At 39.6% G+C, this 57,671-nt stretch carries 54 protein-coding genes (1 of these 54 running past the window's edge); 30 read left to right on the forward strand and 24 right to left on the reverse strand.

What is annotated here, in order from left to right:
- The 4 genes from ABVT42_RS17545 to ABVT42_RS17560 all read left to right on the forward strand — a co-directional run.
- Nucleotides 1–760 (forward strand): hypothetical protein (locus ABVT42_RS17545; protein WP_367024169.1); only part of this gene is annotated, 760 nt, incomplete at its 5' end.
- A 2-nt stretch (nt 761–762) separates the two neighbouring features.
- The gene (locus tag ABVT42_RS17550) at nt 763–1,047 is read left to right on the forward strand and encodes a hypothetical protein (RefSeq protein ID WP_353897232.1); all 285 of its coding nucleotides are present in this window, start codon (nt 763–765) and stop codon (nt 1,045–1,047) included.
- 93 nt (nt 1,048–1,140) lie between these two features.
- The gene (locus ABVT42_RS17555; RefSeq protein ID WP_353897233.1) at nt 1,141–1,482 is read left to right on the forward strand and encodes a hypothetical protein; all 342 of its coding nucleotides are present in this window, start codon (nt 1,141–1,143) and stop codon (nt 1,480–1,482) included.
- Complete coding sequence (locus ABVT42_RS17560; protein WP_353897234.1) at nt 1,464–1,835, forward strand: hypothetical protein; 372 nt, start codon at nt 1,464–1,466, stop codon at nt 1,833–1,835. The genes ABVT42_RS17555 and ABVT42_RS17560 overlap by 19 nt, the downstream gene beginning before the upstream one ends.
- 153 nt (nt 1,836–1,988) lie before the next feature.
- Here ABVT42_RS17560 and ABVT42_RS17565 read toward each other — a convergent pair whose 3' ends face one another.
- Entirely contained in the window at nt 1,989–2,192 is a 204-nt protein-coding gene (locus tag ABVT42_RS17565) for a hypothetical protein (RefSeq protein WP_353897235.1), read from the reverse strand.
- Nucleotides 2,193–2,350: 158 nt separating this feature from the next.
- Nucleotides 2,351–2,620 (reverse strand): hypothetical protein, encoded by a 270-nt coding sequence (locus tag ABVT42_RS17570; RefSeq protein ID WP_353897236.1) that lies wholly within the window; start codon nt 2,618–2,620, stop codon nt 2,351–2,353.
- A 604-nt stretch (nt 2,621–3,224) separates the two neighbouring features.
- Here ABVT42_RS17570 and ABVT42_RS17575 point away from each other — a divergent pair.
- Nucleotides 3,225–4,430 carry an NnrS family protein gene (locus ABVT42_RS17575; RefSeq protein WP_353897237.1) on the forward strand — a complete coding sequence of 402 codons (1,206 nt, stop codon included), beginning with the start codon at nt 3,225–3,227 and terminating at the stop codon, nt 4,428–4,430.
- A gap of 65 nt (nt 4,431–4,495) precedes the next feature.
- Nucleotides 4,496–4,618, forward strand: coding sequence for a hypothetical protein (locus tag ABVT42_RS17580; RefSeq protein WP_353897238.1), 123 nt, complete (start codon nt 4,496–4,498; stop codon nt 4,616–4,618).
- Between the two features lie 233 nt (nt 4,619–4,851).
- Here ABVT42_RS17580 and ABVT42_RS17585 read toward each other — a convergent pair whose 3' ends face one another.
- The 3 genes from ABVT42_RS17585 to ABVT42_RS17595 are packed head-to-tail and all read right to left on the reverse strand — an operon-like array spanning nt 4,852 to nt 9,250.
- A complete protein-coding gene (locus ABVT42_RS17585) occupies nt 4,852–6,318 on the reverse strand; it encodes a PepSY-associated TM helix domain-containing protein (protein ID WP_353897239.1) in 1,467 nt (488 codons plus the stop codon).
- Nucleotides 6,319–6,376: 58 nt separating this feature from the next.
- The gene (locus ABVT42_RS17590; RefSeq protein ID WP_353897240.1) at nt 6,377–6,961 is read right to left on the reverse strand and encodes a hypothetical protein; all 585 of its coding nucleotides are present in this window, start codon (nt 6,959–6,961) and stop codon (nt 6,377–6,379) included.
- 51 nt (nt 6,962–7,012) lie between these two features.
- Complete coding sequence (locus tag ABVT42_RS17595) at nt 7,013–9,250, reverse strand: TonB-dependent siderophore receptor (RefSeq protein WP_353897241.1); 2,238 nt, start codon at nt 9,248–9,250, stop codon at nt 7,013–7,015.
- Nucleotides 9,251–9,495: 245 nt separating this feature from the next.
- Between ABVT42_RS17595 and ABVT42_RS17600 the strand changes: the two genes are divergently transcribed.
- The 4 genes from ABVT42_RS17600 to ABVT42_RS17615 all read left to right on the forward strand — a co-directional run bounded on the left by ABVT42_RS17600 (nt 9,496) and on the right by ABVT42_RS17615 (nt 14,143).
- Nucleotides 9,496–10,776 carry an efflux RND transporter periplasmic adaptor subunit gene (locus tag ABVT42_RS17600; RefSeq protein WP_353897242.1) on the forward strand — a complete coding sequence of 427 codons (1,281 nt, stop codon included), beginning with the start codon at nt 9,496–9,498 and terminating at the stop codon, nt 10,774–10,776.
- Nucleotides 10,777–10,838: 62 nt separating this feature from the next.
- A complete protein-coding gene (locus ABVT42_RS17605) occupies nt 10,839–11,594 on the forward strand; it encodes an ABC transporter ATP-binding protein (protein WP_353897243.1) in 756 nt (251 codons plus the stop codon).
- A gap of 13 nt (nt 11,595–11,607) precedes the next feature.
- Nucleotides 11,608–12,921 carry an ABC transporter permease gene (locus tag ABVT42_RS17610; RefSeq protein WP_353897244.1) on the forward strand — a complete coding sequence of 438 codons (1,314 nt, stop codon included), beginning with the start codon at nt 11,608–11,610 and terminating at the stop codon, nt 12,919–12,921.
- A 10-nt stretch (nt 12,922–12,931) separates the two neighbouring features.
- Nucleotides 12,932–14,143 (forward strand): ABC transporter permease, encoded by a 1,212-nt coding sequence (locus ABVT42_RS17615; RefSeq protein WP_353897245.1) that lies wholly within the window; start codon nt 12,932–12,934, stop codon nt 14,141–14,143.
- An 11-nt stretch (nt 14,144–14,154) separates the two neighbouring features.
- Here the strand turns inward: ABVT42_RS17615 and priA are convergent, their stop codons facing one another.
- Entirely contained in the window at nt 14,155–16,539 is a 2,385-nt protein-coding gene (priA, locus tag ABVT42_RS17620) for a primosomal protein N' (RefSeq protein WP_353897246.1), read from the reverse strand.
- A gap of 696 nt (nt 16,540–17,235) precedes the next feature.
- Here priA and ABVT42_RS17625 point away from each other — a divergent pair.
- Together ABVT42_RS17625 and ABVT42_RS17630 are read left to right on the forward strand one after the other, a co-directional pair.
- Nucleotides 17,236–18,924 (forward strand): NAD-dependent malic enzyme, encoded by a 1,689-nt coding sequence (locus ABVT42_RS17625; RefSeq protein WP_353897247.1) that lies wholly within the window; start codon nt 17,236–17,238, stop codon nt 18,922–18,924.
- A 684-nt stretch (nt 18,925–19,608) separates the two neighbouring features.
- The gene (locus ABVT42_RS17630) at nt 19,609–21,084 is read left to right on the forward strand and encodes a M12 family metallo-peptidase (protein WP_353897248.1); all 1,476 of its coding nucleotides are present in this window, start codon (nt 19,609–19,611) and stop codon (nt 21,082–21,084) included.
- A 187-nt stretch (nt 21,085–21,271) separates the two neighbouring features.
- Here ABVT42_RS17630 and ABVT42_RS17635 read toward each other — a convergent pair whose 3' ends face one another.
- From ABVT42_RS17635 to rpmE, 3 genes are all read right to left on the reverse strand, one after another.
- Entirely contained in the window at nt 21,272–23,014 is a 1,743-nt protein-coding gene (locus ABVT42_RS17635) for a flavin-containing monooxygenase (RefSeq protein ID WP_353897249.1), read from the reverse strand.
- Nucleotides 23,015–23,255: 241 nt separating this feature from the next.
- Nucleotides 23,256–24,146, reverse strand: a complete 891-nt coding sequence (locus ABVT42_RS17640) for a thermonuclease family protein (protein WP_353897250.1) — start codon at nt 24,144–24,146, stop codon at nt 23,256–23,258.
- 27 nt (nt 24,147–24,173) lie between these two features.
- Complete coding sequence (rpmE, locus tag ABVT42_RS17645) at nt 24,174–24,389, reverse strand: 50S ribosomal protein L31 (protein WP_353897251.1); 216 nt, start codon at nt 24,387–24,389, stop codon at nt 24,174–24,176.
- A gap of 678 nt (nt 24,390–25,067) precedes the next feature.
- Here rpmE and ABVT42_RS17650 point away from each other — a divergent pair.
- From ABVT42_RS17650 to ABVT42_RS17660, 3 genes are all read left to right on the forward strand, one after another.
- Nucleotides 25,068–25,481, forward strand: a complete 414-nt coding sequence (locus ABVT42_RS17650; protein ID WP_353897252.1) for an Hsp20/alpha crystallin family protein — start codon at nt 25,068–25,070, stop codon at nt 25,479–25,481.
- 551 nt (nt 25,482–26,032) lie between these two features.
- Complete coding sequence (locus tag ABVT42_RS17655) at nt 26,033–26,395, forward strand: two-component regulator propeller domain-containing protein (RefSeq protein ID WP_353897253.1); 363 nt, start codon at nt 26,033–26,035, stop codon at nt 26,393–26,395.
- Between the two features lie 23 nt (nt 26,396–26,418).
- Nucleotides 26,419–26,715 carry a hypothetical protein gene (locus ABVT42_RS17660; RefSeq protein WP_353897254.1) on the forward strand — a complete coding sequence of 99 codons (297 nt, stop codon included), beginning with the start codon at nt 26,419–26,421 and terminating at the stop codon, nt 26,713–26,715.
- Between the two features lie 521 nt (nt 26,716–27,236).
- Here ABVT42_RS17660 and ABVT42_RS17665 read toward each other — a convergent pair.
- A complete protein-coding gene (locus ABVT42_RS17665) occupies nt 27,237–28,724 on the reverse strand; it encodes an AAA family ATPase (protein ID WP_353897255.1) in 1,488 nt (495 codons plus the stop codon).
- 279 nt (nt 28,725–29,003) lie between these two features.
- Between ABVT42_RS17665 and coq7 the strand changes: the two genes are divergently transcribed.
- On the forward strand, nt 29,004–29,663 hold the full coding sequence (gene coq7, locus ABVT42_RS17670; RefSeq protein ID WP_353897256.1) for a 2-polyprenyl-3-methyl-6-methoxy-1,4-benzoquinone monooxygenase: 660 nt from the start codon (nt 29,004–29,006) through the stop codon (nt 29,661–29,663).
- A 103-nt stretch (nt 29,664–29,766) separates the two neighbouring features.
- On the opposite strand, the gene ABVT42_RS17675 is transcribed toward coq7, so the two are convergent.
- Together ABVT42_RS17675 and ABVT42_RS17680 are read right to left on the reverse strand one after the other, a co-directional pair.
- A complete protein-coding gene (locus ABVT42_RS17675) occupies nt 29,767–31,083 on the reverse strand; it encodes a sensor histidine kinase (protein WP_353897257.1) in 1,317 nt (438 codons plus the stop codon).
- Nucleotides 31,084–31,194: 111 nt separating this feature from the next.
- On the reverse strand, nt 31,195–31,890 hold the full coding sequence (locus ABVT42_RS17680; RefSeq protein WP_353897258.1) for a response regulator: 696 nt from the start codon (nt 31,888–31,890) through the stop codon (nt 31,195–31,197).
- 250 nt (nt 31,891–32,140) lie between these two features.
- On the opposite strand from ABVT42_RS17680, the gene ABVT42_RS17685 reads away from it, so the two are divergent.
- From ABVT42_RS17685 to ABVT42_RS17695, 3 genes are all read left to right on the forward strand, one after another.
- Nucleotides 32,141–32,581, forward strand: a complete 441-nt coding sequence (locus ABVT42_RS17685; RefSeq protein ID WP_353897259.1) for a Spy/CpxP family protein refolding chaperone — start codon at nt 32,141–32,143, stop codon at nt 32,579–32,581.
- Between the two features lie 404 nt (nt 32,582–32,985).
- Nucleotides 32,986–33,399, forward strand: a complete 414-nt coding sequence (locus ABVT42_RS17690; RefSeq protein ID WP_353897260.1) for a hypothetical protein — start codon at nt 32,986–32,988, stop codon at nt 33,397–33,399.
- A 168-nt stretch (nt 33,400–33,567) separates the two neighbouring features.
- Nucleotides 33,568–34,806: a DUF418 domain-containing protein gene (locus tag ABVT42_RS17695; RefSeq protein ID WP_353897261.1), complete on the forward strand. Its 1,239-nt coding sequence runs from the start codon at nt 33,568–33,570 to the stop codon at nt 34,804–34,806.
- A gap of 21 nt (nt 34,807–34,827) precedes the next feature.
- Here the strand turns inward: ABVT42_RS17695 and ABVT42_RS17700 are convergent, their stop codons facing one another.
- Nucleotides 34,828–35,700 (reverse strand): symmetrical bis(5'-nucleosyl)-tetraphosphatase, encoded by an 873-nt coding sequence (locus ABVT42_RS17700; protein ID WP_353897262.1) that lies wholly within the window; start codon nt 35,698–35,700, stop codon nt 34,828–34,830.
- 52 nt (nt 35,701–35,752) lie between these two features.
- Between ABVT42_RS17700 and ABVT42_RS17705 the strand changes: the two genes are divergently transcribed.
- A complete protein-coding gene (locus ABVT42_RS17705; protein ID WP_353897263.1) occupies nt 35,753–36,523 on the forward strand; it encodes an SDR family oxidoreductase in 771 nt (256 codons plus the stop codon).
- Nucleotides 36,524–36,678: 155 nt separating this feature from the next.
- On the opposite strand, the gene rph is transcribed toward ABVT42_RS17705, so the two are convergent.
- A complete protein-coding gene (gene rph, locus ABVT42_RS17710; RefSeq protein WP_353897264.1) occupies nt 36,679–37,392 on the reverse strand; it encodes a ribonuclease PH in 714 nt (237 codons plus the stop codon).
- Between the two features lie 148 nt (nt 37,393–37,540).
- Between rph and ABVT42_RS17715 the strand changes: the two genes are divergently transcribed.
- Nucleotides 37,541–38,407: a YicC/YloC family endoribonuclease gene (locus ABVT42_RS17715; protein WP_353897265.1), complete on the forward strand. Its 867-nt coding sequence runs from the start codon at nt 37,541–37,543 to the stop codon at nt 38,405–38,407.
- 367 nt (nt 38,408–38,774) lie between these two features.
- Here the strand turns inward: ABVT42_RS17715 and ABVT42_RS17720 are convergent, their stop codons facing one another.
- From ABVT42_RS17720 to ABVT42_RS17760, 9 genes are all read right to left on the reverse strand, one after another.
- Nucleotides 38,775–41,396 carry a DUF2357 domain-containing protein gene (locus ABVT42_RS17720; protein WP_353897266.1) on the reverse strand — a complete coding sequence of 874 codons (2,622 nt, stop codon included), beginning with the start codon at nt 41,394–41,396 and terminating at the stop codon, nt 38,775–38,777.
- 85 nt (nt 41,397–41,481) lie between these two features.
- On the reverse strand, nt 41,482–43,200 hold the full coding sequence (locus tag ABVT42_RS17725) for an McrB family protein (protein WP_353897267.1): 1,719 nt from the start codon (nt 43,198–43,200) through the stop codon (nt 41,482–41,484).
- A gap of 3 nt (nt 43,201–43,203) precedes the next feature.
- Entirely contained in the window at nt 43,204–44,286 is a 1,083-nt protein-coding gene (locus tag ABVT42_RS17730; protein ID WP_353897268.1) for a DNA cytosine methyltransferase, read from the reverse strand.
- Entirely contained in the window at nt 44,279–44,611 is a 333-nt protein-coding gene (locus ABVT42_RS17735; protein ID WP_353897269.1) for an HVO_A0114 family putative DNA-binding protein, read from the reverse strand. The genes ABVT42_RS17730 and ABVT42_RS17735 overlap by 8 nt, the downstream gene beginning before the upstream one ends.
- 321 nt (nt 44,612–44,932) lie before the next feature.
- A complete protein-coding gene (locus ABVT42_RS17740) occupies nt 44,933–45,400 on the reverse strand; it encodes a hypothetical protein (RefSeq protein ID WP_353897270.1) in 468 nt (155 codons plus the stop codon).
- 10 nt (nt 45,401–45,410) lie between these two features.
- A complete protein-coding gene (locus ABVT42_RS17745) occupies nt 45,411–46,145 on the reverse strand; it encodes a hypothetical protein (RefSeq protein WP_353897271.1) in 735 nt (244 codons plus the stop codon).
- Nucleotides 46,100–46,414, reverse strand: coding sequence for a YecA family protein (locus ABVT42_RS17750; RefSeq protein ID WP_353897272.1), 315 nt, complete (start codon nt 46,412–46,414; stop codon nt 46,100–46,102). Before ABVT42_RS17750 ends, ABVT42_RS17745 begins: the two co-directional genes overlap by 46 nt.
- Before the next feature lie 18 nt (nt 46,415–46,432).
- The gene (locus ABVT42_RS17755) at nt 46,433–47,782 is read right to left on the reverse strand and encodes a type II toxin-antitoxin system HipA family toxin (RefSeq protein ID WP_353897273.1); all 1,350 of its coding nucleotides are present in this window, start codon (nt 47,780–47,782) and stop codon (nt 46,433–46,435) included.
- Nucleotides 47,772–48,095 (reverse strand): helix-turn-helix domain-containing protein, encoded by a 324-nt coding sequence (locus ABVT42_RS17760; RefSeq protein WP_465251065.1) that lies wholly within the window; start codon nt 48,093–48,095, stop codon nt 47,772–47,774. Before ABVT42_RS17760 ends, ABVT42_RS17755 begins: the two co-directional genes overlap by 11 nt.
- Before the next feature lie 991 nt (nt 48,096–49,086).
- Here ABVT42_RS17760 and ABVT42_RS17765 point away from each other — a divergent pair.
- From ABVT42_RS17765 to ABVT42_RS17805, 9 genes are all read left to right on the forward strand, one after another.
- Entirely contained in the window at nt 49,087–49,845 is a 759-nt protein-coding gene (locus ABVT42_RS17765) for an SDR family NAD(P)-dependent oxidoreductase (protein WP_353897274.1), read from the forward strand.
- A 755-nt stretch (nt 49,846–50,600) separates the two neighbouring features.
- Complete coding sequence (gene gmk, locus ABVT42_RS17770; RefSeq protein WP_353897275.1) at nt 50,601–51,230, forward strand: guanylate kinase; 630 nt, start codon at nt 50,601–50,603, stop codon at nt 51,228–51,230.
- Between the two features lie 108 nt (nt 51,231–51,338).
- Entirely contained in the window at nt 51,339–51,584 is a 246-nt protein-coding gene (gene rpoZ / locus ABVT42_RS17775) for a DNA-directed RNA polymerase subunit omega (RefSeq protein WP_353897276.1), read from the forward strand.
- Nucleotides 51,585–51,638: 54 nt separating this feature from the next.
- A complete protein-coding gene (gene spoT / locus ABVT42_RS17780) occupies nt 51,639–53,753 on the forward strand; it encodes a bifunctional GTP diphosphokinase/guanosine-3',5'-bis pyrophosphate 3'-pyrophosphohydrolase (RefSeq protein ID WP_353897277.1) in 2,115 nt (704 codons plus the stop codon).
- A 52-nt stretch (nt 53,754–53,805) separates the two neighbouring features.
- The gene (locus tag ABVT42_RS17785; protein ID WP_353897278.1) at nt 53,806–54,192 is read left to right on the forward strand and encodes a RidA family protein; all 387 of its coding nucleotides are present in this window, start codon (nt 53,806–53,808) and stop codon (nt 54,190–54,192) included.
- Between the two features lie 26 nt (nt 54,193–54,218).
- Entirely contained in the window at nt 54,219–54,896 is a 678-nt protein-coding gene (trmH, locus tag ABVT42_RS17790) for a tRNA (guanosine(18)-2'-O)-methyltransferase TrmH (RefSeq protein WP_353897279.1), read from the forward strand.
- Nucleotides 54,866–55,762 carry a methyltransferase domain-containing protein gene (locus ABVT42_RS17795; protein WP_353897280.1) on the forward strand — a complete coding sequence of 299 codons (897 nt, stop codon included), beginning with the start codon at nt 54,866–54,868 and terminating at the stop codon, nt 55,760–55,762. Before trmH ends, ABVT42_RS17795 begins: the two co-directional genes overlap by 31 nt.
- Before the next feature lie 118 nt (nt 55,763–55,880).
- Nucleotides 55,881–56,774 (forward strand): adenylate/guanylate cyclase domain-containing protein, encoded by an 894-nt coding sequence (locus ABVT42_RS17800; protein ID WP_353897281.1) that lies wholly within the window; start codon nt 55,881–55,883, stop codon nt 56,772–56,774.
- A gap of 24 nt (nt 56,775–56,798) precedes the next feature.
- Complete coding sequence (locus tag ABVT42_RS17805) at nt 56,799–57,359, forward strand: nucleotide-binding protein (RefSeq protein WP_353897282.1); 561 nt, start codon at nt 56,799–56,801, stop codon at nt 57,357–57,359.
- 276 nt (nt 57,360–57,635) lie between these two features.
- On the opposite strand, the gene ABVT42_RS17810 is transcribed toward ABVT42_RS17805, so the two are convergent.
- Nucleotides 57,636–57,671, reverse strand: the 3' end of a protein-coding gene (locus ABVT42_RS17810; protein ID WP_353897283.1) for a hypothetical protein. It continues 528 nt past the right edge of the window; only the last 36 of its 564 coding nucleotides appear in the window; the start codon falls outside the window, past its right edge — the gene reads right to left on this strand; it ends in the stop codon at nt 57,636–57,638.

The raw sequence follows: 57,671 nt of genomic DNA on the forward strand, positions 1-57,671 counted from the left end.
GTATGATCCCAATTATTTTTGGCCATTGGAAGAATATTATAAATTGCTCGATACTAATCCCACCGCGGCAGGTATTGCTAAAAAGTTTCGTGAAAAGCATACGCGGCGGGTGGAGGCTGAGCGACGATTAATTGTAAATAAAGCTAAGCCTAAGGATAAAGCAGGTTATGATGCGAGTGTTGAACAATCAGGGAATATTGTTGATAATGAGCGGACGCATCGTAGTGAGTTGGGGAGAGATGTTCCAGACTCTGCATTAGTAAAAGGAGCTGCATTTAGGCATCAAACAAAATGGAAGCCTAATGTAAACGGGCCTCGTTCAGCAGATGGTGCATTGAGGTTGGCTGATGATTATGGTGTATATATTGCGGACGATGTAAAAATTAGATTTGTCGATGATGATTTTTACGATAGTAGTTTTGGTAAATACGGAGATTCATTTGCTAGCTACGGACACGTAAAAGTTACCAATCCTAACCAGCAGTTAACTTGGAAGAATGTAATGTCTGATAGGGACGGTAACGTTAATATTTATGTTAGGAATTCAGTTCTAGATAGTGATGAAGGTATAGTTGCAGTTTTGCATCACGAAACTCATGAAGTAGAAGCGCTTAGAGATATTTTCGCGAGAAGAGTTTCTATTCCAGCAAGTGAATACCGTAGCTTAATTAACGATTCAACGCCTAACAATCTTCATTGGGAAGCAGTTGATATTGGAGATCAAGCTGTTTGGCAACTCAGACAAGATAGAGGTTATTAAAAATGAGTTCATCATCCTACAAAGAGTTTGTAGAAAAACACCTTTCTGATTGTGAGAGATATAATATTGCTGTCGAAGATGCAGCTTTTACTATCATGCATAAAGCAGAAGATTTTGAAGATGAAGAAGTGGTTGATGTTTTTAGTGCTTTGCCAAGTGAAATTAGAACCAATATTCAAAGTAATATATCTGACTTCGAAAAAACGGGAGAGTATCACGTTATATCAAGCACAGGAACTTCATTGAATTTGACTCTGTTAATGGAAAGGTTATCTAAGCTAATATAGCTTGTATTGAATAGCCTAGGTATTAACTAGGCTATTGTTCCAAACAATAAACCACAACTTTTCACAAATAAATATCCTGAGCATGAAATAGATGTGCCTAGAGTAGTTCCGATGGATCGGTTAACTCAAATCAGTGGAAACTATAATTACGTTGTTTTAGAAAATGGACAACTCGTAGTAGGGAAAACAGGGCACACTAGTTTAACAAGTGGAAATGCTGTCCAAGCAGCAGGTGAGTTAAGACTCTATAATGGTAATGTAAAATGGTTCGATAATGCATCAGGGCATTATCAGCCAACAGGTGATGCCATTGGTTCTATCGCTGAAAAAGCGTTAATTGATGCAGGATTAAAAGCCTCTGGTAAATATGTTCCTAAAGTTTGGGTTTTTGATTCTAAGTTGCCACGAGGTGGAAAATGGGTTCCGGCAGAATGATTATTGATGAAATAAAAAAAGAATTGCTTGAAGCAGAAAATATTTTAAATACTGAGTTTTCTTTCGAGCTTGCAGAGCCAAACTATATTCGCTGTATTGAGTTGATAAATGCAAACTCAGATATTAAAGATGACGTTGAGGCTTTAATAATTTCGATGTTTGAGGATAAAGCAGTTAGCAGTGAACCAATTGCTTATCTGATGTATTGCTTAAGATGGCCTAGAGTAAAAACGTGGATGGAAGAAAGTTTAAGAAATACTCCAGATGCAATTGCAACTGGTGCGCCAATGGAAAAGGTTATAGACGCTTATGATGATGATTGGGAAAATAAGGAGTTCTATAAATCAATTTAAATTATAGCCCAGCGATGCTGGGCTTTATTTTACCAACTTAGGTTAGCATCACTCAACCGGCAGACGCTCAGATTTGGTGCAGACAATCAGCATCCCGGCAAACATCATCACCTTGAGCTTGCGACCCACAGCAAAACCGCCCATCTCCAGCCATCAACCTGCGATACTGATTTGCGGTGTGGGCGGTCCGGGGGACTGGCAAAGCTCTGTGCAATGGAATGATTGAACGCTGGTCTCACAAAAAGCGAGCCGTCGAGAGTTGGGGTTAACGTCAATCTCAACGGTGGAATATTGAGCCTGATAGGGGCAAGCGTTTGAATTACAGGGTGAAATTGCCTTATCATCTGGTTTAGTCACTTTGACCTCCTCGTAAGGGCGGGGTGATTAGCTGGCCTTGGGTGTTACAGCACCCTTGGCTAGCGCTTTATATTTAGGATACCTGCTGCTGTTTAATCAGAGCCTCCAGCATATCCGAAATAAACTTCTGTTTGCTTCTAGGTAACAACCTCACTTGCTCAATCTGACGTTGCAATGTCGATGTAATTGTAAATATCCCAGTCAAGAACTTGCTTGATATCTTTTTTCGATTTAACCGGTAAGTTAGTGATAAAACTCCAACGGATAGGCTCTCTATTGTCTGGTGTTTCTGCTTCAATTGCGGAAATAAAAGTAATGGTTGTATCAGGGGACTGAGCCTCTTTTCCTATCGGTGGATGTAAGTCAATCGTTTTAACTCTAAGCGCTAAGGTGGTTGAAATTAATTCACCTTCTCTGTTAACAAACAAAGCCTAACGGTAAAATGAATATTTGACAGGTTTCAATAAAAAATACCTTTAATCCATAAAGTAATTGTGGTTAAAGTGAGTGGTTTAGGTTTTTTTTAGTGCGTTTTATTGGTTGGGTTTTATTGATTGAGTTTTATCAGGTAAAAATTTATTGAATCAAACGCAAAGTATTTTTTGAGTAGCTCAAATGGATTTTGTCGATTAAAAACCTTATAAAAATAAGGTTAATAATATTGGCTGATAATATCTTAAGAGCTGCATTTAAGATTTTTAAAATGAGTTTTTTTTAAGGTGTGTTGTTGCTTAATTCCACAGAAACTCCGTGGATTTAAAGGTGAAGTTTATCAAGAAAAATGCATTTTTATTCTGTATAATTCGTGCTACGTTTTATTCTGATTATTTTGACCAGATTAATAGTTTGATATGGTAAAAATGAGATTTTAAAAGTTCGTTTGTCATGAACGGTTTTCGTTCATTACTTTTGTTTAAGGCAACGCACCTAATAAGTTGTTTTTTAGAAACGGATTTTTTTCAAGTCTTTTATTTATTCCTAATAACGTTATTCTGGCCTAAGGTAAGTCTTTCAAACGAGACTTTTAAATTTATGCCATTAAATATTAATTCGCACATGCAAGAAGATAATTCGATCCCGCTATTTAGGCTAGCGTTTCGACCATTATTTTTATTTGGTACGTTATTTGCGGTAGTTGCCATTTCGTGGTGGGTACATTTCTGGCTGCAACCCTCTGGTTGGTTACCGTATGGGGGCCATATATTTTGGCATGCTCACGAAATGTTATTTGGTTTTGGTATGGCAATCGTTGCTGGTTTTTTGTTAACCGCAGTCAAAGCTTGGACTGGTGTACCGACCATTACAGGATCATTATTAGCTTTGTTTTTCTTATTATGGCTGGCAGGACGTATTTTAATGTCCGTCGATATTGGCGCACCAGCCTGGTTTATTGCGGTAATCGATGTCAGCTTTATGCTAATTGCTGCTGCGGCAATGGGCTACCCGATTGTTAAAGTTAAGCAATGGCGTAATCTGATGTTTATTCCAATTATGTTGGCATTTGCATCCTTAAATGCGATAAGCCATTGGGCCGTTGCTACCAATGATTTTGCTTTTGCAATGCAGGCATTACATACCACGGTAATTGTATTAGTGTTAATTATTGCTATTTTAGGCGGACGAGTGATACCGGCTTTTACTGCGAATGGTACTGGTCGACAGGCAAAAAGAAATATTCAGTGGCTGGAAACTGTCAGCATTGTTTCGATTATATTCTGCGCATTAATTGCACTCACCGGGTTCGATAATGTACCCTCGATTTTATTATTGGTTGCCTCGTTAATTGCGGCTGCATCAAATGGTTATCGGTTTGCACGATGGGGAATTGAGTATACGATTTCTACGCCTCTATTATGGTCATTACATTTTTCATTTATTTTTATTCCTCTTGGCTTTTTAATGTTAGCGTTGCAAAGCCTTGGTATGGTTGCAAGTATCAGTGCGGCATTACATTGCTTTACTGTAGGTGCAATGGGTGGAATGATTTTAGCGATGATATCTCGTGTTACTTTGGGACACACCGGTCGAAATCTGATTCCACCTAAATTATTAAGTGTTGCTTATATCAGTATTATTTTGGCAACACTGATTCGTGTTACTTTACCTGCATGGTTGCCGGAGTACTACCAAATGAGTATTCGTATTTCTGGTATTTTGTGGGTATTAGCATTTGTAATTTATTTATTCTTTTATGCGCCCATGCTGGTTACTCGACGGATTGATGGTCGGCCAGGCTGATTTTAATTATGTAATTTATCGATTTATTTTTTAACGTTAAACTAGTCAATACGAGGAGGCTTAATATGAGCAGTTGTTGCGGAAGTTGTGGTGGTACTGGCCACGGAAACAAAGATGAAAAAGTAGAAGAGAAAGCGTCGAACGAGCAAGAAGCGGAAAAAAAGGAAGAAGCTGAGCAAGATGCTTAAGCTGATGCTTGCATTTTCATCTAATAAAAAGCGGGATTTATTTCCCGCTTTTTATTGTTTTTTTCTCGATAATTTCATAGTTTTCAGCTTGAAATTTGAGATTTAAAACATTCTTTTCAGTGATATTTATCATCAATCGTGTTTTTATTAATCGTGTTTTTATCAATCGTATTTTTATTAATTGAAATACATTCAATGCAATCCGTAATTATTCAGGTAATTTCACCATTCAGTTAGTTTGACAATTCAGGCGATTTCAGCTTTTTCTTTAACGGGTTCAACCGTAAACGTTTGGCCAGAAAGATTATCCCACCAATTAATATTACGCTAACAAAGGTTAAATTAATCTGCGTTGCTGCCGTGTTAGGCAATAATGTTCCCCACTTTTGCCAGTAAATCAATAAGACAACTGCTAGCACCAGTAGTGTCAGATAAGTGCAGCAAGCTTTGCAATGTTTCTCGGTTTGCAATCGGCTAATGCCTAGTACTGTAGTGAGTAATATGACCCAAAAATAAAAAGGCTGGGTTAATCCCCATAAGCTGATGAGCAGAGTAATGCTTAGTGTAAGTGGTGTTCCCCAAACAAAAGCAGTCCAAATACGATTTAATGGTGTTTTATATTTGCGTCTGGCCAACCAGATATTGATGCCTGTTGTGGCAATAACCGTGAGCGCCAGCCCCAAAACACCATAAATAATTTTAACCCAGCCATTGGCAAAATGCCCAAAGTGTAGTCGATAAACTGAATAGGCGATTTGTCTTCCTATTGGGCCATCAGACAGTCCCTGGTGATTAATAAAACTACCATCGGACTGAAAGCGATACATTTCTGAATAAATTAATCTTCCTGGTAGTGTGGCTGCAATTTCGAGATATTGGTTGGGCGTATTAATTTTTTGAATGACCAGATAAATGGGGGTAGCTTGTGGCGCTTGTTGTTTAAGATTGCTCAGTGCTTGTGCAAAATTAATTGGTGTGACTGGTTGATTAACGATTGGATCATTGCCATAAACGGCTTCGATTACTGCTTGGCGATTGCCTTGGAATTCAATTGGTGCGGCGGCCCAAATTAATAAGCTTACCAGTCCAATGAATGCGCCCGTTAAGGCAATCATTAAATAAAACGGGATTCCCCAAACACTTAAGCGGTTATGAATGTCGGCCTGAGTGAGACGAGGATTGCGACCTAATTTTAATTGAAATGCATCTTTAAAAATTCGGGGATGTGCGAAAATGCCCGAAATGATTAAAGCCACCAGTGCTGCACCAAGTGCACCCACCACAATAAGTCCTAATGTGCTTGGTAAATGAAGGTAGATATGTAAGGCTTTTAAGGTATGTGTCCAGCCTTCTAACGGTGGCTCACTTAAGCTGCCATCTTGATTAACAAACCACTCTTGTTCATTGGCTGCAACATGAATTCTGGGTACGGCTGTCGTTGGAAGTACCACATAAAGTGAGTCGGGAGATTGTGAGGTTTGCGTTAAAAAACTGTCGACGGCAGTTTGAATTTGCGGCGCAGAATAGTCGGTATATTCTTGAATATTGGGTTGTTCCCAACGCTCAAACTCTTCAAAAAATACGACCAATGCACCGGATAAACAAATAAGATATATTAATGCGCCAATACTCAGTCCCAGAATTGAATGACTGTTCAGGGATTTTTTTATCAGTTGATTAGACAGTTTAAAATTTTGCATTTTGATTGATTTCGTTCATTGAACTAAGCTGATGATTAAAAGGTAGAATCTGCTGTTTTTAGCTTAATAAAAGCAAGAGTGAGCCCAGCAAACCGCTACAAGTTATCCAAAAAAAACGTACTCTTTTGTTTTGCTGCATACACCCCCAGTAAGCAAAAAAAGCCCAAAATAGGGGTAAAGTGAAGGCTGATAATACTAAAGTATTGGCTTGGTCAAACGGTAAAACTTTAAATAGTATCAAACTTAAAACACAACTGGTAAACAGAGCTAGTGGACCGATAACTAAAAAATCGAGTAAGCCTGAAATCAGTGTTTTTAATGAAAGTGGCGTTTTATTTTGCTTGCTTTGTACTGCTTGAGAACTGGGTTTTTTTTCTGGCTTTTTATTGTTTGATGTCTCTTTTAAACTGAATAAAATATAAAGCCAGGCACTTAAGGTCAGATTTAAACAAGCAAAGCTTAAACCAAACTCAACACCACTAAAACTAATCCAATAGTAAGTAGAAACACAGACTAAACCCCAGCCAATGATTAATCCCAAGCAATGAACCATATTAGACAAGTTTGCTTTTTTATTTTTTTTCCAGATAAAAAATAAACTGCCCAGCCCTAAAATATTAAATACAATACCGTTTAAAATCATTATGTGTTGTCTTTATCGAAAACCCACTGAGTTACTCAGTGAGTAAATGGTTTAAAATTGATAGCGAATATTGGCACTGATAGTTCTTGATTGACCGTAGAAACAGTCACCACGATTTAAACAAGTGGTAATTACCGTTTTATCGGTGATATTGTCTACATTCAATGTCAGATCGAAAGGTTTAACGGCATAACCCAGCATAAAATCAATTAAGGTATAACTGTCGGTTTCAGTTGGTGTTGGTTGGTTATTGATGTTGGTTTTAAAAAAGGTGTTACCCACATAGCGAATGCCTGCCCCAATTTTAATGCCTTGCCAAAAAGTTGTTGGCTGATAAGTTACCCAGGTGGATACCATTTGCTCGGGAATTGAGTTGAGCTTTTCGGCAAATTCATCTCGGGTATCAATTTGGCTATAGTTGGCATAAACATCCAGGTTATCCCATTCAAGTTGCGCTTCAACTTCATAGCCTGATATTTTCGCTTCGCCTATTTGAATTTGTTGGGTTGGATTTTGAGGATCGGCAACCAGTCTATTTTTTTCTTTACTTTGAAAATAGCTAGCGGTTATCAGATGTTCCGTATTAGCTGGTTGATATTTAAGTCCCCATTCATTTTGTTTACCCTGTTTGGGTTGATAAGGCTGTTGATTGGCATTTAAACCGTTAATGATATCAAAGGACTCACTGTAGCTAAAATAAGGTGATATATCTAAGTGAGTTAAATACATTAGGCCAAAGCGCTTGGTTGTTGCGGTATATTTCTGCTGGTCACTCCCAATTGTTTGAGTGGTGGCTCGGTCGCGTCTGGCACCTAAAGAAACAATCCATTGTTCATCGATTTTGATTTGATCCTGTATATAAATACCACTTTGTCTGGTTTTTAGTTTTGGGCTGTCTGCAATTGGTAGTTGGGCAATTGGCGGAATTGTCGTTTGACCATATTCTGGTTGATACACATTAAGTAAGCCGCCTGCATTAAAACCAAAATAGCTGTCGTTATTGGTGGTGGCATCTTGTAAGTCGTAACCGATAACCAACTGATGCTCACTATTACCCCAGGCAAATTGCGCGTGTAAGCGATTATCGGTGGTTAGCGATTTAGCATCGGCTTGACTCACATAAATTGAGCGAAGTAAGTGAGTATTATCGGATTGTAAATTAAATGGGTAAGCGTACATGGTGTAATAGTCGGCGCTGCTATCCATGTAGCGTATGGCGCTTCTGATTTGCCAGGTTGGATTAATATCATGTTTAATTATGCTGGTGATTGCTTGCTGATCGGTATTGTATTTATCAAAATCGGGCTCACTGACAAAACGATTCGCTGGAATTTGTCCTAATGGCGCTGGGATAATCGTGCCGACATGAGGAAAAAACTGGGTACTGGAACCCGACTCGTTTTGTTGAATATTTGCCAGTAAAGTCCATTCGGTATCGGCATTGATATGCCAGGTCAGGGCTGGTGCAAAGTAACGTGTGTTATCTGCAACATGATCGGTTTGCGTACCACTGTCGCGATACATGCCATTAATGCGAAATAGAAAACTGGCATCTGAATCCAGTGCACCAGTGTAATCAATTGCTAGTTGTGTTCGATCAAAATTACCGAGTTGCGCCCAAAACTCACCTTCTGTTGTGGCTTGTGGTTTTCTTGAAACCAGATTAACGATGCCGCCGGTCGTACCTTGTCCATATAATACTGACGCCGGTCCTTTTAAGATTTCTATTTGTGCCAGGCCATATGGGTTGGGTCGTGTATTATTGTAATGGCCATAAAGCATTTTCATTCCGTCCAGGTATTGAACGGGTGATACACCTCGAATCGCCGACCAGTCTCCACGTGTATCAACGCCAAATGGTCCGTTATAGACACCGGCAACATAGCCTAGCGCATCTTGAATGGTTTCGGCGCCGATTGCTTTAATGCGTTCACTGGTTAATACCGAAACTGACATCGGCGTTTCAACAATTGGGGTGTTATCTTTACTGGCTGTTGCGCTGACATACGAAATTAATCCTCGCTTTGAATAGATCGTGAGGGTTTCTTCTGGTTGCTCGTTTGCAGTCGTCAGTAACTTTTTTGGTGTTGCCTCGGACGCAGCCGAATTTTGAATGACTGAATCATTGGTTGGAGAAACTTCTGTTGATGGAACCGCTGATGATTCGCCTTGAGCCGGTGATACTGTCTGTGCTGTATTTTGTGTTTGTAAGGCTTCAGCGGCTACAACAAGCGGTGAGGTAACAGCCAGTACTAGCCAGCTGGCACTTATAACAGTTTGATTTTTCATGAGAATTTCCAAGTTTCAGGCATGTATTAAGAACTATATATTGCAAACATTAATCTAAATGATACGCATTATCAATATCTCTTTATGAGAAAAATTAGTTGATAGCTTAACTAACTGGTTTTTATTCGAGTCATATAGGACACATAATTTGTAACATTTGTCCGTTCATTCTCCTCCAACTTTTTTCTACAAAAAACCGTTAAGGGTTAGCAGAACAAATAATTTTTGCTGGGGAAAAATGTTTGATGAGTAAAATTGCCGATACTTCCGGTCAGGATGTGATTATTCAGCCGCGTGGCCGTTCTACAGGATTTTGGGTTGGACTAGGTTGTATAGTTTTTGCAGTTAGCTTTTGCTTCTGGCTGTTGTTGCCTAAAGTCATGCGCTGGTCTCAGGCCGAAATTTCAGTGCCGCTCGATCGCATTCGTATTGCTCAGGTAACACGCGGAGATTTTGTTAGAGATGTATCTGTACAAGGGCGAATTGTTGCCGCTGTTAGTCCGAAGCTTTATAGTCCCGCAGTAGGCACAATTACTTTTTTGGTAGAAGCTGGTGATGAGGTTAAACAAGGGCAGCAACTGGCAATGGTTGAAAGTCCCGAACTGGCAAATCAACTTAAACAAGAATCTGCCACACTACAAAGTTTAAAATTCGAACGCGATCGTAATCAAATTCAAGCAAAAAAACAGCGTTTGGAAAACCAAAAAATTATTGATTTGGCAACTGTAACGCTCAATGCTGCCAAACGAGAAATGCGCCGCGCCAGTGATGCTTTTCAAAAGACAGCAATTAGTCGGCTGGATTTAGAAAAAGCGCAAGATGATTTACAAAATGCCGAGTTTGCTTATCAACATGCGGTAAAAGATGCGGCATTAAATAAAGAAAGTCTTGAGTTTGAGTTGCGCACCAAGCAATTGGAAGTTGAGCGACAAACTCTACTGGTCGATGAATTACAGCGACAGGTTAATGAGTTGACCATGACTTCACCAGTTAACGGAATAGTTGGAAACCTAGATGTTGAACAAAAGTCATCAGTTAATAAAAATCAACCGATTTTAAGTGTCGTGGATTTATCCCGCTATGAAGTGGAGCTGGAAATTCCGGAAACTTATGCCGATGACTTAACTATTGGTATGGATGCCGAAATTAAACTGACTAATCAAGTCTATGCCGCCAAACTTGCCTCTATTTCTCCCGAAATTCAAAACAATCAGGTGACTGGTCGAGTGCGTTTTTCGCAACAAATACCGCCTGGACTGCGCCAAAACCAGCGTTTAACAACACGTATTTTGTTAGATTTTAAAAGTGATGTGTTAATGGTACGACGAGGACAATTTTTAGAAAGTGGTAGCGGTAAAGTGGCTTATCTTGTGAAAGATGGGATGGCTGCAAGAATACCAATTGAAGTAGGCGCACGCAGCTTAAGTAATGTAGAGGTGCTCGAAGGTTTGGCTCAAGGAGATACCATTATTATTTCCAGTACCGAACAGTTTAATGGCGTTAACAATGTTTTACTAACGAATTAATTTAAGCGGGCCAAGACAAATCAATTAAAACGAATGAAATCATATGAAATGGGGAGAAAGTTATGTTTGAAATGAAAAATGTCAGCAAAGTGTATCGTACTGAACTGGTTGAAACTCATGCGCTGAAATCTTTTAATTTATCGGTTAATGAAGGTGATTTTCTCTCCGTGACAGGACCATCCGGTTCGGGTAAAACAACTTTTTTAAATATTGCCGGTTTACTAGAAACTTTTAGTGGTGGTGAGTATCGGCTGGATGGTGAAAATGTTAATGGTTTAAACGACAATGCTCGTTCACGCATTCGAAATGAAAAAATTGGTTTCATTTTTCAAAGCTTTAACTTAATTCCTGATTTGAATTTATTTGATAATGTTGATGTGCCTTTGCGTTATCGAAAGCTTAAAGCACCTGAGCGAAAAAAGCGGATTGAAGAGGCTCTTGATCTAGTCGGGTTAGCCAGTCGAATGAAGCATTTACCGGCACAACTGTCTGGTGGGCAGCAGCAACGTGTTGCTATTGCTCGAGCTCTGGCTGGCGCGCCGCGATTTTTACTTGCCGATGAGCCTACCGGTAATCTCGATTCGTCAATGGCTAGAGCAATTATGGATTTACTAATAGAAATTAATCGTGATGGTACGACGATTATTATGGTGACACATGATCCTGAGTTAGCTAAAGAAACGCATCGTAATATTTATGTTAGAGATGGTAAGGTTTTTGAAACAACGGAAAATAGTATTCAACAATCATCGGCTGTGGGTGAATCGTTCTCGTCACAGTCATCAGCTTTGCCGCAAGTCGAACCGGTTGCTGGTTAGTTAGGGGGCAATGATGTTAGGTTATTATTTTCGTTTGGCGTTTAACAGTTTAAAACGCAACCCCGTATTAAGCAGTTTAATGATTATGGCGATCGGATTGGGCATTGGTGCCTCAATGACCACGATTACCGTGACCTATATGATGGGGACTAATCCGATCCCCGCAAAAAGTGAGCAACTGTTTTATGTGCAGCTCGATAGTTGGGATCCTGAGCGTCCGGCAAGTGAGCCCAATGAGCCGCCAGATCAAATTACCTATATCGATGGTATGAATTTGATGCGGGATAAAAAAGCATTCCGGCAAACATTGAACTCAACTGTCAGTGAAGTGATTCAACCTGAAGGTGATGATATTAAACCGTTTGATGCAATGGGGCGTACCAGTTTTGCAGATTTTTTTACGATGTTTGATGTCCCATTTTTATACGGAAATGGCTGGAATGAGTCAGATGATAATAATCGTGAACTGGTTACCGTACTCAGTAAAGCCACCAATGAAAAAGTTTTTGGTGGTAAAAATTCAGTTGGACAATATATTAAAATTGGACCGCTGCAATTACGTATCGTTGGTGTATTAAATGACTGGCACCCTGTACCAAAGTTTTATGATGTGACTACTGGGGCATTTAACGAGCCTGAGGATTTTTATATTCCTTATAACCTGGGGATTGAATATGAGTTATCTCGTGCAGGCAATACTAACTGTTGGAAATCACCAGAAGGTGACACCTTTAAAGAGTTTATTAATTCAGAATGTGTTTTTAGCCAAATGTGGGTTGAACTGCCAACGCTAAGTGATAAGCAGGATTATTTGGATTATTTAACTAATTATGTCAATCAACAAAAATCACTCGGGCGCTTTGAACGGCCGTTGAATAATCAAGTCCGCAATGTCATGGAGTGGATGGAAAACCAGCAAGTAGTTTCAGATCAGTCAAAAGTTATCACCAGTCTTGCGCTGATGTTTTTGGTAGTGTGTTTGCTAAATACCGTTGGTTTATTGCTCTCAAAATTTTTAGGTAAGTCGGCCGAAATTGGTTTGCGACGAGCTTTAGGTGCAAGCCGCAATGAATTATTTCGCCAGCATTTAATCGAATCTAGCATTATTGGATTAGGTGGCGGATTGTTAGGATTGTTTTTAGCCTGGTGTGGCTTACAAGGGATTGCGGCGCTGTGGGGTGATCAAATTGGTCAGTTAGCTGATATGGACTGGGTAATGGTGATCAGTGCTGTTGTGCTGGCAATTTTTACAACCATTATTGCTGCACTTTATCCAACATGGCGAGCTTGTAGTATTGCGCCAGCGTCTCAGTTAAAAGTTCAATAGGAGAACCGGTATGCATTTTATGCCAATCATTCGCGCCTTATTGCGCAATAAAACGGGCGCAATACTCATTGCTGCCCAAATAGCGGTCACTATGACCGTCATTGTCAACGCGATGCATATCATTGTTGATCGCAATCAGTTAATGTCACGCAGTAGTGGCGTTGATGAAGCCAATTTGTTTTATCTTTCCAGTACCGGTTTTGCCGATAATTTTAATGAACAGCAAGTGATACAAGCGGATTTATTAAAAATTCGTAATACTCCGGGTGTCATTGATGCTTATCAATCAAACTCCGTTCCTCTGCGTGGCGGTGGCTGGTCAATGGGATTGGCAACACAGCCTGGCAACGCTGTTGATTCAACCGGCGTAGCAATTTATTTTGCCGATGAACATGCGATCAACACTTTGGGGGTTGAATTGATTGCTGGCGAAAACTTTAAGCCTGAAGATATCAGTTGGCGTCAACGGTCTGAAACGAAATGGCCGGATAAAGTGATTATAACCAAAGCAATGGCGGAATCATTGTTTCCTGATGACTGGCAAAGTGCTGTTGGTCAAACGGCTTATATCGCCGAAACACAGCCGGTTACCATTATCGGCATTATCAACAAATTACAAGCGCCCTGGAATGGTTGGAGTGGTGTTGAGCGATCATTGTTATGTCCGCAGCATACTTTATTTGGTTCGACCCGTTATATTATTCGTACCGAACCTGGTATGCGGGATAAACTGATGCCACAAATTGAATCTATGTTAGCTGATTCCCAGCAAGGTCGAATTTTGCGAGGTATGCGCACAATGGAGGAGACTCGTGAACGTAGTTATCGAGGGCATCGCGGTACTTCAGTTGTACTGACCACATTAATTGGTGCATTGATGGTTGTTACTGGACTTGGTATTGTCGGGTTGGCTTCGTTCTCGGTGAATCGTCGCAAAAAACAAATTGGTACACGTCGTGCGCTGGGTGCAAACCGAGCCAATATTTTGCATTATTTTATGGTAGAAAATTTTATTATTACCAGTATTGGTGTCAGCTTGGGCGCGTTGATGACATTGGGTTTAAATATGCTACTGGTTGATATGTTAAGTCTAACGCCAATTCGCTGGTTTTATGTACCTTGTGGGATGCTCGCGTTATTATTTATTGGGCAACTTGCTGTGTTAGGACCGGCGCGCCGTGCGTCAATGGTGCCACCAGCTATTGCAACACGAACAGCCTGATTGAAATACTGTTAATAATCGCCCATTGGATCCAGTTCAACCCGCCAGCGAACTTTGCTGGCGCTTTTAAGTGCCTCAATATCATTAAGCGTGAGTGCTAAGAGTTGATGCAGTTGATTACGACTGGTTGTTTGCAAATATAATTGATAGCGAAATTTTCCCGCTTTTTTGGTGTAAATTGCGGGAGCAGGTCCGAGTAATTCAACATTCAGATTTTGATAACGTAGCAAGATTTCTTTGACGTCGTCTAAAAATTTTTGAGTAGCGTTTAAATGGGGTGATTCGGCCTGAAACATTGCGCTGTAACTAAATGGCGGGAGTTCTGTTTCAATTCGCTCTGCCAGTGCTGCATCTGCAAAGCTGGCATAACCTTCAAAAATGATTTGGTGTAACATGGGATGTTCGGCCAAATGGGTTTGAATGATCACTTCTCCTGGTTTGTTGGCACGACCAGCACGCCCTGAGACTTGGGTAATTAGCTGAGCGGCGAATTCGGGGGCTCTGAAGTCGGCACTGTACAGTGCACCATCCATGTCTATCAATGCAACCAAAGTGACATCAGGAAAATGGTGACCTTTGGCCAGCATTTGGGTGCCAATTAAAATATCAATTTCCCCCGATTTGACGGCAGTCACAAATTCTTGCATTGCCGATTTGCGGCGAGTGGTATCGCGATCAATTCGTGCCGTTTTTGCTTGAGGAAAAAGTTGACGAATACTTTCTTGTAAACGTTCGGTGCCATGACCTACTGGAACCATTTGTTCGCTGTAACAATCCGGGCATTGTGCTGGTGCCTTGCGCGATGAGCCGCAATGATGGCACTGCAAAAAGTGATTTTGGTGATGATAAGTAAAATGAATATCACAGCGAGAACAACTGCCGCTCCATCCACAATCGTGACATAGCAATACAGGGGCATAACCACGGCGATTGAGAAATAGTAAAATTTGTCCCTGCTGATTTAAATGCTGCTTGATAAGTTGTATGAGTTCAATCGATAGACCCTGTTGAATTGCCTGCTTTTTTAAATCGATAATCCGATAATTTAATTCATTGGTTGCCTTGGCCTTTTGGGTTAAGTGAATCGCTTCTATTTTGCCTTTGTGGACATTCATTAAGGTTTCCAGTGACGGAGATGCGCTACCTAACACCACTGGAATATTCTCAATACTGGCTCTTACCAATGCGACATCGCGCGCCGAGTAGCGAAATCCTTGTTGCTGACGGAATGATAAATCATGTTCTTCATCAAGAATAATAATGCCCGGATGCTTTAACGGGGTAAATACTGCCGAGCGTGTACCAATGATAATGCTTGCCTGGCCAGAACGGGCTTTTAACCAGTTTTGTAATCTTTGCTGATCGGTCATTGCGGAATGCAATAATAAAATTTCGGCATTAAAGCGTAATTGGAATCGGCTAAGGGTTTGCGGTGTTAAGCCAATTTCTGGCACTAGTACCAAGGCTTGTTTGCCGCTGGCCAAGACTTTTTCGATGACTTGTAAATAAACTTCGGTTTTGCCTGATGCAGTAATACCAAATAGCAAAAACGATTTAAACTGATTTAACGATTGATTAATTTGTGAGACGGCTGCTGCTTGCTGAGCATTCAAGTCAAGCTGATTATGGGAATGTATTACTGAACCGCGATGATGATTCTGATTATTGTCTGATACCTGCTGAAACCGGCGGATTACCCAGTTTTTTCCTGCTAAGCTTTTCATGGTTGCTAGGGAAAGTTGATGCTGTTGCAACTGTTCATGTGCGATACCATCAGCATGTTGGCTTAATGAATCTAGTGCAAGCCGTTGTTTCACTGCATTTTTTGCCAGCCGGTTCTGTTGCAGTGCTGCTTCGCCTTGTGGCGTAATGCACCAGCGGCTTTCGCGGGGCGACTCGGCTGGTTGACCCTTTTGCAGTGCGACTGGCAAGAGGGTTTGCCAAATTTCGCCCGGCGGCGCATGATAATATTTTTCAAGCCAAAAGTATAATTGCAACAAACTGTCTGGTAGCAATGGCGAACTGTCGATAATCGACAACAAGGTTTTTAGTGCCGCGACTGCTGGTGGATTCGCTAACAGGCTTTGTTGTTCTCCCGGTTGTTTGAGTAAAGCCGCAGAATGCGAGGATGCTTGATTATCAATATTCGCAGCATGAGTTGATGCAGCGAGTTTGCTGGTTTCCTCCCACTGTGCAACAGACAGGCACTCAGTAATGATGCCTATTTTTGTCGATTTGCCAAAAGGTACTTTTACTCGCATACCCGCTTGTGGCTCGATGGCATAGTCTGCGGGAACCAGATAGTGAAATACTCGTCTGAGTGGTACAGCTATTGCCACACCAACGACAACGCGATGTTCCTGTGTATTCGCTGCTAAATTTAAAATTGAGTCCACTCGAAGTAAAGTCCGCTAGAATTTAAGTGCTATTGAGGTTTTATACCAATGAATTTGGGACTGTTAGATGCTCAGTCTAGTTTGTAGCACTGCGTTCTACCCAAAATATTTAAACTTAATCATTATTTACCACCGACAATTTTGCTGCTAAAAAATACAATAATATTGGTGTTGGATAAACAATTAGCCAGCTATTGTGAGCTAATCAATAGCTTTTCTCAAGATCCGTTAACTACTTTTCGTTTACGTTAAGGTCAAAGGTAATACTTGCTGCAAGTATCAAACAGTTGAAGATAAAAATACAGGTATACCGATTTGTCATGTTTCATGCCAAATAAAACTGACCTTAGGGGATAGTTAAGTTTGTAAAAGCTCACTATAATCGATACTGGCTATAAACTGAAAATATTGGCTGTTCTGTAATCAATATCTCAGTTTTCTGTTAGAAAAACCGATAACGAGTACAGGTTTTAATCGGAGTCGAAAAGGGTATTAAATTAATTGAATCTCGAGCAACAGGATAACGTGAAGGTGGCAAATTTAAGCGTTAATTAGCAAAAGGTTTAATACTTCAACATGACCCGACTCATAATATTGAAACCACAATCAAGTAATATAAATAGAAACACTCAATCTGTCGTTTCAACAATAATACTACAGACTTAACCAATAAACTGATTAAACAAGAAAATACTCATGACAACACAAAAAAAACGACCGTTATACATTCGCTATGCGGGCCCCGTGCTATTAGAAACACCCTTGCTCAATAAAGGTAGTGCCTTTACGGTTGCTGAAAAGCAGGCGTTTAACCTCGAAGGATTACTGCCGGCAACTATTGAAACCATTAACGAACAAGCGCAACGAGCATACCAGCAGTTTTCGCAGTTTAATAACGATCTGGATAAACATATCTATTTGCGCAATATTCAAGATACTAATGAAACGCTTTATTTCAAGTTGATTACCAGTCACCTTGAAGAAATGATGCCTATTATTTATACCCCTACAGTAGGTTTGGCTTGCCAGAAATTTTCGCAGATTTATCGACGCAAGCGTGGTTTATTTGTATCTTACCCTGATCGTGATCGAATTGATGACATGCTGCAAAATGCGACCAAACAAAATGTTAAAGTCATTGTTGTCACTGACAGTGAGCGCATTTTAGGACTTGGTGATCAGGGAATTGGTGGTATGGGCATTCCGATTGGTAAATTAGCTTTATATTCTGCCTGTGGTGGTATCAGTCCTGCCTATACATTGCCGGTGGTTTTGGATGTTGGTACTAACAACCAGGAATTGCTGAATGATCCCATGTATATGGGCTGGCGTGAAAAACGTGTTTCCGGCGAGGAATATTTTCAATTCGTTGATGAGTTTATTCAGGCGGTGGTTCGTCGCTGGCCAAAAGCGTTGATTCAGTTTGAGGATTTTGCACAAGCGAATGCCACCCCATTATTGAAAAAATATCAAGACGAATTATGTTGTTTTAATGATGATATTCAAGGTACTGCTGCGGTAACGGTTGGTACTTTGTTGGCTGCCTGCCATGCACAGGGAACCAAGCTGCGTGATCATCGCGTGGTATTTGTTGGTGCGGGATCTGCCGGTTGCGGTATTGCTGAACAAATTGTTGCGCACATGCGCGATGAAGGATTAGATGAAGCTGAAGCAATCAGCCAGATTTATTTAACCAGCAGTAAAGGCTTATTGACTGACGATATGTCGGTACGGGACTTTCAACAAAAATTTGTTAAATCAAAAGCCGAAGTTGCACAATGGAGCAGCGATGGACAGAGTATTACCTTGCTTGATTTAGTACGCGAGAGTAAACCGACTATTTTGATAGGCGTATCGGGAGTCGCGGGGCTAATTAGTGAAGAGGTAGTAAAAACCATGTTTGCCTCGTGTCCTAAACCAATTATTTTACCGTTGTCTAACCCAACATCAAAAGTGGAAGCTTTACCAGAAGATGTTATTCGCTGGACTAATGGACAAGCTATTGTTGCGACAGGTAGCCCATTCGATGTCGTTAATTATGAAGGTAAGAAATATCCAATTGCACAATGTAATAACAGCTATATTTTTCCGGGAGTAGGACTTGGTGTGATAGCCAGCGGTGCACGCCGAGTGACTGAAGAAATGTTCATGACATCAAGTGAAGCATTAGCAGAATGTTCGCCATTGGTTAAAGGAGAGAGTCAGCATCTATTACCTGCACTGAGTGATATTCGCGAAGTGAGTCGCTATATTGCCATTCAGGTTGGCTTAAAAGCGATGGAACAGGGCGTTGCAACTAAAGTTGAACCAGAAGTCCTGGAGCGAGCAGTTGATAAAAACTTTTGGCTACCCGAGTACCGTGAATATCGACGGACTTCATTTTAAACGGCGTCTGCCAGTATTTTTTAATTAAATATTTGGCAGGTGTGTTACGGTAATTTTCAAAGTGGCTTTACTCGTTTTAATTTAATATAAAAAATTAAATAAAGCCACTTTCTCTTATTTTAGTGTCACTTCTTGAAAGATTAATCTCTCGATTGTGTCGCATTTTAGGTTGTCGTTATTGATTCTCGATAATCTTTTTTTAGCCGCTTATGTGTGTGCTAATTAACATTTTTCATGTTAATTATTTACAGTGTAACCCCACTTTTTTTAGTTATCTACAATACCTTGCTTTTAAGATCATTTTTCATTTTCTATAAGGTGTTTTTTTTAATCGCATAGATTAAATTTATTGTTTATAAATTTAAAAAATAGCCGAGTTAGTTTTTCTTTTATTCGTTAGAAAAATAATTATTAATACTTAAACTTTGCTACCAACATTTTATATTTTATGTCGCTAAATTGACATTTGATGTTAATATTTTTAGCTGTGAATATTATACCTAGTGCACAAAAATATATTTTGTTTTAATTCCTTCGCTGGCCAGCAACTAATATTAAATAATTATGTTAGGCAACTTAGTCAAACCTGCTTTTACTATTTTTTTTAGAATGTTTTTTTATTGCATTTATTAAAGTTCTAAAAGTAATTGCTGACTTTGTTGCTTTAAATAATGAGGATAAAAAATGAAAAACAACTTAAAAATAAAATTATGTGCGCTGGCAGTTGGATTTAGCTCGTTAATTTCATCGACACATCTATTAGCTTTGGAGGGTAATGCATTACATCAAAAAGTAACTTCAATGGAAACAAATGGTGCTGAATTTCAGTCATTTGATTTATTTGCAACAGTCGAACCTGGTCAGCATGCTATGCAGATGTTAACTGCAACTGAGTCAGATAAAAGACTTGATATTCAAGGTGCCGAATTCTTTAAAGTCAATATGCAAGGGTTAAACTCGTTAAAGCGCAGTGCGGCAAATGGCATTTCACTGAGTATTCCGTATGGCCAAAAAAATGGTAAAAAAGAAGGTATTAAGGTTAAACTTTTTCAGAAAAAAATATTTACAGATAGTGCACAATTCATTCGTAAAAATGGTATGAATGATAAAGGGCAAGCGATTTCACCAGATGATATGGATTTAGGTATTCACTATCAAGGAATCGTTGAAGGTGAAGAAAACTCAATAGTTGCTATTAGTATTTTTAAAAATGGTATTGAGGGGCGCTTACATTCTACTCAACATGGCGATATTAATTTTGGTAAACTTCGTGATGTAGATGGAAAAATAAGAGCATCTAACAGTGAACTTGCTGATTCTCATGTCATGATTCGTATGAGTAATCTCGAACATGCAAAGCCAGATTTTCAATGTGGAAATGATTCTGCAATTTCACCCTTTGAAAATAGTGAGTGGGAATCAGGGCTAACCAGTCGCCAACAGTACTCATTTGATAATATGAATGGCTTTACCGATGCTAAAGCAGCGAGTGATTATGAGTTTAAAGTAAAAACGATTTTATCCGGTTATTTGGTGTATGAAATTAAACAAGCCGGCTGGAGTCTGGATAATTGGGTCAGCTCTGTTTTAAATCAGGTTTCTGCTGTTTATGATGTCAATGACATTACTATGCTGAGTAATGGTTATATCTGGTATGACACTAATAACTCACCAACCTACGATAAGAACAATGGCAATCAGCTACTAACAGATATACATACTTATGATGGTAGTAATACCAAAGATAGTGATGGTTCATTATTGCTGACTTCATCTAAATGGTCTGCCACCAGTGGTGGGTTAGCTTGGGTGAGAACAATGTGCAGTACCAATCAATATCGAGTCGGTTGGGCGGCGTTAACACCAAGCCATTCTTATTTTCCCACCTATTCATGGACGGTTGATGTTTATGCTCATGAAATGGGACATATTGCGGGTTCTGAACATACTCATTCTTGCAAATGGAATGGCAATAATACAGCGATAGACAGTTGTGGTCAGATTGAAGGAACTTGTGCTGCGCCAGGAAGACCTGCAAAAGGCCAGGGAACTGTAATGAGTTATTGTCACTTTAATGTGGGCAAAAATCCTGCGCTTGGTTTTGGCTCGCAACCTGGTGCGAGAATTCGCAATCACATTTATAGTTGTGCTTCTCGCTAATGAAATGACTAAAATAATTACTTGTATGAATCTTTAGTAAAAAGTAGTTTTTTAGTAAGACAAACCAGCTTAAGCTATTGAATTTTTTATTGATTCGATAAGCTGGTTTGTTACTTATCAGTAAATTTTTGAATGGCGGCTTTTTCCTGAAAATTCTTTCTTAGTCATTTTTGCTTACTGCTAATTCTCAATCGGTATTCACATATCGTAATGAAATATTTTTAGGATGAACCGATGAAGGAAGTAGCGATAAAACAATCATAGCAAACATAAATAAACTGTCGTTTAATGGTAGCTTTTCATTAAGAACTTCCTGCATAGACTCTTCGCGCATACTATGCGGACCTTCGATTCGGTAACAAGCTTGGTTAAATGAATAAAACCACATTTTGACAAAAAGTTTAGGGTGAAGAAGTAATTTCCACATAGGAATATGACAGCCAATCTCTTTTGCAATGGCATCAAGAAACATAATTTGTGACGGCATCGATTCGGTATGTCTTGGGCTGAGGCTCATCCAGTGCTCTTCCCACTGTTTTTCTTTCTCTATCCTTTCCATTAAATTATCGGGCAAATTAATATTGTTGCTGCATAACTGGGCAAAGTATCGAGCCTGCATTTCGGCGCAAATTGGTATACCTCCGCTGATAGGTCTTAAAAAGCCAATCATCGCTAGTCGCCCATTGCAATCTGGATGAAATGCATGTTTATAGAGGTTTCTTACATTATTGTCTTTGATTTCAATATTCTTGAAAATAGAAAAGTCTTTTAAAAAGCCTGTACATAAAACAATGGTGTCGAATGCTTGCATGGTTGTATCTTTAAAGTGTACGGTATTACCGTCGATATAGTCGATGCCTGTCTCTTGAACTTTAATTTTTCCATTGATAATGTTAGGTACAAAACTGACGTTCTTGCAAAATATAATTTTTTGTGACCAATTGCCTGCACCTTTATGAGAAGTTTTGTTCCAGCGGTCAATGAAGTCTCTAACTTCTTTGGTGTTTTCTGTATACATATCAACTTTAGATGGATAGGCTGGCTGACCCATATCGTTTATTGAGCTAAGTGTTTTTTTACTGTGATCAATACCAAATAACTTGCCTATAAGTTTTAAGGGAATTGAAAGCAGCCCATATAAGTTGACGACAGAAATAAATAATTTTTTGAGAAACCAATTATCCTGACTGAAAGATTTAAGTTGGTACTTAAAGCCTGTAGAACGGATCCACATTTCATGATGGTGTGACCGCGTTGTTAAACTGTCAGTAGCATAGTGACCATAAATTAATCGTGGCAGTAAAAACGTATGAGAGCGAATAGAAACGGTACAAGATTCAGAGACATTTGATATTTCTCGTAAAATATCGGCACTTGACTCTGCTAATCCAATCACTAACACTTTTTTTCCAACGAAATTTCGATTGTTTCGATATTCACTTGAATGAATCACATTACCTGAAAAATTTTTAATTTCGGGAATCTCTCTATTAGGCTTTTTGAATGGACCACTACAAACAGCAAGTGCTTCAAAGTTATATGTTTTTATATGAGCATTACTATCCCTCACAACGATCGACCAACTGCCATCTGCTTGATGAATAATTTCTTCAACCATGGAGTTAAACTGGATATGTTGCTTAAGCTGATAGTGCTCACAATAATTTTGCAGATATTTTAAGTAGCCTTTATGATCGGTAAATGTTCGCTCACCTTTATGCATAAAATCGGAAAAAGCCATCATCTTCATTGAAATTGTGAGCATTAAATTGTCGTAAGCTTTCATTTGATCTTTATCATCAGGTGTACGATACCAGATGCCGCCAATATCTTCATTCTTTTCAAAGCAAGTCACTTCATGGTTTTCATCAATTAATTGTTTAATTGTGGTTAACCCAGAAGGTCCTGCGCCGATGACACAAACTTTCATAATGATTTCCTTACATTGGTTTAAATTAATGTTAATTCTTTTTTTGAATTTCAATTTGAGTTTCTTGATATTATGGTTAAGTGATTTATCAGAATAGCTGATAAAGCAAGCTTATAAATTGACGTTTTAAAATATTTTAGTCTTCTGTTTTTTTGTTTTTTGATAGGCATGTCTCAAGTCTTTGAGAGAAAAAGTAGAAATGAAGATAAAAAAATTAATGGTAATTATTTTGGGAATGGCATTAAAATGAGTTTTTTTCTGACTTAACTTGTTCTAAATTTATTATCATTGCTGGATGGCGAAGTTTAATTTTGCGAAGCCCTTTATTTAGATAAACATATCCACGTAAAATAATTTTTTTACCAACTTGAAGCTGTTTTAATGACACTGTTTCTGACTGAAACGTCGCTGACTTAGTCGTCATTGATTTGACTTTTTGTGATGAAGGAGAAAAATACGGTTGGTCTTTTTTAGAAATAATTACCCACAAAGTATGATCTAAATGAAAGTGAAATTCACTACGCGTTAATCGTATCTCTGTAATTGTCCCTTGTATTTGATGGAATCCAGATGAATATTGTAAATTTTTAGCTGCAATAGGTTGAAATTGATTGTTTTGCCAAAGGCCTGCTTTTTTGTTTCTGGCTGTTTGTTCGGCTTGTTGTAAGCAATCAACAAACATTATATTAGGAGGAATGACTAGTAACTGAGCAAATCCAGAGGTAAGCATCGCCGAATTGATGAATTGACCTTTTTCATTGAAAGCCAGTGCTAGAGTACGGCCATATTTATCCTGACTGCGCACATCTGGTAGCCAATAGATTGGTTGTCCTGGTTTAACTAACTGGTGAAGATGATGTTGTGCTGATTTTGCTAAAGGCTCGGCTGGCTTGGTTGAGCGTGGGTTTATTTCTGGTGCGTTGATGTGCAATAACCGGAGTTTATGCCCACTATGCGTATGGATCGTGTCGCCATCAGGAATCCAGCGTACCGTATCGGTTTGAAGACTGGGTTTAAGCGTTGCAAAACTAGGACAGAGTTCTTGCGCTTTGGCTAATACAAAACATAGTGGTAAAACACAGACAATAAAAAAGACGCTGGAGCGCGTCTTTTTCGAAAACTGGCATTGCAAGGGAATGCAACTATCAATTGTTGACTATTATTTGTTCAGCGAACGAGAACCAAAACGTTTACGGAACTTATCAACTCGGCCACCAGTATCAACCATTTTCTGCTTACCCGTGTAAAATGGGTGACAGGCTGCGCATACATCAAGATTGATGTCTCTACACAGAGTTGAACCTACTTCAATGGTATTACCGCAGCTGCAAGTTGCTGTAACTGTTTCATAATTAGGATGAATTTCTGCTTTCATTGTGAAATCTCTTGTTTTTGCATATCGCCAGATGGGCCAGTTTATCTATAGCTAAATGCTCTAAATATTAAGTTTTTAGAGTTTCAAAGCATTAAAACTGCTCAAATACCATACACAGATTAAATGGAGGCCGGATCTTACCCATGAAAAAGCATAAATGCAAGTATCTAGGAGTGGTTTTGTTTGCCGTGGTCATTGCCTGACACATCGAAGCTGACGTAGATACGACCAACGATTAGTGGCTTGCAAATAAATGTTGATATATGGAGAGTTAAACGAAGTAAAATTCAAATAGTGTAAGGCTAAGTTGAATTAAAATCTCTTTTTGAGAAAATTTTAAGCAGAGCCAAAAGTCGAGGATTGATATGGAGTCAATTAGCAGAGAGTTGGCGTGGAGCTTGACGAAGCAATCTACTTTTAGCCTGCCGCGAATCCGATATTGCTTAAACAGAGGAAAGCAATTTTTCGGCATTATCGTTTTCTCTTTCTTTCTCAATAATTTTAAAAATAAAAAATCTTAAGAAAAATTTTAAAAAAATCCCTTGAAAATAAAAATCACACCACTATATATCAGTCAGAGGCGCAAAACTCTGAAAACCGGTTTAAAGACTTTTGCTCAGAAGTATTTTATTGAAATTTAATTTTAACTTTTTATAGATTTTTTCTGAGGAGATTCACATGAATATGTTACGTATTAATCCTTTCCGTGATTTAGAAAGCTGGTTTAACACCTATAATCGACCACTTGCTAATTTTGACAAGTCATCTAATGAGTGGGCCCCGAGCGTTGATATTATTGAAAATGACGAAAGCTTTGTGATTAAAGCAGAGTTGGCAGGCATACCTAAAGATGATATTAAGGTTTCTATTGATAATCGAGTATTGACACTTAGTGGTGAGCGAAAGTCTGAAGTAAAAGACGAAAAGCATCACCGTATTGAAAGATTTTATGGCAGTTTTTCGCGTAGTTTTGCATTGCCTGAAAATATTGATGAAGAAAATATTAAGGCAGAAAATAAAGATGGTGTGTTGAGCTTGACCATACCTAAAGCATTACCAAAACAATCGTTAAAACAAATTGAAATACATTAATGTCGATTTAGCGATTAATAGCGTTTTTGTTTTATTGGTAATAGCTGTTTTGATTTGTTTGTTTAATTTGTGATTAGATAGTTCTTTTATTACTTTACGCCAGAATGCGTTAACTTTTATGAATGATTTTTAAGCCGACACATTATTGTCGGCTTTTTTATTATGAATTAAAGCATTAGTTGAGTACAGAGTATTTTACTACGGTAGTTGTTGACGTTAATTAATTACGGTTAAAACTTAATGGAGTAATGGAAAAAAAGTGTATTAATTTGTCTATTGTTTATGTGTTTTTAAGAATCGGATAATGATTTTCTTAATCTCTTAAGAATATAAATAATCAGCTATATTATTTACTATGGTTATGCGCTTGCATTTTAACTATACGACTTCTAGAATATTTTGTTACATATTGAATATTCGCAGTAAGTTACTTCAATTAGCCTTACCTGTTTTATTAATGACTGATAGCACTTGCCATGTACAGAGCACTCCTTACAAGACTGTCAGTAAAATATGGATTGGTCAGGAAAAGCAAGTGATTTTTCGATTTTATGTATAAAAATAAATTGTTTTATTACCGTCAAATTTTTTTATATGTTTTCACCTTAATCTGTTTTCACCAATCATTAATTGCGAGCGAATTTGAATATACCTTTAAGCAACTCTCTACAATAGAGGGCTTAAGTCAAGGTTCAGTTGTCGATATTGAAGAGGATTTTGAGGGAAATATTTGGTTAGCAACCTTTAATGGACTGAATCGATATGATGACATCCGTATTTATCCTTATTTAAAAAATCTACCCAATTTTTCAATACCCCATAATGAAATTGTTGACTTGGAAATTGCACCTGATGGACGACTTTGGGCGCTTTCTAATCAATCAATCTTCTATCGGAAAGCTACAAAGATTTAGGATTTGCTAATTTCCCATTTCGAATGACGCTCTCTGCTGATAATACTTTATGGCTGGCTTCGTTAAAACAGGTTTATCAATTAGATTTTAATCAGCTAAATAGCAATGCACAAAATTTACTTCCAGCCAAACCTGTATTGATGGCAAATGATGACAGTAATAATATCTATTATGGATTGAATGAAGGAAAAATTTATCGTCAAACTAACTTGTCAAATCAGCTTGAACGTCTTCCTTTAATTTTTAACCAAAATCGAGTGATTACTCTACGTCAGATCGCACAGCCGCAGACGCTTTTTATTTGCCCCTTATTTTTTTGAAGCTAACCCGCTCGAATTTGAAATTAATACCGAATGTAAAACTCGTGACGATATCTTTATCAAGCAATTTTAATAGTGACTGACCGATGAACAAAACTTTCCGCAGCACCTTTGGCGAATCGTCGAAAAAATTGGTCATTACCACGGCTTAACTATTCAGTCCTGGTATACCGAGGATGATGTCATCGATGACTTAGTCCACCTCATCAAAATTCAAACGATTATTGTGTATAACTGTTTAATTCGAGATGAATATGAATTAGAGGGCTTCCTCGGTGATTATGGTTGGGGTAATAATCAAATCGAATACATAGAGCGCTATCGGGCNTCGAGATGAATATGAATTAGAGGGCTTCCTCGGTGATTATGGTTGGGGTAATAATCAAATCGAATACATAGAGCGCTATCGGGCCGAAAATGGGGAGTATGATCCCAATTTGACCTTTTATAAACAAGTCTTGACAGAGAGTCATAGCTCAATCTTTTTGAGCCATTTGCCTATGTGATGGTGATAGCAAATATTAATTCGCCATCACCGTTCTATCCTTGGCCCATTCGCGCAGCGCTTGCATTTTTTCTCCCATCACAACAGATAATGGGCGGGTTTGTTGTATTTCAGTAAGAATGGCTTGTGTCGATAAACCATGATTTTCTGAATAAGCATGGTATAGTGCTGAAACAACAGCTTGTTCAATTTCTGAACCGGTAAAGCCTTCGCTTGCTTCGGCAAGGGTGGTTAAATCAATCGTTTCAAGAGGTTGTTGACGTCTTTTGATATGAATGGAAAAAATGGTTTTGCGAGTTTCAAAATCGGGTAAATCAACGAAAAATATTTCATCTAGCCTTCCTTTCCTTAGCAATTCTGGTGGTAATCTTGATATGTCATTTGCGGTGGCAACAATAAAAACTTGTTTACGTTTTTCGGCCATCCAGGTAAGAAGGGTGCCTAAAACTCGTTGTGATGTGCCACCATCACTTTCACCGCTCGAGACCCCCTTTTCGATTTCATCCAGCCAAAGTACACAGGGTGACATAAGTTCGCCCATTTTAAGTGCTTCGCGTAAATTCTTTTCTGTTTCACCATGAAACTTGTTGTAAAGTGCGCCAAAATCAAGTCGAAGTAATGGTACTCCCCACATACCGGCAACAGATTTTGCGGCTAAACTTTTTCCTCCGCCTTGAACACCAACCAGCATTAAACCCTTAGGCGGATCGAGAGGGATATTGCGATCGAGAAAAATGGCCTCCCGCTTTTTTAACCATTGTTTTAAGTAATTGAGTCCACCGACTTCGCTGAATTTTGAGGTTTCATATTCAAAACTTAGCACACCTTCCATATCGAGGAGCTCAAATTTGGCTTTGTTAATGGCGGGTAATTCATCTTCAGTAATTGCACCATCGCTGATCACATTGCGAATTAAGGTGCGTGCGTCGGCAAAGCTCATACCTTTTAAATTACGCACTAGTTTTTTCAGGGTTGGATTATCCGTTTTAACTTTTTGTCCTTGATGAGCTTTTGACCAGCGTTTGGCTTCATCGCGAACCAGGTTTTCCAATTGTTCTTCGTTAGGGATCGATAAACTGTATTTGGCCGAAAATCGTTTCACTTCGGCAGGTAAATGTAGTGAGTGAGAAATAAAAAATAAGGTATGTGCAACTTGCTGATGATTTAGTGCTATTTCTTTAAGCTGGCGAACAACTTTGGGCGCATCTTCAAAATGAGGATGAAAATCACACAGAGCAAACAAGCAGGGGCGTTTGGAAGACTTTATTTCGGATAAGACGTCAAGTGGCTCTTGTGTATCATCTATTTCGGCTAAATCGTGTGCCAGATCAATACGGCGCATTCCATCAATATGGTCCCAGCAAAACAGAGGTTTATTGATAAACGCAGCAATATCGCCCAGTAGATTTAACGCACGCTTTTCCTCATGGGTTTCAATGGTGATTATTGGATATCCAGAATTAATTAATAAACAAAGATCATTAAAATCAGTTTTACCGCTCATAGCTTTCCTAAATTATTTATTTCCAATTGGTTAACCGCTCGATTTCACTTAAAATAGGTGGAATATCTGAATTAGTCGACTCTTATTTTGATATGTTGATAATATCTATCATATTTATAATACTTAATACTTAATACTTAATACTGGCGGCTAAATGGATAGCGATTAGTTCAAGAGCCCACAGTATTTAAATAATCGGTAAATCCTCTAAATGCTTCAGGATTTTCCCAAGAGTCTACGGATTAATATTTTAGCCTTATTTAAGAGAGTGTCTAGGTGATGCGTCAAATTACCCCGCAAGATAAAGTTATAATGTTTGCTGATAATATGCTAAAAACGCTGTTTGGTGGTTATCAAGTAACATCACGTCATAACCCGGCTAATGAAAAAGATAAACAACCCGTTAACGAGATTCCTGAAGCATTAACGCCTCAAGAGTCAAAACATGCCGCTGGATTAATGCGAATTAACCACTGTGGCGAAGTTTGTGCGCAGGCTCTTTATCAGGGCCAGGCACTGACAGCACGATTGCCTGAAGTGCGTGATAAAATGGCGCAGGCAGCCATTGAAGAAAACGACCATCTTGATTGGTGTGCAACTCGGCTAGAGCAACTTGAGGCCTCACCGAGTAAATTAAACCCATTGTGGTATTTGGGATCGTTTTCTATTGGTGCGATAGCTGGCGCTATAGGTGATAAGTGGAGTTTGGGGTTTGTTGCTGAAACCGAATATCAAGTCGTACGCCATTTGGATGAGCATTTAACGAAACTACCTCAGTCTGATTGGCAAAGTCGCGCGATTATCACGCAAATGCGCGAGGATGAATTACAACATGCCACCACGGCCTTAGCTGCTGGCGGGAGCGCATTGCCGGTACCCATTCAAAAGTTAATGGGACTGATGTCAAAAGTAATGACATCAACGGTATATTATATTTAAAGCAAATAAAATAAATGTATTGAAGGCTAGATATTTCTCTGCTAATTGGCGGTCATTCTACAAATTATTTTGTTACCACTGGCGATGTTTTGTGAACAGTCGATTAACTGTGTTGATTGATTGAAAATGTTACTCTGATTTTCAGACCATGTGGCTTAATATTTTCTGCCTGAATCGTTCCCCGGTTCATTTCAAAAGCCCGTTTGGCAATCGATAAACCTAACCCAATGCCCCCGCCACTGCGAGAGCGGGCAAAGTCTGGTCGATAAAAAGCATCGAATAACTTTTCAAGCTGATCGCTGGCAACGCCTGGGCCATTGTCTTCGATTTCTAGGATAATTACTGAGGGTTGGTGTGTTAAATTGATCTTGATGACACTACCTGAACCTGCGTATTTGATGGCGTTACGTAAAATATTTTCTACACCACTGATTATTGATTCACGCATTCCTCTAAATTGGCAGGTATGTGGCAAATGTGCCAGTATTTGAATATTTGATTGATTTGCTTCAAATTGTGCATCATCGACTATTGATTTGATTAATAGGCATAAATCAAAATTCTCAGAATGATTTTCAATTTGCTGTGATTCCAGTTTAGATAACGTGAGAATTTTTTCCAACATATCATTCATTCTATCGGCTTCTAATTCAATGCGTTGCAAACTGCTCCTTGCCGATTCTGGTAAGCTTTTTTCAGCGATACCTAATGCGATTTTTAAACGAGAAAGTGGTGAGCGTAATTCATGCGAAACATCGCTGATGAGTTGCTTGTTCGTTGCCAATATCTTATTTAAATGTGTGGCTAGATTGTCAAAATCTAGCGCTAAGTCCCCGAACTCATCGTTACGTTGAATAAGTTTTTGTAAGCATTCACGCTGAGTTAAATCATGTTGCAATTGGTGCGTTGCAAACTGTAGTGTGCGAATTGGTTTTGTAATGAGTAAGCTTAATATGAAGCTAACGGGAAAACTGATAATAAAAGTTGATATAAACAGGCTAAGAGCAATATCGCTAAAAAAGTTGAGAACTAAATGGCGATAAAATGCGGGTTCTTTTTGATAGGAATAAACCCAGTAATCGCTATTTTCAAATGATAAAGTAATGCCGCCAAAGTAAGCATTTTTTCTTTCGATAGCTGACAGAGGGCGTTGTTTTCGTTTAACAATATCATGTAGCTTGCTCAATAACTCAGGAACTGCTTTTCCAAATTTATCGATACCTGCTTGATCTAACAAATAAATATCTTGAAGTTTACGTTGTGACAAACTGAACCTGGCTGCGGGTTTGGTGAGCGTCAGGTTGACGCGTTTGGTAATTTTTTTGAGTTCATGTTTGTAGTGTGGTGGTAGTGGACGATAATAGGTTTTGCCACTGTTTATATAACCAATGAAAAGATAAATAGTGATTAAAAATACCATTATCAGCCAAAACCAGATGAAAACTTTCCAGAACAATCCGAATTTAAAGATTGGTTTGGCTATTTGATTGATATTAGATTTTAGCTTCATCAGAGAACATCAATTAAAAGATTACTTTTCAGGCCATACCAGATATTGGTAACCACTACCACGAATAGTTTTTATTCTGGGTTTTTGTGGAGAAAAAGCCCCTAATTTTTTACGAACATTACTGAGATGCATATCGATGCTACGATCAAATGGTTGTAATTTCTTTCCTAGACAATTTTCACTGATTGCATCGCGACTTACTAGTTTTCCGGCATTTTCCATGAGTATTTTGAGTAAGTCGAATTCTGTTGAGGTTAAGTCGATCATTTGTTGGTTAAGTGTTACTTGCCGATTGGTCGGATCAAGACAAACCCGGTTAATCGTCAGTACAGTTGTTGGATTTGAGGTGAGGATTGAGGCTTGAGTGCGCCGGGTTACTGCTCTGATTCGAGCGACGAGTTCTCGCGGATCACAAGGTTTGGCTAAATAGTCATCTGCTCCCATTTCAAGTCCGACAATACGGTCAATTTTTTCGCCGCGTGCTGTAAGCATTATTATTGGTAATGCTGAATTACGCCGAATTTCAGTTAATGTCTCAAAGCCGCTTTTTAAAGGCATCATGACATCGAGAATGAGCAAATCGAAAGATTGTTGTGAAATTTTAGTGATAGCTGATTCACCATCATAAACGCACTCAACATCAAAGTTTTCCTGAGAAAGATAATCTTTTAATAATTGGCAAAGTTCAATGTCGTCATCGGCAATAAGCAGGTTCATGTGAAATAGTCTTTAGAGCATACTGAAAACTTTAATACAAAAGGTTATATCAGTGTAACATAAGTTCGATGGTTAGAAAGATTTACAAAAGTATCTTTACATAATATTTACAATCACTTGACTCTGCTTTGCATTATTTCCCATACACTTTTTGAGGTGAGTTGATGCCTTAGCTAAGTTGCTAAATCGTATCGAATATGACATAGAATACCTTAATGATTGTTAACCTTACTACTAACGGGAGTTTAGTATGAAAATAAAAGCTTTATTAATGAGTCTGATTATTGGTTTTTTCAGTTTAAGTACAATGGCGGGTCATCCAGAACATCAAGGTGATCGCGGAAATCATCGTGATATGATGTTTTATAAAATAATGAAAAAAATGGATTTGACGAGTGAACAAAAGTCTCAGCTAAAGTCAATCCGAGCCGAGTATAAGCCACTAATGAAGGAAAATCATGAACAAGTTAAAGCAATAAAAAAACAATTAAAATCGCTCCTAAAGGCAGATGTGTTAGATGAATCAGCAATTAGAGATGTTCATGCACAAATGGCACAGTATAAAAGTAATAATCTGATTATACAGACAAAAATGAAACGCGCCATGTTTCAAGTTCTCAATGAAGAGCAACAAAAAAAATTCAAGCAGTTAAAACATAAAAAACATCAGCACGGACAGCATTCGGAATAGTTTGACTTAATGACCATCTTGTTCTGAAATTAATTCGTTAAGACTGTTGTTAACAATAAATTAGCGCAACACGTTTTAGACAGTCTTAACCAATTTAAGGCAGATTAAAAAATTAGCCTGGAAAGGATGAAAGATGGAATTATGACGGATTATGGAATTATGACGGATTTATTATCTCTTTAGAGAAAAATAATTTAATCTCGAAATTAGTGCTGGAAAAAATGAACCAATGATTTACAATACTTGCCAGCAGACACCAATACCTCACTGCTTTTTATCGCTAAAATAATTATTATTAAATAAGTATCAAATATATGATCGACTGTAAAAGTGAATATTTAAGCTTCAACGCTTGAAATACTACTTTTATTGGTGTGAATCTAAAAACTCTAGGGATATAGTCTATGAAAAGCTCTGCAAAGTTGTTATTCCATTATTTTTGTTTGTTTACTGTGTGCAATATTATGGTTGGATGTACGCATCAGAGTTTGAATCGGTCGGGGTTATTTACAAAGGAAGCATCTTCAACTCAGTTTCTTTCTAAAAATCAGCAAGTTATTCCTTTGATTAACTACCAGTTGGAAGATGGTTTTATTTTAATTACTACGACCAGTTATGGATGTACCGTATTTGATTCTTTTGATGTGAAAGTGGCCAGCCTTAAAAATAATAGCCTTGCAGTGGTTCGCCAAAAAGTCGATAACTGTGCGATGACGACCAGACCGATCGAATTACGTTATTCCTATAAGCATTTAGGGCTTGATTTAGCACGCCCAATTTCAGTGATTAATCCGCTTATTAAAAATCCGGAAAGTTGAAGTTAATACCAACAAAAAGTCGAATTGAGAGTGACAAAAATTAGGGAGTCATTAAGTTTTGTTACCTTAACCTACAAAATTAGACTTGTTTTCATTATTTTCCTGTCATAATCTCGTATTTTTGGTTATATCGGTTAATGGAATATTTAATCGTAAGGAGAATCGATTATGAATAATGAATCGACAGTCACAACACCCAGTCAGCTAAATGCTATTCAGTTAACTGACCGATATCAAAGTCTCGACTTTATCCGCGGAATAGCAGTTATGGGTATTCTGGTTATGAATATTCAGGCGTTTGGTAATCTGTTTGCCTCTTATTTTAACCCAACGGTTAATGGTGACTTTAGTGGTTACAACGTTACTGCTTGGTATTTTACTCACATTTTCTTTGAACAAAAGTTTTATACCCTTTTTTCAATGTTGTTTGGCGCAGGTATTATGGTTATGGCTCATCGAAGCGAAGCCAAACAGCTTTCTCCCGCGAAACTGCATTATAAGCGAACTGCATTTCTCTTATTATTTGGATTAGCTCATGCTTTTTTAATCTGGTTTGGGGATATTCTAGTGGCATATGCCATTTGGGGGAGTATTGTCTATTTATTTTGGCGCCGCTCGCCAGTTACACAGTTAATTGTTGGGCTGGGTGCGATTTTATTTATATCGCTGATGATGTTGTTAGGCGTAGCGGTCATGACACCTGATGTGTTGGCTGAATTGCAGGCGACATTTATTCCTGAACAGTCAGTCATTGATGAGATTGTTAATGCTTATCGAGGCACTTGGCGTGAACAGTTAGCGCAGCGAGCTGAAACGGCTTCAAAGCTTATATCAGAAATGATCTTTTTTGGCTTTCGCATTGCTGGCTGCATGTTGTTGGGGATGGCAATGTATCAATGGGGAATTTTGAATGGTCAAAAGTCGGTAGCATTTTATCGAAATATGACTTTGTTATTTCTTATTCCAGGACTGGCTATTGTTTATATAGGGGCTTCAAAGTTGTATGCCAGTGGCTTTCAGGATGCGGTGTTAGTGCAAATGGAATTAGGTCAATATAATTATTTGGGTAGTGTTTTTGTCGCCATTGGTTATGTGGGGTTGTTTCAGTGGATTTATCAAGTGTCTGCTCGAGGAGCTGTTAAAACACGTATTGAAGCGGTAGGACGTATGGCGCTGACTAATTACATTGCTCAATCTATTATCTGTACCGGATTTTTCTATGGATTTGGTTTTTTTGCGCAACTGTCTCGAACTGAAATGCTATTGGTGGCGGCCTGCGTGCTGATAGTGCAGATTATTTGGTCGAAATGGTGGCTTGAACGTTTTCACTTTGGCCCATTGGAATGGGCCTGGCGTAGTTTGACTTATGGTCGAGCGCAGCGTTTTAAGCGAGTCGCAAAGGCATAATATTTTTATGGCTTTGGTTGGTTAATCAATATTTTTACATTGAAAAATTGTTTTATCATCAAGGCGCAGTGCGGTTAGTTTGCGTCCCCAAACACAACCAGTGTCCAATGCATAGTAATGTGGAATTGGACACTGCCCCATTAATGAAGCCCAGTGCCCAAAAATCAGCTGACCTTTGTTTAAATTTTGTGGCAGCTCAAACCAAGGTGTGAGTTCTGCCGGTTGTTCGCCGGGTGGTACTTTACAGGTTAACTCTAACGAACCATCAGAAAAACAGTAACGCATACGTGTCAGCGCGTTGGTAATAAATCTTAATCGTTTGATACCACTTAGACTTTCCTTCCATTTCGATGGGGTATTATTATACATTTGGGCAAAAAAACGATAGCTGTTTTTAGATTGAATTGCTTCTGAAACTTCTTGTGAAAAATCTACGGCATCACGAAAGCTCCAGTCAGCAGGGACTCCTGCATGAACCATTGCAAACTCCAATTGTTCATCCATATAAAATAAAGGTTGAGTTTTAAGCCACTTTACCAGCTTTTTGCGGTTTGGCGAAAGCAGGATTTTTTTAAAGGTATCTTTTTTATTAGATAGATGTTGACCTGATTCGATGGCTAAAAAATGTAAATCATGATTACCCAGTACACATTGAATACTATCTTGATATTTATAAATATATTCTAGCGTTTTAAGTGAGCTTGGGCCTCGATTGATCAAATCACCTGCCAGCCAAAGCTGGTCTCGGCCTGGATGAAAATCAATTTTTTTAAGGAGTTTTTTAAATGTCCGGTAACATCCCTGAATATCGCCAATGGCATAGGTTGCCATAAATAAACCTTTAATATGTTTTTTATAGGCTATATAGTTTAGCGAAAAAGTGGCAGCAGCCAAAGAATTCACATCAATTATTTTATTAATAACAATTTTTAAATGAGGTTCAAAGATGGCAGACTCCAATGCAAAAGTTGTAGTGATAACCGGCGCAAGCTCTGGATTTGGATATGCAACAGCAGTGCGTTTTGCTCAGGCGGGTTGGTATGTAATCGCGCTTGCCCGTCGCTTGGAGCGATTGCAGGCTTTGCAACAGCTAATTGGGGAAACATGTTGTGAAATTCATCAGTTTGATGTTTGTCAACAAGAAAATATTGATGAGTTTGTAAGCAATCTGGCCACGCGTAAAATACAGGTTGATCTGTTGGTGAATAATGCTGGTCTTGCTCTTGGCCTGGAGTCAGCCGATAAAGCTTTACAACAAGATTGGCAAGTTATGGTTGATACCAATATCAAAGGGCTGATTTTTATGACCCGCGCGATGTTGCCACAAATGGTAGCCGCAGCCCATGGTCATATAATTAATATAGGCTCAATTGCCGGTAGCTATGCCTATCCTGGCGGAAATACTTATGGTGCCAGTAAAGCCTTTGTTGCACAATTTAGTCTAAACTTACGCGCTGATTTAGCCGGGACGGGGATTCGTGTAACCAATATTGAACCAGGATTAGCGGAAACAGAGTTTTCAGTTGTAAGATTTCATGGTGATAAGCAAAAAGCCGATAAGGTTTATCAAGATGTACAACCATTGACTGCCGAAGATATTGCCGAGAGTATTTTTTGGAGCGCATCACAACCAGCACATGTAAATATCAATCGAATCGAATTAATGCCGGTTTGTCAGGCGTTTTCTCCATTATCAATTTCTAAAACGAAATCTTAGTTTGTGTTGTGATTTTTAAATTGTTTATAAATTGACTTGATAAAATAGCAAATTAAGTGAGCAACAATCTGTATTTAACAGAGGGGCTATTGTCCCTCTGTTTGATGATATATTTTTCGGAAAAATCGCGCTTAGTGTAGCAAATCGCTCGATGACTAACTTAACGATGCTTTTTGAATTTCGATTATTTCACTAATCCCTTGTTGCGCAAGTTGCATCATTTCAGCAAGCTCAGTTGGCGAAAAAGTCGCACCTTCTGCGGTACCTTGTAGTTCGATGATTCCTTTATCTTCGTTCATGACAATATTCATGTCAGTTTCTGCGGTTGAATCTTCTGCGTAGTCTAAATCGAGTACAGGCGTACCTTGATAGATACCAACAGAAATTGCGGCAACCATATGCTTGAGCGGGTTGGTTTGAATCATCTTTTGGCGCAGCATATATTTAATGGCATCTGCCAATGCGATACTTGCACCTGTAATTGATGCCGTTCGTGTGCCGCCATCAGCTTGCAGAACATCACAATCGATGGTGATAGTGTTTTCACCGAGTAATTCTAAATCAACGGCTGCACGCAACGAGCGTCCTATCAATCGCTGAATTTCCTGGGTTCGTCCACTTTGTTTACCGCGTGCGGCTTCACGAGCGTTGCGAGTATGCGTTGAACGAGGCAGCATACCGTATTCTGCCGTTAGCCAACCTTGATTTTTGCCTTTCAAAAATCGTGGTACGCCTGACTCAATTGAAGCAGTACATAATACACGAGTGTCACCGACCTCAATCAGTACCGAGCCTTCGGCATGACTAGTAAACTGGCGGGTTATTTGAATGGGGCGAAGTTGATTACTGGTTCTTCCACTTGGACGCATGGTTTATTCTCTAAAATCAGATACGGGTCAAATAGTTAGAGAATTTTAACCAAATTCCGTGAGATTTTATATGATTTATCGAAATTAATCGGTAGCCAAGGTACAATTTAACTATTATTGAATCGCTTAGCGAAGAAAAGGGCCTTATATGATTAGAAGTATGACTGCGTTTGCTCGTCAATCTGTCGAGCAGTCCTGGGGAGTTGGTGTTTGGGAGATCCGCTCGGTGAATAGTCGATTTTTAGAAACTAATTTTCGATTGCCAGAAGCGTTTCGATATCTGGAATTTAAATTACGTGAAGCCTTGCGTAAAAGATTACAGCGTGGAAAAATCGATTGCAGTCTTAAAATTGACACCTCAGGAATGGAGTCAGATAAATTAACGGTCGATAAATCACTGGTACAATCACTGCTAAGTTCTTACCATGAACTCGAACAACTTTCTGGTGCAGAGCAAGCGCCTCCACTCGCTCAATTATTAGCCTGGCCTGGCGTTATTAAATCGAATGAACTTGATACCGAAAAAATGGAACAAGAACTGCTCGCTGGATTAGATCAAGCAATTGATCAACTTATTGTAATGCGTGAACGTGAAGGAAGCAGCCTAAAAGAAATTATTGAACAGCGCCTTTCCGGCATGTTACAGCAAGTCGTTTTGGTTCGAGAAGAAATGCCCGCAATCGTTCAGTGGCAAAAAGAAAAAATATTAACGCGTTTTGAAGAAGCAAAAGTTGAGCTGGAAGAACAGCGATTAGAGCAGGAAATGGTTATGATCGCACAAAAGATCGATGTCGATGAAGAGTTAGATCGATTAGATACACATATTCGCGAAGTTGGACGCTTAATTAACAAAGGTGGCTCGGTTGGTCGGCGGCTGGACTTTTTAATGCAAGAACTTAACCGTGAAGCCAATACGCTTGGCTCTAAATCGATTAATACAAAAACAACTGCTGCATCGGTTGAGTTAAAAGTATTGATTGAACAAATGCGTGAGCAAATTCAAAACATCGAATAGTTTTTTTACCTGTCCAAATTGGTTTGCAGATGTCCGTTACCAACTACCTGTTTAGTGGTGGGCAGAATGGTGGGCAGAATGGTGGGCAGTAAGTTACCCAATTTTCGAATTTACTCGCTTTGTGATAGGTTTTGGGGGTCGTAAAAGCTAACTGCATGAAGCATTATGGCGTGAGATGGGTTTAATTGTAGGTGATAAAATCTATCAAAGAGCTCATTAAAACTAAGGATTGATCAGCATTTCACTACTGCGTCAAGCGCTTGCCTAGTTTAATGCGTTGCAAATCGGATTAAGTAACTCGCCATACGTTTTTCAAGTTAGGCAAGTATAAAATTAAAGGCGTAGTAGGCATTTACGCCTGCCACGTTTAATTTGAAGAACGATGCATTAGGTATTTCACCATTACCGCTTCGTACACTTTTTCAACCTCGATAAACTTAGTGACGCTCTCTAGGCGCGTTAAGGTTGTGAGTTTCATCGAGTTTTTCATTGGACGATGCGGCACATTGGTCACTGGCGTTTGCAGTGATAGAGGTTTGCCAAGCTCAAATAAATAATACAAATCAGCAGAACCTGACTTCTTACCTGCTTGATCTTCAGTAATGGCGTAGCGTGGTAACACTGTGACTCGTTTAACCGGCCAGAGCTTGTCAATTTGCTTGGTTGAACTTTGGGTGTCAGAAGTAGACGCCAACGCTAAATAGCGAATTTCCTCAGCAATATGTTGTTTAAATTTCTGCAAAAATGTGCTTTGCGGCAGGTGATACCACTGCGCTGTGCCTTGCTCAAATTGTTTAAAGTAGCCATTATCACGGCCGCGTTGCCCACCCAATGCCACTGTCATCGTCAAATCAGGGTACAGCACTTGGCGCATACCGTAATAAGGTATGCGTGCAGCGTCTTGTACGTAGAGCCTCTCTGCCATGCCAGCCACGGGATACATAGTCTCATTGCCTCGCCCTGTTTGTGCATTTGGCGCAGTGCCAATTTGAGCTTGCAAGAACGCTAGCAACCACTGGTGACCGGAATATCTGATCTTAGTCTGGGTAGGATCAGTTTGACTAGGCTCATCTTGACTAGGTAACAGGGCAAATGCGCCAATACCCACTTCTTCTATCGCGGCTGCGTAGGGGTTGGGGTTTGTAGCTTGATCAAAAAAGCCTGGGTATAAAGCAAACGCACCAAAAACAGGACGGCTTTTCTTAGCAGGTTGGCCAGCGTTTCCACTTGATGATTCAGGTCCGTGAGGTTCTGATAAATGAATCAAAGCATCCCGATAACGGTGCATTTGGTTGATAGCATCGTCTGGTACGTAATCGGTACTTTCAATATCTTCATTACTGTCATCAAAGCGGTTTTTATCGGTTTTAATACGGTACTTGGCATCAAACAACCAAATAAACTGTTGCTCTTCTGATGAGCCTGTGTCTGCTTTTGTTAAATGGGCGCTTTTAGGCAATGTCACTTCCAACACAATATCCGGCTCTTGGTTAACCAAGTACGAGCGGATTGGTTTTCCTTTTTTGGTAAATTTAGGCTCGTGTGCCAGCCTAGCAGTCACACCATCACTGCGTTTAAAACGAAAGGCACCGGCAAACCCATCTTTTAGTTGGTACTCAAAAAAGTCATTTGGGGCGAGCTTCGTTGCACTGTTTTCCACCAATTCAAAGCCGAGATCCTGCTCTAAAAGCTGTTTCAAACACAAAAAGCACCACACTTCGTAAATCTCAGCCACCGACTTCATTGAAATGCTCGACTGATTGCCAAACACATCTAAATAAAATTTCAGCTCCTGCCAAATACGATACACCGCGCTGTAACCGGTTTTTTGCTGTAGCACTAACGACTCGCGGTTTAACCCTGTGTATGCACCCACCTCTTTTAAAAAACTTTGAGCTAACACTTTTTGCAGCGGTTGTTGCCAACTATGCAGCTCATTTAAAAATGAATCCGACAACCGTTGCCGCTCTGGCGCTTGGTTACTCTGCCTAAGCTTTTGTTCAAACTCCGCTAATTGCCGCTTGCTTTTACTCACTGCCATTTTGATAAAACGATTTTCTGGGGTATCGACACTCAGTTGCTTTTTTTCGATTGCATAGCGTTTATCGTACTGGCCATTGGCAAAGTCTTGCTTGACTTGCTCGGCTAACTTATGGGGCAAACGGCCTTTTAATTTGGCCGCTTTAATATTGGCAACCGTCGGTTGCAAGCGGCTATGCGGTGCAGCACAAATCACTTTTAAGCCTTGCTCAAATCGCGCCCTTAATGCGGCAAAATTAGCCAACCACATGAGTGGAAAATGCCCGCGCTGCTGGCTAGTTGCTGCGTCTTGTTCTGTTTTTTCTACCAAGCTAAAGCGCCAAAGGGGGTAAACTTTGTCAATGGCTTGGTACATGGCGGGCAAGTCTTGGTGCAGTGCCATTTTGGTTGGCAGCACTTCAAAGGCAATGTGCTGAGTCTGTGTTTTGCCATTGTGCTCAAAGGTAAGTGGCAAACGTAACCAGCCCACATCATTGCCGGTATTGATGGTGCCAGTTAAACGTGCGGGCACCACGCCCCTTGCGGTTTTTACTTCGGGGGCAAAACGAAATGCCTCATTCACGCTTTGGCTGCGATGGGTTAACCGCGCATTAGTTACTTCACTAAAAAAGACCCACTCAAACTGGTACTGAGTATTCTCAAAAAACAGCGGAGAATTTAATATCAGCTCAGCGTGTTTCGCTAAGCCATTGGCAACAAGGTCGTTGTCGGCTAAGTCACTTTCATCTGACCCACTTTGTACCAAGCCATCTGCAACTAGCCCTTGCGGTTCAATAGCACTACTCAGCTGCACCGCAGGCGCAAAGCGCAATTCGTAGCTAGGTTGTGCATGATTAGCGCTCGCCCTGTGCGCCATTGTATTCTGATGCACGCGCAACCGCTGGCTAATATCATTCGCCCAGACCGAAAACTCAAAGTCAGGGGTTTGTAATCGTATTAACTCCGGCATTCCCTACCACTCCTTACACCATCGCTGTACGGGTTTTGCTTATGGGTTGCGTTCATTGCAAAAAGCATCAAACAACACCAACCCATTAAGGCCAGAAACTGGTGAAGGTGGCACTGGCTAATCGCTCGCTCATCCATTGCAATTTCGCTTTTGAACGGCAAGGTATGCGAAGCACTTTCTCCTCATCAGTAGCACCATCAGCCACGATTTTCTCACGATACAAGTCAGGGCGTTGGTTTGCTTCGTCTGTGTCAGATGCTAACCAAATGGGGGCTAACTGAGCAGCCAGCACAGCGCTAAGTTCTTCCAGTAAATCCTTGCGATTTGATGTCGTCAGCTTGTCGGTATCGCCTTCGATGCGAGGCAGAACCTTACACATCATAAAATCGTCCCACACGGCTTTGAGGGTCAGGTCATCTTGTGGTTGGCTGCTGGCAACAGCAAGAAGAAGTTCATTTAAAGCGCGAAACGCTAATTCAAACGGGGTATTTTTTAGCACCGCATTAACGGCCGATAAAAACGCTACGGTTTTAGCACCATCTGCATCAAAGGTATTGGCTAAGTCTGTTTTGCTGGCGTTTGACCAAATGGGGTAACTAAGACGTTTATTACAGCTGGTTGGGGTGAAAAAGTCGTTATAGTCGTTAGGGAAAAACGCACCAAAATCAAAGCTCAGCGCTCGGTCAATCACTTTGCGTGAAAAGCCATGGGTGGTTTCATCCATATTCACTGTGCCGGCAACCAGCAGGTTAAACGGAATGCCTAAACCATATTGGCAAATCAATTCCCAGAGCTCGTCATAATTTTTATTTTCACTGTTTTCAAAGCTTAGCGCCTCGCGTAGCTTTTCTTTATCTGCGACTTCTTTAATGGTGGCGGGTTTTAATAAAGCATCACTGCTGTAGGTAAAGCGGTCATCTGTCCAACACCATTCGCGGGTTTCCAGCACTGATAAATAATCGGCAAAATACTGCTCAACAGGGGCAAGGTTCATTTCATCTAAGCACAGCCAGTAAGGCAATACTTGTTTAAGAGCATCACGTTCGCCTGCTACGACTAAACGCTTGCCTTGGTCTTCACTCTCTTGCACTTCAAGGGTTAAGCCGCTATCAGCAATCGCACGCCAAGCTTTGGCGATAAACTGCAATACATCCGTGGTGATGTATTCCGCAGTGCCATTTAGGCGTGAAATATAACCAAGCAAATCACTCGGCTCATGCCAGTCTGGGCGCACCGAGGTTAAACAATAGGTTTCAGCAAACTGCTGTGATGTTTTTGCTTGCTCACGCACAAAGCGGGTTTTACCTGTGCCTGAGATGCCTGCGAGAAGGAGGAATGGTTTGGAAAGAAGCTGTGCATTTTTTATTTCACTAATACTTAAGGATAGCTCTGCGAACTCATTTGCACTTATATCCATAATATTACCAAGCGAATGAATCTCTTTATTTAACCACTGCAATACTTTGTTTTTACGTTTATTCCTTCCTTTATTCGGCAGCATAAATCCAACAGGGGGAAAATTCGCAATAATCGTTTCAATTACACTTCTATCGTTACTTCCTGATCTCAGTATTGTATCTACATGCTCTGGATGACCGTTTATTAATTTTGAGATCACCGCAGCAATACGCTCAAAACGTATAGTTATTTGACCTTCTCCACGGGATACAAATATTTTCCCCTCATCATCCCAGTCAACATTATTAATTACCGATGTATTTCTTCCAGTTATGTATTGCAACTCTTTACCAACAAGCTGGTCTATCCACATTCTCGACTTGGTTAATGCTTCTTCAATTTGCATCTATCAATCCTTAAGATAATCTTTTATCGTTTTAGCTATGCCATATGAAAATAGGTAAGGAACACCGTTTCCAATTGTTTTAAACATGGCACTTAAGGTCATTGAACTAGGAAGTTCGAAATCGCTAGGTAAAGACTGAATAGCCATTGCTTCAGCAGCAGAGATTCTTCTAGGCTTGGTTGGATGCAAATGAACTTCATTGTTACCATATGCAGCTGTTGGTGAATAGCGATAACGATGAAGCCTTTTATAAGACTTCTTGGATGTATCACCTTCATCAATAACTAGAAATTTAGCCAAACCAGCTCTCGGCGTGAAATGATGATCCTTATTTGGATGCTGATTAACTTTATTTTTATTAAACCAATAATCAACAGTAAGCTCTAAGGGTAATGTGCTTGGGACCTCAAGCTCTTGCCCAAATGGGCTTTTATCAGGCCATTCATAAGAAAAAGCTGACTTATTGGGATATTTCATATAACTATCCCAACAAAACTTTTTGTCAATATTTTTATAAAGTTCTCTTTTGATCCCAAAAAGTATGACCCGATCTCTATCTTGAGGGACGCCAAACTCTAATGAGTTAATCAAACGATCATTTAGCTCATACCCTGATTCAAGCAACTCTTTTTTCAACTCATCGTAGAACTCACGGTGCTTTTTAGTTCTCCATAACCCTTTAACATTCTCAAAAACAAACCAATCTGGCTTATATTTTTTTATACATTCAACATAAGATCTTGATAACTTACCATTTTCACCAGTCCTACCTGCGTTTTTCCCCCCAACAGAAAAATCAGGACAAGGCGGCCCACCAATAAAGCCAACGAGATTGCCTGCTAAATTTTCATTTCTAACACTTTCGTGAAGATATCCATCATCTTGATTACTCAGATAGTCTTCTATTGAGTTTGCCTGATAACCATATTTCGGCTCACTGTGGCCCATTTTTTTTCTGCTAAAGTCATATGCTTTGATAAACTGATTTTCTATCTCATTCACAAATACAATTTCAAAACCTGCTTTTTCAAAACCAAGATCAAGAAAGCCCGAACCAGAAAAAAAAGAAAATATTACATTACTCACAGTAGTCTCCTACAACAATAAAGGAGCGAAATTTTATAGTTGGCTTAACTAGCCCAGATACGCGAGTCAGACAAACAATGCCCAACTTATCTAATGTTTTCAGTGTTCTCGACACATTGCTGACCGCTCGGCCTGTCAGCGTGGCCAGCTCAGTGATCGATTGCGGCTGTTGCTCGGCGATTACTTTTAACAACTGCTGGTTTTCTTTCGACAGCACATTGGCTACCGATTTCAGCGAGTCGAACCAGATATCAACGGGGTAATCGGAGTCGGGCGTTTGCCCTTTAATCCCTATGACACAGCGCGATTGTTTTGCGTTTTTCATTGCTTTACTCGCATAGCTTACTTGGCCCCTTTGCTCACTAGGTTCCCAGAAAGTCGATAAAACAGCGCTTGGCCAATAAAAAGACTGTACGTTTATACATAAGCCGCAGATCTTATCAACAACTGATAATAGCGCAAGGATATTTTCCGTTTAGGACGATTACAAGCCCTCGTACACAGTAAGTACACAACCAGTACACTAGCGGTATTGTCCGCTTTAGACTTTATACCTCGCCCAGCCCTTGTATTGACTGGCGGTGCACTGCAAGGCGACAAGCCCACACAGGATTCATCGCCTTTTTAGTCATCCAAAATACAGCCTTTAACACAGTACAGGGCTTAGGCCTTGAGCCACATAACGCAAACAAGACGCCGACTCCCTTGGGTTAACTCGCTGAGTAAACTGACTAAATGCTGAAAAATCGTCAGCATGGTCATCGTCAAAATATTCGTCATACTTCTCAAGGGAAAAAATTAGCAACTGCCACTCATCGCTTTGATGCACATGAAACCCATCTATTGAAAAGCCGAGCAACGGATCGGGAAGCGTTCCAGCTGGTAGCTTGATGTAGGCATCGATTGATCCCCAATCGGCATAGTAAAAACCGATATCAAAGTACTTTAACATCAGCTCAAAAGGCTCTGCCTTTAGATCACTAAAGGTGTAATACACCTGAAAGGACGTAGCGCTGATCTCGGCACGGCTTGAAATGGCTCTGAGTGCTTGACGTGCTTTAGCATCTAAATACCCAGCCAGACACTCAAATTTATAGTATTGGTATTCGCTCACGATGACCTTGCTAGATATCTATTGTGAATTGAAAAGTTTGTTTTAATAAAGGCAGTACCTGTACCGTTCTACCAATAGGTTCCGTGTTTAAAAAACGCCTTGGATCAATGCTCACAAATCCCCAAAACTGTAAAAATCGCTCAATAAACCGTGATTCGATGAGCATGCTTAGCTTTCTTTCCGGCGAGAAGTAATTATCTGCTGGGAAACCCTGTAGTAAATCGGGGAAAGCTGTCATCACTTCTTCTACCAGTTGATTCACCTTGTTGTGGCTTTGAATGCGCCACAACATAAACAGCCAAAAGGGCCGCAAGTCGGCATCATACTCAAAACCGTCCAAATAGCCCCAATTATATTTGCTGATGGCGGCCTCTAACATAGGTTTGAAAAAGGTCTGTATGCCTAGCGCTTGATACTGCTTTTGCGCTGATTTTTTTATATGGTAGCGACCGCTTCGCCGATAAATAATGCCACTAATTTCGGCGAGCACTCTGGTGTAGTGTAAGGCATTGAACTTGTCTTCATTACTGCCTGCAAACTCGCTGATACTGATATTTACAGGAAACTGAGCAACAGCAAACTCAGGTAATAACTCACTGGCCTGTTTGACCAACTTAGTCGGCAAGTTGCCTTTACTGGTGGCTTTGAATGAGCCTTCTTGCGCCATGGCCTCATCAAGAATAAGCGCTAAATAGCGCATCACTGGGCTGGCAGAATTACAGTGGGTGTGCAGATGCTCACCCACTGTAATTCAGCAAAAGGCGCATACAGCCAATTGGCCATTTGCGTTGGCGTTACGCCACAAAAATCGGGATGAGGTTGATTATTGCGATGGTGCACTTTGTGCTGCAAGGCTGCGTTGAGTTCATCAAGACTCAAATTTGGGTTCATTGCCAGCATGGTTTCAACATCATCGAAGACTTGAGCATGTTGCTTGGAAACACTGCTCATACAACAACGTTTAAATTTTTTACCACTGCCACAATGGCAAGGATCGTTTCGGCCGAGCTTCATTGCTGTCCTTCCTTACTGTTATAGAAAAAGCGCTGCATTTTCTTGTTTACGCTGATCCAATGTCTTAGCAATCGCAGATACTGTTATTTTACTGATCCCTTGCTGCCGTGCAAGATGAGTAAACTGGCCGATGGCTTCTGCAACTTCTTCAATGACTTGCCTTGCATCATTCCAATTCGCAAAGCCAGCACTAGTAGCAAGTTTTTGCATCACCTTAAGCGGTGGCGCTTTGCCATAACCTCCGAACGCAGTGGCGTGTTCGTTGAATGGATGTGGGCTGTAAGTAACATCGTAAAAAGGGGCGGGATCCCATTGACCGTCATCCGCTTGCAAAAACGCCCAGTTTTTACTGTGGTCGTCTTGATTAGACGACAGCAGGTTAAAAACGGCACGGCGAAATTGCAGTTGTCCAGCAGCGGGGGATTTACACAACTGACGGCTGGCTTTGATCAAGTCAATATAATCTAAACTTGGCGTTCGAAAGTCTGCATCCAGCAGCCCGCAAGCGCTGTGCATATGCAATCGGCCTGAACTCAGTTGACTGCCTGAGTCGGCCTGTTCAGTGATATAATCAAAACGCTTAAGCGCTAACCAGGCAGATGCACCGCTTGAAGATGGTGCTTCAATGAGTTGCCAGACTGGTGGTTGACACTTGGCAAGCTCGGCCATTTGTAAATAAACCGCCTCACACAAACCTTCTTCATGGCCGAGCGCTAGATTCTTCGAGGTAAATTTAATCAGCCACGCTTTATCGCCAGGCTTTGCAAAGGTTCGACAAAGCTGGGCTTCCCCAGCAGGCATATAAATCTGCGCCTTGGGCCTTGCCCCACCCGAACTACCACCCGTGACTAATGCAGCCAACACCTGTTGCGTATGACCATCTAACTCATCGTGGTTGTCGTCCATATAATCTGACATTGAAGTATCAAACAGCGTTTGTGCTTCTAAGCCCAAAGTTGCTAAATCAATATCCGCATGCGTCGTGGCTGAAAACTCAGACACCGGAGAAAAAGACAGCGCACCCATTCCTTTATCACCAACAAAGGCTAACCTATCCATCGCTGTTAATTGATTAGGCAGGATGCCCTGTTGCCGGAAAATACGATCTTGTAACAACATGCCCCAGCCATCGGGCAAACAATCTCCAAATACGCCATGTATACCTTGGTGCGGTGCTTTAGGTGCGGCTTGAACTTGCGCATTCGCTTGCAAGGTAAACGGTGATAAATTGCCAAACTGCTGCAAATAGTCGTCAGCATACTGAAAAAAAACGCCTTGCCGATTCTGCGCCAAGACTCCAACAGATATCTGTTCACCTGAGCTTAACGTACGAGTTACGGCGAGTTTTTGAATGGGTTTAAAACTCATCTTTTAGCACCTCATCAATACTCATGGGTATAGCAGCGCGTTCTTTACTAGGTTGCGTGAGCTGATAAAGCCTATCTAGCGAATCAAGGGTCTGCCATAGCAACAGCAATTGGCGAAATGAAATTTGCCCCGTCAACTCAAACTTCTTAATGGTGGCCGCAGGTACGCAGCTTCGCTCAGCAAGCGCCGCTCGTGACAGCTTTGCCTGCTTGCGTAACTCACGTAAATAAGCCGCATAGGCTTGGCTTACATCGGTATCATCAAGTAAGGTAAAATTCATCCGCAAAGACCAAGTGGATACAGTTATATCCATTATAGCGAAATAAATCAGAAAGTGGACACTATAATATCCATCAGTGCGTAGGGTGTTGAAATAATTACTCGATAAAGCCCTTCAAAACTGCTATGTTTTATCTCTAACAGCAGCATAAAAACGGCACTGTTTTTCCGTAGTCATAGCCAAGAAGCACCACTAAGATTTAGTAAAAGCCAGAGGCAAGTGGTGGGCAGTTTGGTGGGCAAACAAGCATTTTTGAACGGTTTCTTTTCGATAACTCATTGAGTTTGTTAGGGTCTAGGCCGCTACTCAATGAGCAGATCCAGAATATTGAGTAACTTCAATGATGGCTTGTTGTTATTGGTAGAAAAAAGCGGTTTGATAGGCTTCATCAAAAATGGTGAAAGTTTATAGCATGATGATAGGTTTAATAAAATTTAAGTTTCTTAAGCAAATTATTAAGTCGTCTGTTACATCGAAACTTAATCATAACGAACGATTATTGTGTAGATAGTGGTTGTATGAACAATAAACAGTAAGTTTTCAAATCGGAGTGGGCAGGAGTTGTTTTGTTGCCTACTCTTATTTGACGCAGTTAGATTTGACTTGATTGATCACATAAAACCAATGTGAATTATTTTTGTGTTACACAGTGTGGTGAAAGAACATTCAACTAGAGACTTCTTTGAATGAAAAACATAAAAATATTTTACTTTTTTCGGATAGGTTTAATTCATTCTTCTGTTGTTTTCTTTTCGTTTTTTAATGCGCGACGGTATTTAAATACGAATAAAATCATCTTTCACTTTGAATTTTTTGATTTTATTTCAAAATTTAAATTTTAATCATGATGGCTGAAAGAATTGATTTTTCCGCATGAAAAATGGGCTAATTAACTTGGATATTCAAAAATAAAATAATATCTTAAAAATAATTTTAATGTACCAATAAGACAAATTGATTGTGGTTATAATGCTATTTTTTGAATATAGGTAAAAATTTTTACTTGGAATGGAGTTTTTAGACATTGAAAAAAGTTGCATTAGTTACCGGCGCAGCTACCGGAATAGGTTCTGAAGTTGCGCGACAATTAAGTGAAGATTGGAATCTGGCATTACATACAAGAAAGAATGAACAATCACTCAGTAAAACAGCAGAACTCTGCCAGACTTTTGGTGCAGATACTTTATTAACTTACAGAGATTTTTCTCAGCTTGATCAGGTTGATGAATCATGCAAAAAATTGATTGATGAAGTGGTATTAAAATTTGATCGAATAGATGCTTTAGTGATCAATGCCGGTTATGCAAAAATATTTGATATTAACAGCTTTTGTACGCAAGATTTATTAACTGCATATAGTACGATTACCGGTCAATTTTTAGCGTTAATTAAACATGCAATGCCTTACTTAAAAAAGAGTCGTGATGCTCGAATTATTTTTGTTTCTTCTTTTACAACTAAAAAAGCTAACAATCAATGTGGAAACTTTACCTTAACCGCTGCCGCTAAATCGGCTGCGCAATCTTTAATTAGTTCATTGGCGTTGGAACATATTAAAAATAACATTACGATTAATGCTGTACTGCCGGGATTTATTCAAAAAGATGAAGCAGCAAAGTCAGCGATGACTCATGAACAATGGGCCGAAATTATTGAAGAAATTCCTGCTAAGCGATTAGGATTGCCGCTAGATGTCGCTAGAGTGGTCAAGTTTTTAATTGATGAAAAATCGAGCTATATAACTGGACAGCTTATTTCGGTTGATGGCGGGATTTCTTTGTAATTAACAGAGTCATTCTTTGATGCACTATGACCAAATTGCAATTGATATTTTTGCCATTTGGCATCTGTTTTTGCATAAATGTTAAATATATCCGGGTAGCTGTCATTCCACCATTTTGTTATTACACCGTTCGACAGTGCAATTTAACATCACTGTGTTGTCAAGCTACCTTGAAGTGATGTTCTATTCTTATTATCTTCTGCTTGTTATATCTAAAGCCTTATTCTATTTAAAATAAGGTCATCATTTGTGGTTTGTTGGGTGCGTGATATTTATCGAGGTATTGAGTCGAGGGTTCTTTGATCTCATAAAGCTGATAAGTTACTGCTAAAATAGAACTAGTCTTTGTTGGTAACTGTGTCATTTTAACGACAAATATTGCCTTAGATTCGGGGCTATCATATAGTTATTAAACTGATTTGAACAAATTGAATATGGTCCGATATTTTGACTTGTAATCGGCTTGCAATGGCAAATATGCGGATAAAAATGATAATTTTAATTAGATGTTTGGACTAAATAGCTGAATTTCCCGAAGGATGCGATATTTTAGGGTAATGATAATTTCAGGTCGTGATAATTTCGGGTAATATAGTGTTTCCTGTCTGAGTACTGATCGTCTGTCGTACTTTCAGTCTGGTGAATTAATGCCGAAAGTATATTGCTAATTAACTGGTATATTGTTTTGCATAAGAATACTGAATTTGGCAATGTTTTTGATTTAACTATTTTTGATTGATTTAGGTAATGAGTGCATGAGTAATATTGATTTGGCAAAAGGGAATCTCTATGTTGTTTCTGCGCCCTCTGGTGCAGGTAAAACCAGCTTACTCAAAGCCTTAATATCTCAGCTGAATACAGTTGAAACCTCGGTATCTCATACAACCCGTGCCAAACGAGTTGGTGAAAAAGAGGGAGTCGATTATTATTTTGTCAATGTCGATGAATTTACTCAATTAATCGGCGATGGTGCTTTTTTAGAACATGCCGAAGTTTTTGATAATTTTTATGGTACCAGTAAAGCCTCTATTGAAAAGCAGCTGGATAATGGTATTGACGTTATTTTAGAAATAGACTGGCAAGGTGCCAGACAAATCAGACAACAATTACCACAAAGTCGCTCCATCTTCATTCTACCACCCTCAAAATCTGCCTTAAGGCAACGCCTTGAAGGGAGAGGGCAGGACGATGCTAAAGTCATTGAAAATCGAATGCTAGCGGCTAAAAACGAAATGTCACACTTTAATGAATATGACTACCTGGTAATCAATGATGATTTTTCAACTGCAGTTGATGAACTGAAAGCCATTATTATTGCTGAAAGACAAAAAATTGAGCGACAGCAAAAAAAATACGCCTATTTGTTGAGCAATCTTTTGGACTAGTTGGAATTTTAAGGTAAACTATGCGCCCTTTCGCTCAGGGCATTGTAAATAGAGCGAATTTTAGGCATGAGTTAAATTTTTTTAATGTATATTATGCGGGAGTAACCAATGGCACGAGTTACTGTAGAAGATGCAGTTGATACAATCGGTAATCGATTCGATTTAATTATGGTCGCTTCAAAGCGGGCACGCCAGTTAGCAACTGGTGGTAAAGATCCTATGGTTGATTGGGATAATGATAAGCCAACAGTCGTCGCATTACGCGAAATCGAAGAAAAACTGGTAAATGCTGATAATGTTGACCGATTAGGCGCGTCTCAATCTGATGACTCAAGTGATATTGTCACGGAGTAATAGGCGTAATTGTTGACTAAGTCTGTATTATTTGAGTCTGTTTGGGGGGATTGAGTGTATCTTTTTATTGGACTTAAAGAGCAGTTACAAACTTATCTAGATCCCTCTCAAGTTCAAGAAGTCGAGAAGTCATATATTTTTGCCCGTGATGCTCATGCCGGGCAGCTTCGCTCTTCTGGCGATCCTTATATTACCCATCCTGTTGCCGTGGCAAAAATTCTAGCCAGTCTGCATCTTGATTACCAAACTATCATGGCTGCTTTGATGCATGATGTTATTGAAGACTGCGAAGTTAGCCGCGAAACCTTAGTGGAAAAATTTGGTGAGCGGGTAGCCGGGTTAGTTGAAGGCGTCAGTAAGCTGACGCAAATTAAATTCCGTTCACGTGAGGAAGCTCAGGCAGAAAACTTTCGCAAAATGATGATGGCGATGGTTGAAGATTTGCGAGTTGTCCTTATCAAACTAGCCGATCGTTTACATAATATGCGCACACTTGGCTCGTTGCGCCCCGATAAGCAACGCCGTATTGCCAAAGAAACAATCGAGATTTATGCACCCATTGCGAATCGCTTGGGTATGTATGCAATTCGTTCTGAACTCGAAGAGCTTGGTTTTGCTGCCAAGTACCCAATGCGCTGTCGGGTGATTCGAGACTCGGTAAAAAAGGCCAGAGGCAATCGCAAAGAAATTGTCAGTAGTATATGTAATAATATTCAAAGTCGTTTAGATGCTGAATATATTGACGCTGAAGTCATTGGTCGAGAGAAGTCTCCGTTTAGTATTTACCAAAAAATGCTTGATAAGGTTGGTAAAAAAGCGCAAGTATTTGACGATATTATGGATGTCTATGGTTTTCGAGTAACAACGGATACCGAAGATAACTGTTATCGAATTTTAGGCCAGTTACATAACTTGTATCGACCTGTTCCGGGACGATTTAAAGACTACATTGCTATTCCCAAAACTAACGGTTATCAATCGTTACATACCACATTAAAAGGTCCGCATGGATTGCATATTGAAGTACAGATCAGAACCACTACCATGGACCAAATGGCTGAAAATGGGGTTGCTGCTCATTGGCTTTATAAAAGTGGAAATGACATTAATCGAGCTGAAATACGAGCGCGCGAATGGATGCGTAATTTGTTAGAGTTACAAAAGAATACGCGAGATTCACTGGAATTTATCGAAAGTGTTAAAGTCGATCTGTTTCCCGATGAAGTTTATATTTTTACTCCGAACGGCAATATTATTGAATTGCCCAAGGGGGCGACACCAGTCGATTTTGCTTATGCAATTCATACCGATGTTGGTAACAGTTGTATCGCCAGTAAGGTTGATGGAAAAATTTCTGCGCTATCTACCGAGCTGACCAATGGGCGTACCGTTGAGATTATTACCGCGCCTGGTGCTAAACCGAACCCCGGTTGGTTGAGCTTTGTTACTACCAGTAAAGCGCGCACCAATATTCGTCACTTTATTAAAAACCTACGCCGTGATGATGCGATCAATCTCGGTCGTCGTTTGTTAGAAAAAGCGCTGGGTGGAGTGACATTAGATAGTATTGATAAAGCGATTATTGATCGAGTTATAAAAGAAACGCGCAGAGAAAATTTTGAAGAGATTTTAGCTGAAATTGGTCTTGGACAAACTGCAAGTGTCATTATTGCACATCGCTTAGATCCCAAAGTTGACACTGGTGGTGAAAAACATAGTACTCAAGATCGCCCGCTTGCCATAAAAGGAACCGAGGGCATGATGATTGAATACGCGAAGTGTTGTCATCCCATTCCCGGCGATCCAATTGTTGGAACGATCAGCACCAGCGGCGGGTTTATTTTGCATCGGCAAGATTGTAATAATGTTGCTAATCATCGTGATCAACTCGATAAATATGTTCCCGTTCAGTGGGAGAAAGATGTTGAAGGTGAGTTTCGGGTTGAATTGCGCGTTGGCGTATTAAACCAGCATGGGGTATTAGCCAAAGTAACCAGTTTGATTGCTGATGAGGGGGTTAATATCGCTAATATCGAAATTGATGCACATGATGGCGCAACCAATTTGCTTTGTTTCTTGATTGATGTTAAAAACCGTTTGCACTTAGCCAACATAATTCGAAAAATACGCTTATATGACTTTGTTATAAAAGTGTCACGTCATCGATAAAACAGATTATTATTTTTCATTCATAATTCAAATTTAATACAGGATATTTAAAATGACACGCGAAGTGATAAATACACCTAATGCGCCAGCTGCCATTGGCACTTATTCGCAAGCCGTTAAAGTAGGAACAACTGTTTATCTGTCAGGACAAATTCCGTTAGATCCACAAACGATGGAATTTGTTAGTGAAGAAATTACGGTGCAGGTTCATCAGGTTTTTAAAAATCTAAATGCAGTTATTGAAGCGGCTGGTGGTAATTTTAGTCAAATTACAAAACTCAATATCTTTTTAACAGATTTAAAGAACTTTCCTATTGTTAATGAAGTCATGGCCGAGTATTTTCAACAACCTTATCCCGCTCGTGCGGCTATCGGTGTTAAAGAATTGCCTAAAGGTGCGCAGGTTGAAATGGACTGTATTTTAGAGCTTGAAGCTTAATTTTTGTGTAATAGAAAAGTGTGTGAATGACAGATAGAAATCAAAAAATTATCGAATTGTTGATTCGCCGTCAGGATGATTTAACCGTGTTTATGGACGAAGTCCATAAGCCTCATAATCTGGCTGCAATCGTCAGAACCTGTGATGCGGTGGGAATTGGTGATGTCCATGCGGTTTATCCTCAAGGAATGTTACGTGAGTGTCATGGTACTGCCCAGGGGAGTAACCGCTGGGTAGATACACATGTTCATGGGGACTTACAACAAGGTATCGCACCATTAAAAGCGCGTGGTATGCAGGTTTTAGCCGCACACTTTTCTGATAAAGCGGTAGATTTTCGAGAAATCGATTATACACTGCCGACCGTTTTATTGGTTGGTTCAGAAAAATTTGGCGTCAGTGACAAGGCTGCTCAAATTGCAGATGAGCATGTCATCATTCCAATGTTAGGCATGGTACAGTCACTCAATGTCTCGGTTGCTTCAGCTATCATTTTATATGAAGCGCAAAGGCAAAGAGCGCTTAAAGGATGTTATGAAAAACAGCAGATTTCTCAAGAAAAATTTGACCGACTGCGGTTTGAATGGTTGCATCCTCACGTAAAGACATTTTGTATAAAGCACCAGATTAGATATCCTCAACTTAATGAAGAGGGCGAAATTTGTGATGAACAATGGCACCAATTAAGAAAGTCGATCAGTTAATACTTTCCTTTGTAACAAGTGATAATTTACCTATCGTTGATTTACGCCCAGATTCTGAGTATCAAAAAGGGCATATTAAATCTTCCAGCCACTTCCCGCTTGAAAATTTAATTGAGCGAGTATTTCAGCTACCTGCTAATAGTGTTGGTTTAAAATTAGTGGGAAATGAGCATGAGCTTGAAATTGGCAAGTCAATACTCGTTGAACGGGGCTATCATATTGAGTCTGTCTTAAATTGGCGTAATGATTACCTGTCAATTCTTGAGCGAAATAATCTATTATCTGAGGGGGCTACGTCAGAACGTTTATGGCAACCTTCGCCTGCGGTTGAGCATTTTTTATCATTGATCAAGTCGTCCGATCCCGCCATTCGGGCACTATTTGATGACCTGAACGCATCAAAATGCGCCCTTGATATTGCGTGTGGAGCTGGGCGAGATGCGGTTTATCTGGCAATGCAAGGCTGGCAGGTTAGTGCAGTGGATTATTTGCCACAAATGCTGGAAAAATTATCTGCGCTTTCCCAGTTTCATCAGGTTAGCATTAATTCTTTTTTACTGGACTTGGAAAAAACAGCAGATGCGTTAAATAAAATACCCGGATTATTTGATTTAGTATTAGTTGTCAGGTATTTACATCGCCCTTTGCTTAATGCAATTAAACAGAAAATTAAACCCGGTGGATTTATCGTGTATCATACTTTTATGCAAGGAAGTGAAAAGATAGGTAGACCTAAAAATCCTCGCTTTCTTTTGAAAAAAGGAGAATTGGCGAGTCAATTTAGTGATTTTCACATCATTAGCGATGAGATTATCAATTTACCAGATGGACGACCAACTAATTTTTTTATCGCAAAAAATAAATAATATGGGTTTTTACTGACAGAATATAAAATAAAGAATAATCATAATTACAATAATAAATTTACTAGCAGGGGGAAGTCGCTATTAAAACTTATAGCGCCTAGTCGAAGGAAAACTTAAATTGATTCGTAGAAAAAAGTATAAAACCGTTCTTTTTGCTGATATCAGCGGAAGTTCTGCGCTTTATAAAACAAAAGATAATCTGGAAGCAAAACGAATTGTTGATTCTCTGCTTGATGTGTTGATTAATGTTGTCGAAGAAAACAAGGGTAAATTGATAAAAACCATTGGCGATGAAATCATGGCCAGCTTCGATAATGCTGACAATGCGTTAATCGCGTCGGTTGTTATGCAGCAAAATAATCGCTTTATTACTCAATCCGAATTGAAATTAAGTATTGGTATCGGATTTGGTGAAATAATTATGGATGATGGGGATATTTTTGGTGAAGCAGTAAACGATGCTGCTCATTTAACAAAACTTGCAAAGGGTGGGCAAATATTATTGGTGGATAGTGTAATGCACCAGTTAAGTGATGAATTTCATGGAATGACACGTGAATTTGACCACATAAAAATGAAAGGCGCACAAGAAAGTTCTGTTATTTATCGGGTTTATTGGCAAGAAGGTGAAGCAGAAGAGCGCGAAACTCAATTAATGTCCTCTCAAGTTATCGATAATGTATTAAGATCATATAGTATTCAAATAAAATACCAATCACATACCCAGCGGCTGACGGCTGCACAAACGCCATTTATGATAGGCCGAGATGCTGCCAGTTGTGATTTATTGGTTGAAGGATCTCAGGTTTCAAGAGAACATTGTGAAATTAATTTTAGCCGAGGAAAGTTTGTTTTAATTGATCATTCTACTAATGGCTGCTATTTATCGGTATTAGGGAAAGACGAGTTTTATATTCGACGAGAAGAGTATCCATTAATTGGACATACTTGTTTATCGCTTGGGATCCCTGGGGCACAGGCTGAAAATGATGTTATTGAGCTGTTCTACTAAAATTTGTATAGAGATTTATCGATCATGAGGCGTATTGCCTTTTGGTCTCCGAAAGGTGGTGTTGGTAAAACTACACTAGCGCTCAATTTTGCTGCCGCTGTGTATTATTCAGGTAAATCGGTATTAGTTTGTGATTTAGATCCTCAGCAATCGGCGGTAGATGTTTTTAACGAAAAACGCTTGCCTTTTTCAGTGGTACCGAATCAACCGCAAGTTATTCCTAATGTCGATTTCCTTCTATTTGACTACGCGCCAAGCATCAAAGATATTCCAACTGTTGAAACAATTATTTTACCCATGAGGGCGAGTATTCTCGATTTAAAAGCCGTTAATCGTTCTCATCGATTAGTAAGAGAAAAGCGGGTTATACGTTGCATTAATGCAGTGGATACTCGACGGCATGATGAACGGGTAATGGCAATGAAGTTATATTCGGAAGGTGCTCACTTAATTAAAGATCGTTCTATTTATGTTAGAAGTCTTGCCTTAGGCGAGACTGTTTTCCAGCAGAATATGTATGGTTCGAGAGATGCGCAAAATGAATTTAAACGCCTTTTAGCTCGTGTAGAAGCCGGAAATGACTAACTGATGTATTGTTTTAGATTAATGACGCTTTGCAAATAGCAAATAAAAGCAGCTTCATCTAAATGCTAAATCTGACGGGTGCTAAATTGTGCTTGAAATTCTAAGCAAATCGATACGTACTTTGAAAAAGATTACGCAATGGTTGGTTACAAATAAAAAGATGTGGAGATAAAAGCATAGATAGTTTAGGGGTAATGGTCTTGTCGCTTGCTTTTATCGAACATTATTCAATAAAAAAGGAGCCTTTGGCTCCCTTTTTAAAGATTGAAAACTGAATTAGTCTTCTTTTTTAGCAACTGGCTTCTTTTTACG

Origin of the sequence: Aliikangiella maris, from assembly GCF_040719265.1 — a bacterium.
In the GTDB taxonomy this organism is placed as follows: Bacteria; Pseudomonadota; Gammaproteobacteria; order Enterobacterales; family Kangiellaceae; genus Aliikangiella; species Aliikangiella maris.

Bases quoted from the DNA above. Each gene is read 5' to 3' on its own strand.
- ABVT42_RS17550 (WP_353897232.1), top strand. From the start codon at position 763: ATGAGTTCATCATCCTACAAAGAGTTTGTAGAAAAACACCTTTCTGAT.
- coq7 (WP_353897256.1), top strand. From the start codon at position 29,004: ATGCGTCAAATTACCCCGCAAGATAAAGTTATAATGTTTGCTGATAAT.
- ABVT42_RS17685 (WP_353897259.1), top strand. From the start codon at position 32,141: ATGAAAATAAAAGCTTTATTAATGAGTCTGATTATTGGTTTTTTCAGT.
- ABVT42_RS17715 (WP_353897265.1), top strand. From the start codon at position 37,541: ATGATTAGAAGTATGACTGCGTTTGCTCGTCAATCTGTCGAGCAGTCC.
- ABVT42_RS17635 (WP_353897249.1), bottom strand. From the start codon at position 23,014: ATGAAAGTTTGTGTCATCGGCGCAGGACCTTCTGGGTTAACCACAATT.
- ABVT42_RS17795 (WP_353897280.1), top strand. From the start codon at position 54,866: ATGGCACCAATTAAGAAAGTCGATCAGTTAATACTTTCCTTTGTAACA.
- ABVT42_RS17675 (WP_353897257.1), bottom strand. From the start codon at position 31,083: ATGGTATTTTTAATCACTATTTATCTTTTCATTGGTTATATAAACAGT.
- ABVT42_RS17625 (WP_353897247.1), top strand. From the start codon at position 17,236: ATGACAACACAAAAAAAACGACCGTTATACATTCGCTATGCGGGCCCC.
- ABVT42_RS17805 (WP_353897282.1), top strand. From the start codon at position 56,799: ATGAGGCGTATTGCCTTTTGGTCTCCGAAAGGTGGTGTTGGTAAAACT.
- ABVT42_RS17650 (WP_353897252.1), top strand. From the start codon at position 25,068: ATGAATATGTTACGTATTAATCCTTTCCGTGATTTAGAAAGCTGGTTT.
- rpoZ (WP_353897276.1), top strand. From the start codon at position 51,339: ATGGCACGAGTTACTGTAGAAGATGCAGTTGATACAATCGGTAATCGA.
- ABVT42_RS17665 (WP_353897255.1), bottom strand. From the start codon at position 28,724: ATGAGCGGTAAAACTGATTTTAATGATCTTTGTTTATTAATTAATTCT.
- ABVT42_RS17575 (WP_353897237.1), top strand. From the start codon at position 3,225: ATGCCATTAAATATTAATTCGCACATGCAAGAAGATAATTCGATCCCG.
- ABVT42_RS17595 (WP_353897241.1), bottom strand. From the start codon at position 9,250: ATGAAAAATCAAACTGTTATAAGTGCCAGCTGGCTAGTACTGGCTGTT.
- ABVT42_RS17690 (WP_353897260.1), top strand. From the start codon at position 32,986: ATGAAAAGCTCTGCAAAGTTGTTATTCCATTATTTTTGTTTGTTTACT.
- ABVT42_RS17755 (WP_353897273.1), bottom strand. From the start codon at position 47,782: ATGAGTTTTAAACCCATTCAAAAACTCGCCGTAACTCGTACGTTAAGC.
- ABVT42_RS17680 (WP_353897258.1), bottom strand. From the start codon at position 31,890: ATGAACCTGCTTATTGCCGATGACGACATTGAACTTTGCCAATTATTA.
- ABVT42_RS17580 (WP_353897238.1), top strand. From the start codon at position 4,496: ATGAGCAGTTGTTGCGGAAGTTGTGGTGGTACTGGCCACGGAAACAAA.
- rpmE (WP_353897251.1), bottom strand. From the start codon at position 24,389: ATGAAAGCAGAAATTCATCCTAATTATGAAACAGTTACAGCAACTTGC.
- ABVT42_RS17560 (WP_353897234.1), top strand. From the start codon at position 1,464: ATGGGTTCCGGCAGAATGATTATTGATGAAATAAAAAAAGAATTGCTT.
- ABVT42_RS17585 (WP_353897239.1), bottom strand. From the start codon at position 6,318: ATGCAAAATTTTAAACTGTCTAATCAACTGATAAAAAAATCCCTGAAC.
- ABVT42_RS17660 (WP_353897254.1), top strand. From the start codon at position 26,419: ATGACGCTCTCTGCTGATAATACTTTATGGCTGGCTTCGTTAAAACAG.
- ABVT42_RS17705 (WP_353897263.1), top strand. From the start codon at position 35,753: ATGGCAGACTCCAATGCAAAAGTTGTAGTGATAACCGGCGCAAGCTCT.
- ABVT42_RS17760 (WP_465251065.1), bottom strand. From the start codon at position 48,095: ATGGATATAACTGTATCCACTTGGTCTTTGCGGATGAATTTTACCTTA.
- ABVT42_RS17630 (WP_353897248.1), top strand. From the start codon at position 19,609: ATGAAAAACAACTTAAAAATAAAATTATGTGCGCTGGCAGTTGGATTT.
- ABVT42_RS17785 (WP_353897278.1), top strand. From the start codon at position 53,806: ATGACACGCGAAGTGATAAATACACCTAATGCGCCAGCTGCCATTGGC.
- gmk (WP_353897275.1), top strand. From the start codon at position 50,601: ATGAGTAATATTGATTTGGCAAAAGGGAATCTCTATGTTGTTTCTGCG.
- rph (WP_353897264.1), bottom strand. From the start codon at position 37,392: ATGCGTCCAAGTGGAAGAACCAGTAATCAACTTCGCCCCATTCAAATA.
- ABVT42_RS17735 (WP_353897269.1), bottom strand. From the start codon at position 44,611: ATGAAAAACGCAAAACAATCGCGCTGTGTCATAGGGATTAAAGGGCAA.
- ABVT42_RS17725 (WP_353897267.1), bottom strand. From the start codon at position 43,200: ATGCAAATTGAAGAAGCATTAACCAAGTCGAGAATGTGGATAGACCAG.
- ABVT42_RS17615 (WP_353897245.1), top strand. From the start codon at position 12,932: ATGCATTTTATGCCAATCATTCGCGCCTTATTGCGCAATAAAACGGGC.
- ABVT42_RS17720 (WP_353897266.1), bottom strand. From the start codon at position 41,396: ATGCCGGAGTTAATACGATTACAAACCCCTGACTTTGAGTTTTCGGTC.
- trmH (WP_353897279.1), top strand. From the start codon at position 54,219: ATGACAGATAGAAATCAAAAAATTATCGAATTGTTGATTCGCCGTCAG.
- ABVT42_RS17695 (WP_353897261.1), top strand. From the start codon at position 33,568: ATGAATAATGAATCGACAGTCACAACACCCAGTCAGCTAAATGCTATT.
- ABVT42_RS17610 (WP_353897244.1), top strand. From the start codon at position 11,608: ATGTTAGGTTATTATTTTCGTTTGGCGTTTAACAGTTTAAAACGCAAC.
- ABVT42_RS17605 (WP_353897243.1), top strand. From the start codon at position 10,839: ATGTTTGAAATGAAAAATGTCAGCAAAGTGTATCGTACTGAACTGGTT.
- ABVT42_RS17655 (WP_353897253.1), top strand. From the start codon at position 26,033: ATGTATAAAAATAAATTGTTTTATTACCGTCAAATTTTTTTATATGTT.
- ABVT42_RS17750 (WP_353897272.1), bottom strand. From the start codon at position 46,414: ATGAAGCTCGGCCGAAACGATCCTTGCCATTGTGGCAGTGGTAAAAAA.
- ABVT42_RS17590 (WP_353897240.1), bottom strand. From the start codon at position 6,961: ATGATTTTAAACGGTATTGTATTTAATATTTTAGGGCTGGGCAGTTTA.
- ABVT42_RS17600 (WP_353897242.1), top strand. From the start codon at position 9,496: ATGAGTAAAATTGCCGATACTTCCGGTCAGGATGTGATTATTCAGCCG.